This is a genomic window from Thalassospira sp. CA1 (assembly GCF_059052855.1).
Genome location: NZ_JBZCIA010000013.1, coordinates 1 through 56643, shown reverse-complemented (window position 1 = coordinate 56643; position 56643 = coordinate 1). Strand labels below are relative to the sequence as shown.

Annotated in this window: 53 protein-coding genes (1 of these 53 only partly in view); 21 read left to right on the top strand and 32 right to left on the bottom strand. The window is 55.7% G+C overall.

Annotated elements, in window-relative coordinates; genetic code table 11:
- Nucleotides 1–332: the 5' end (the start) of an ArsB/NhaD family transporter gene (locus AC5Q5A_RS18255; RefSeq protein ID WP_493896156.1), read on the bottom strand. 907 nt of this gene lie to the left of the window's left edge; 332 of the gene's 1239 nt are visible here — the first part of the coding sequence; it begins with the start codon at nt 330–332; its stop codon lies off the left edge, out of view.
- A gap of 591 nt (nt 333–923) precedes the next feature.
- Here AC5Q5A_RS18255 and AC5Q5A_RS18250 point away from each other — a divergent pair.
- A complete protein-coding gene (locus AC5Q5A_RS18250; RefSeq protein WP_008890144.1) occupies nt 924–2057 on the top strand; it encodes a type III PLP-dependent enzyme in 1134 nt (377 codons plus the stop codon).
- 23 nt (nt 2058–2080) lie between these two features.
- The gene (locus AC5Q5A_RS18245; protein ID WP_493896155.1) at nt 2081–2587 is read left to right on the top strand and encodes a GNAT family N-acetyltransferase; all 507 of its coding nucleotides are present in this window, start codon (nt 2081–2083) and stop codon (nt 2585–2587) included.
- Nucleotides 2588–2671: 84 nt separating this feature from the next.
- Here AC5Q5A_RS18245 and AC5Q5A_RS18240 read toward each other — a convergent pair whose 3' ends face one another.
- Together AC5Q5A_RS18240 and AC5Q5A_RS18235 are read right to left on the bottom strand one after the other, a co-directional pair.
- Nucleotides 2672–4246: a YbaY family lipoprotein gene (locus AC5Q5A_RS18240; protein WP_493896154.1), complete on the bottom strand. Its 1575-nt coding sequence runs from the start codon at nt 4244–4246 to the stop codon at nt 2672–2674.
- A gap of 181 nt (nt 4247–4427) precedes the next feature.
- Nucleotides 4428–5318, bottom strand: a complete 891-nt coding sequence (locus AC5Q5A_RS18235; RefSeq protein ID WP_493896153.1) for an SMP-30/gluconolactonase/LRE family protein — start codon at nt 5316–5318, stop codon at nt 4428–4430.
- Between the two features lie 304 nt (nt 5319–5622).
- On the opposite strand from AC5Q5A_RS18235, the gene AC5Q5A_RS18230 reads away from it, so the two are divergent.
- The 4 genes from AC5Q5A_RS18230 to fhuB are packed head-to-tail and all read left to right on the top strand — an operon-like array spanning nt 5623 to nt 10370.
- Nucleotides 5623–6399: an ABC transporter ATP-binding protein gene (locus tag AC5Q5A_RS18230; RefSeq protein WP_493896152.1), complete on the top strand. Its 777-nt coding sequence runs from the start codon at nt 5623–5625 to the stop codon at nt 6397–6399.
- A gap of 42 nt (nt 6400–6441) precedes the next feature.
- The gene (locus AC5Q5A_RS18225; RefSeq protein WP_493896151.1) at nt 6442–7404 is read left to right on the top strand and encodes an iron-siderophore ABC transporter substrate-binding protein; all 963 of its coding nucleotides are present in this window, start codon (nt 6442–6444) and stop codon (nt 7402–7404) included.
- A gap of 12 nt (nt 7405–7416) precedes the next feature.
- Nucleotides 7417–8349, top strand: a complete 933-nt coding sequence (locus tag AC5Q5A_RS18220) for an ABC transporter substrate-binding protein (protein WP_493896150.1) — start codon at nt 7417–7419, stop codon at nt 8347–8349.
- A complete protein-coding gene (fhuB, locus tag AC5Q5A_RS18215) occupies nt 8349–10370 on the top strand; it encodes a Fe(3+)-hydroxamate ABC transporter permease FhuB (RefSeq protein ID WP_493896149.1) in 2022 nt (673 codons plus the stop codon). Before AC5Q5A_RS18220 ends, fhuB begins: the two co-directional genes overlap by 1 nt.
- A gap of 52 nt (nt 10371–10422) precedes the next feature.
- Here the strand turns inward: fhuB and AC5Q5A_RS18210 are convergent, their stop codons facing one another.
- The 5 genes from AC5Q5A_RS18210 to AC5Q5A_RS18190 form a co-directional block, all read right to left on the bottom strand.
- Nucleotides 10423–10827 (bottom strand): GFA family protein, encoded by a 405-nt coding sequence (locus AC5Q5A_RS18210; protein ID WP_063087922.1) that lies wholly within the window; start codon nt 10825–10827, stop codon nt 10423–10425.
- Nucleotides 10828–10920: 93 nt separating this feature from the next.
- On the bottom strand, nt 10921–11331 hold the full coding sequence (locus AC5Q5A_RS18205; RefSeq protein ID WP_493896148.1) for a hypothetical protein: 411 nt from the start codon (nt 11329–11331) through the stop codon (nt 10921–10923).
- Nucleotides 11332–11410: 79 nt separating this feature from the next.
- Nucleotides 11411–13816: a TonB-dependent receptor gene (locus AC5Q5A_RS18200; RefSeq protein ID WP_493896147.1), complete on the bottom strand. Its 2406-nt coding sequence runs from the start codon at nt 13814–13816 to the stop codon at nt 11411–11413.
- 126 nt (nt 13817–13942) lie between these two features.
- Entirely contained in the window at nt 13943–15007 is a 1065-nt protein-coding gene (locus tag AC5Q5A_RS18195) for a FecR family protein (protein ID WP_493896146.1), read from the bottom strand.
- Between the two features lie 75 nt (nt 15008–15082).
- Entirely contained in the window at nt 15083–15607 is a 525-nt protein-coding gene (locus tag AC5Q5A_RS18190; protein WP_493896145.1) for an RNA polymerase sigma factor, read from the bottom strand.
- A 249-nt stretch (nt 15608–15856) separates the two neighbouring features.
- Here AC5Q5A_RS18190 and AC5Q5A_RS18185 point away from each other — a divergent pair, with 249 nt between their 5' ends.
- On the top strand, nt 15857–17206 hold the full coding sequence (locus AC5Q5A_RS18185; RefSeq protein WP_493896144.1) for a flagellin N-terminal helical domain-containing protein: 1350 nt from the start codon (nt 15857–15859) through the stop codon (nt 17204–17206).
- 114 nt (nt 17207–17320) lie between these two features.
- On the opposite strand, the gene AC5Q5A_RS18180 is transcribed toward AC5Q5A_RS18185, so the two are convergent.
- The 5 genes from AC5Q5A_RS18180 to kdgD form a co-directional block, all read right to left on the bottom strand.
- The gene (locus AC5Q5A_RS18180; RefSeq protein WP_493896143.1) at nt 17321–18115 is read right to left on the bottom strand and encodes an NAD-dependent epimerase/dehydratase family protein; all 795 of its coding nucleotides are present in this window, start codon (nt 18113–18115) and stop codon (nt 17321–17323) included.
- Nucleotides 18116–18149: 34 nt separating this feature from the next.
- A complete protein-coding gene (locus AC5Q5A_RS18175; RefSeq protein WP_493896142.1) occupies nt 18150–19436 on the bottom strand; it encodes a TRAP transporter large permease in 1287 nt (428 codons plus the stop codon).
- A gap of 1 nt (nt 19437) precedes the next feature.
- Complete coding sequence (locus AC5Q5A_RS18170) at nt 19438–19983, bottom strand: TRAP transporter small permease (protein ID WP_008890159.1); 546 nt, start codon at nt 19981–19983, stop codon at nt 19438–19440.
- Between the two features lie 96 nt (nt 19984–20079).
- A complete protein-coding gene (locus AC5Q5A_RS18165) occupies nt 20080–21072 on the bottom strand; it encodes a TRAP transporter substrate-binding protein (RefSeq protein WP_493896141.1) in 993 nt (330 codons plus the stop codon).
- 245 nt (nt 21073–21317) lie between these two features.
- Nucleotides 21318–22244 carry a 5-dehydro-4-deoxyglucarate dehydratase gene (gene kdgD, locus AC5Q5A_RS18160; RefSeq protein WP_493896140.1) on the bottom strand — a complete coding sequence of 309 codons (927 nt, stop codon included), beginning with the start codon at nt 22242–22244 and terminating at the stop codon, nt 21318–21320.
- A 275-nt stretch (nt 22245–22519) separates the two neighbouring features.
- Here kdgD and AC5Q5A_RS18155 point away from each other — a divergent pair, with 275 nt between their 5' ends.
- Nucleotides 22520–23284, top strand: a complete 765-nt coding sequence (locus AC5Q5A_RS18155) for a 2-keto-4-pentenoate hydratase (protein WP_493896139.1) — start codon at nt 22520–22522, stop codon at nt 23282–23284.
- A 69-nt stretch (nt 23285–23353) separates the two neighbouring features.
- On the opposite strand, the gene AC5Q5A_RS18150 is transcribed toward AC5Q5A_RS18155, so the two are convergent.
- From AC5Q5A_RS18150 to AC5Q5A_RS18140, 3 genes are all read right to left on the bottom strand, one after another.
- Entirely contained in the window at nt 23354–24268 is a 915-nt protein-coding gene (locus tag AC5Q5A_RS18150) for an SMP-30/gluconolactonase/LRE family protein (protein ID WP_493896138.1), read from the bottom strand.
- A gap of 124 nt (nt 24269–24392) precedes the next feature.
- Nucleotides 24393–25109 (bottom strand): FadR/GntR family transcriptional regulator, encoded by a 717-nt coding sequence (locus AC5Q5A_RS18145; protein WP_008890164.1) that lies wholly within the window; start codon nt 25107–25109, stop codon nt 24393–24395.
- 99 nt (nt 25110–25208) lie between these two features.
- Entirely contained in the window at nt 25209–26198 is a 990-nt protein-coding gene (locus AC5Q5A_RS18140; RefSeq protein ID WP_493896137.1) for an aldose epimerase family protein, read from the bottom strand.
- 162 nt (nt 26199–26360) lie between these two features.
- Here AC5Q5A_RS18140 and AC5Q5A_RS18135 point away from each other — a divergent pair, with 162 nt between their 5' ends.
- Complete coding sequence (locus AC5Q5A_RS18135) at nt 26361–27092, top strand: FadR/GntR family transcriptional regulator (protein ID WP_120226528.1); 732 nt, start codon at nt 26361–26363, stop codon at nt 27090–27092.
- Nucleotides 27093–27098: 6 nt separating this feature from the next.
- Here the strand turns inward: AC5Q5A_RS18135 and AC5Q5A_RS18130 are convergent, their stop codons facing one another.
- Complete coding sequence (locus AC5Q5A_RS18130) at nt 27099–27860, bottom strand: HAD family hydrolase (RefSeq protein ID WP_493896136.1); 762 nt, start codon at nt 27858–27860, stop codon at nt 27099–27101.
- 215 nt (nt 27861–28075) lie between these two features.
- Between AC5Q5A_RS18130 and AC5Q5A_RS18125 the strand changes: the two genes are divergently transcribed.
- Nucleotides 28076–29665 carry an FGGY-family carbohydrate kinase gene (locus AC5Q5A_RS18125; RefSeq protein WP_493896135.1) on the top strand — a complete coding sequence of 530 codons (1590 nt, stop codon included), beginning with the start codon at nt 28076–28078 and terminating at the stop codon, nt 29663–29665.
- Between the two features lie 247 nt (nt 29666–29912).
- Here the strand turns inward: AC5Q5A_RS18125 and AC5Q5A_RS18120 are convergent, their stop codons facing one another.
- Together AC5Q5A_RS18120 and AC5Q5A_RS18115 are read right to left on the bottom strand one after the other, a co-directional pair.
- Nucleotides 29913–33059, bottom strand: a complete 3147-nt coding sequence (locus AC5Q5A_RS18120) for an efflux RND transporter permease subunit (RefSeq protein WP_493896134.1) — start codon at nt 33057–33059, stop codon at nt 29913–29915.
- An 11-nt stretch (nt 33060–33070) separates the two neighbouring features.
- Complete coding sequence (locus AC5Q5A_RS18115) at nt 33071–34207, bottom strand: efflux RND transporter periplasmic adaptor subunit (RefSeq protein ID WP_286791746.1); 1137 nt, start codon at nt 34205–34207, stop codon at nt 33071–33073.
- A 165-nt stretch (nt 34208–34372) separates the two neighbouring features.
- Between AC5Q5A_RS18115 and AC5Q5A_RS18110 the strand changes: the two genes are divergently transcribed.
- Both AC5Q5A_RS18110 and AC5Q5A_RS18105 read left to right on the top strand, forming a co-directional pair.
- Nucleotides 34373–35044: a TetR/AcrR family transcriptional regulator gene (locus tag AC5Q5A_RS18110; protein WP_493896133.1), complete on the top strand. Its 672-nt coding sequence runs from the start codon at nt 34373–34375 to the stop codon at nt 35042–35044.
- A gap of 221 nt (nt 35045–35265) precedes the next feature.
- Nucleotides 35266–36429 (top strand): hypothetical protein, encoded by a 1164-nt coding sequence (locus tag AC5Q5A_RS18105; RefSeq protein WP_493896132.1) that lies wholly within the window; start codon nt 35266–35268, stop codon nt 36427–36429.
- An 81-nt stretch (nt 36430–36510) separates the two neighbouring features.
- Here AC5Q5A_RS18105 and AC5Q5A_RS18100 read toward each other — a convergent pair whose 3' ends face one another.
- From AC5Q5A_RS18100 to AC5Q5A_RS18085, 4 genes are all read right to left on the bottom strand, one after another.
- Nucleotides 36511–38922, bottom strand: a complete 2412-nt coding sequence (locus AC5Q5A_RS18100; RefSeq protein WP_493896131.1) for a TonB-dependent siderophore receptor — start codon at nt 38920–38922, stop codon at nt 36511–36513.
- Between the two features lie 225 nt (nt 38923–39147).
- The gene (locus tag AC5Q5A_RS18095) at nt 39148–40248 is read right to left on the bottom strand and encodes a FecR family protein (RefSeq protein ID WP_493896130.1); all 1101 of its coding nucleotides are present in this window, start codon (nt 40246–40248) and stop codon (nt 39148–39150) included.
- Nucleotides 40249–40252: 4 nt separating this feature from the next.
- Nucleotides 40253–40390 (bottom strand): hypothetical protein, encoded by a 138-nt coding sequence (locus tag AC5Q5A_RS18090; protein WP_493896129.1) that lies wholly within the window; start codon nt 40388–40390, stop codon nt 40253–40255.
- Complete coding sequence (locus AC5Q5A_RS18085; RefSeq protein WP_232308341.1) at nt 40387–40914, bottom strand: sigma-70 family RNA polymerase sigma factor; 528 nt, start codon at nt 40912–40914, stop codon at nt 40387–40389. The genes AC5Q5A_RS18090 and AC5Q5A_RS18085 overlap by 4 nt, the downstream gene beginning before the upstream one ends.
- A gap of 237 nt (nt 40915–41151) precedes the next feature.
- Between AC5Q5A_RS18085 and AC5Q5A_RS18080 the strand changes: the two genes are divergently transcribed.
- Nucleotides 41152–41538, top strand: coding sequence for a c-type cytochrome (locus AC5Q5A_RS18080; protein ID WP_064781830.1), 387 nt, complete (start codon nt 41152–41154; stop codon nt 41536–41538).
- Nucleotides 41539–41618: 80 nt separating this feature from the next.
- Here the strand turns inward: AC5Q5A_RS18080 and AC5Q5A_RS18075 are convergent, their stop codons facing one another.
- Nucleotides 41619–42542, bottom strand: coding sequence for an arylamine N-acetyltransferase family protein (locus AC5Q5A_RS18075; protein WP_493896128.1), 924 nt, complete (start codon nt 42540–42542; stop codon nt 41619–41621).
- Nucleotides 42543–42940: 398 nt separating this feature from the next.
- On the opposite strand from AC5Q5A_RS18075, the gene AC5Q5A_RS18070 reads away from it, so the two are divergent.
- Nucleotides 42941–43795: a D-amino-acid transaminase gene (locus AC5Q5A_RS18070; protein ID WP_493896127.1), complete on the top strand. Its 855-nt coding sequence runs from the start codon at nt 42941–42943 to the stop codon at nt 43793–43795.
- 108 nt (nt 43796–43903) lie between these two features.
- Here the strand turns inward: AC5Q5A_RS18070 and AC5Q5A_RS18065 are convergent, their stop codons facing one another.
- A complete protein-coding gene (locus tag AC5Q5A_RS18065) occupies nt 43904–44752 on the bottom strand; it encodes an SDR family oxidoreductase (RefSeq protein WP_493896126.1) in 849 nt (282 codons plus the stop codon).
- A 96-nt stretch (nt 44753–44848) separates the two neighbouring features.
- Between AC5Q5A_RS18065 and AC5Q5A_RS18060 the strand changes: the two genes are divergently transcribed.
- Nucleotides 44849–45787, top strand: a complete 939-nt coding sequence (locus tag AC5Q5A_RS18060) for a LysR family transcriptional regulator (protein ID WP_493896125.1) — start codon at nt 44849–44851, stop codon at nt 45785–45787.
- Between the two features lie 46 nt (nt 45788–45833).
- A complete protein-coding gene (locus AC5Q5A_RS18055) occupies nt 45834–46715 on the top strand; it encodes a DMT family transporter (protein ID WP_493896124.1) in 882 nt (293 codons plus the stop codon).
- Here the strand turns inward: AC5Q5A_RS18055 and AC5Q5A_RS18050 are convergent.
- The 4 genes from AC5Q5A_RS18050 to AC5Q5A_RS18035 are packed head-to-tail and all read right to left on the bottom strand — an operon-like array spanning nt 46712 to nt 50077.
- Nucleotides 46712–47170, bottom strand: coding sequence for a pyridoxamine 5'-phosphate oxidase family protein (locus AC5Q5A_RS18050; protein ID WP_493896123.1), 459 nt, complete (start codon nt 47168–47170; stop codon nt 46712–46714). The two genes, AC5Q5A_RS18055 and AC5Q5A_RS18050, sit on opposite strands and share 4 nt — an antisense overlap.
- Nucleotides 47157–48044 (bottom strand): DUF4238 domain-containing protein, encoded by an 888-nt coding sequence (locus AC5Q5A_RS18045; protein ID WP_493896185.1) that lies wholly within the window; start codon nt 48042–48044, stop codon nt 47157–47159. The genes AC5Q5A_RS18050 and AC5Q5A_RS18045 overlap by 14 nt, the downstream gene beginning before the upstream one ends.
- Nucleotides 48038–48922 carry a TIGR01459 family HAD-type hydrolase gene (locus AC5Q5A_RS18040; protein ID WP_008890190.1) on the bottom strand — a complete coding sequence of 295 codons (885 nt, stop codon included), beginning with the start codon at nt 48920–48922 and terminating at the stop codon, nt 48038–48040. The genes AC5Q5A_RS18045 and AC5Q5A_RS18040 overlap by 7 nt, the downstream gene beginning before the upstream one ends.
- A gap of 18 nt (nt 48923–48940) precedes the next feature.
- The gene (locus AC5Q5A_RS18035) at nt 48941–50077 is read right to left on the bottom strand and encodes a quinone-dependent dihydroorotate dehydrogenase (protein WP_064781826.1); all 1137 of its coding nucleotides are present in this window, start codon (nt 50075–50077) and stop codon (nt 48941–48943) included.
- Between the two features lie 251 nt (nt 50078–50328).
- On the opposite strand from AC5Q5A_RS18035, the gene AC5Q5A_RS18030 reads away from it, so the two are divergent.
- On the top strand, nt 50329–51441 hold the full coding sequence (locus AC5Q5A_RS18030) for an NADH:flavin oxidoreductase (RefSeq protein WP_493896122.1): 1113 nt from the start codon (nt 50329–50331) through the stop codon (nt 51439–51441).
- Nucleotides 51442–51529: 88 nt separating this feature from the next.
- Here AC5Q5A_RS18030 and AC5Q5A_RS18025 read toward each other — a convergent pair whose 3' ends face one another.
- On the bottom strand, nt 51530–52114 hold the full coding sequence (locus AC5Q5A_RS18025; RefSeq protein WP_493896121.1) for an exopolysaccharide biosynthesis protein: 585 nt from the start codon (nt 52112–52114) through the stop codon (nt 51530–51532).
- 127 nt (nt 52115–52241) lie between these two features.
- Between AC5Q5A_RS18025 and AC5Q5A_RS18020 the strand changes: the two genes are divergently transcribed.
- On the top strand, nt 52242–52478 hold the full coding sequence (locus AC5Q5A_RS18020) for a DUF1413 domain-containing protein (RefSeq protein WP_493896120.1): 237 nt from the start codon (nt 52242–52244) through the stop codon (nt 52476–52478).
- 31 nt (nt 52479–52509) lie between these two features.
- Here AC5Q5A_RS18020 and AC5Q5A_RS18015 read toward each other — a convergent pair whose 3' ends face one another.
- Both AC5Q5A_RS18015 and AC5Q5A_RS18010 read right to left on the bottom strand, forming a co-directional pair.
- Nucleotides 52510–52869, bottom strand: coding sequence for a DUF952 domain-containing protein (locus AC5Q5A_RS18015; RefSeq protein ID WP_064781822.1), 360 nt, complete (start codon nt 52867–52869; stop codon nt 52510–52512).
- Nucleotides 52870–52906: 37 nt separating this feature from the next.
- Entirely contained in the window at nt 52907–53824 is a 918-nt protein-coding gene (locus AC5Q5A_RS18010; RefSeq protein WP_493896119.1) for a LysR family transcriptional regulator, read from the bottom strand.
- 73 nt (nt 53825–53897) lie between these two features.
- On the opposite strand from AC5Q5A_RS18010, the gene AC5Q5A_RS18005 reads away from it, so the two are divergent.
- The 3 genes from AC5Q5A_RS18005 (at nt 53898) to AC5Q5A_RS17995 (ending at nt 56570) form a co-directional block, all read left to right on the top strand.
- On the top strand, nt 53898–54809 hold the full coding sequence (locus AC5Q5A_RS18005) for a PhzF family phenazine biosynthesis protein (protein ID WP_493896118.1): 912 nt from the start codon (nt 53898–53900) through the stop codon (nt 54807–54809).
- A gap of 187 nt (nt 54810–54996) precedes the next feature.
- On the top strand, nt 54997–55257 hold the full coding sequence (locus tag AC5Q5A_RS18000) for a helix-turn-helix domain-containing protein (RefSeq protein ID WP_493896117.1): 261 nt from the start codon (nt 54997–54999) through the stop codon (nt 55255–55257).
- Nucleotides 55254–56570 carry a type II toxin-antitoxin system HipA family toxin gene (locus AC5Q5A_RS17995; protein ID WP_493896116.1) on the top strand — a complete coding sequence of 439 codons (1317 nt, stop codon included), beginning with the start codon at nt 55254–55256 and terminating at the stop codon, nt 56568–56570. Before AC5Q5A_RS18000 ends, AC5Q5A_RS17995 begins: the two co-directional genes overlap by 4 nt.
- Nucleotides 56571–56643: the final 73 nt, after the last annotated feature.

Here is a 56643-nt window from a genome sequence, read left to right as displayed (position 1 = left end):
GTCAGAAAGGCCGATAAAACCCCGCACATGACAATCACCCCGGCCAGTAGCCCGCCCGGCCCGCATTTGAGCGCGGTGATCCGATGTCCGATCCAGTCAAAAAAGCCGCTTGCCGCATATTGTGACGACAGCACCATCAATGTCAGCAACACCGCAAGGGTGGCAAAATCAATCGACGCCAGTGCGCCATCGCGGTCAACCGCCCCACTGATCAGCAAGGTCACCGCGCCAAAAACGGCAATGCCGGTGCGGTTGATCGCAAGCCACGGCCAACGCCCCAGCGCCATGCCGATATAGACCAGAACAAAAACAACGGCGATCAGCCAATTCATAAAATGCCCCCATGACCACGGCGACTGCCGGGTTTCGAATAATGGCTACAGCGCCGCCGGGAAACGGTCAATCGGCTTGATATTCACGTTCCGGTTATGCGCAAATTGCAATGCCCCATACCGAAATGCGCCAACTGAAATTCTTGCAAAGCCCGAACGCGGCCATTTGAGCCATTTTGTGCGTTGCGACATCAGTTCTTCGACGATCCTGCGATTGTTTCATGACAAAACGGGTGAAAATTTCACTTGCGCGGAAAAAGCAAGGGGCGTACATGCGGACTTGCCCAAAGTCGCACGTGCCTGTGGTGGTCCTGCTTACTGGAACCCGTAGGACTTACTTAAAGCAACGACGGTGTAGGGCTTTTTTGGTCTCAGGTGGCGTCCAAATCCACCGACACTAAAGAGGCACACCATCATTGCCCACGTGCGGAACGGGAATTCCCCATTCCATAGCGAGGCAGACTTAACTTCGCAGTTCCGGTTGGCCCCGGGGCTAAACAGCACGCAAGTAGTCCGCGTCATTGCGCCTCCACCGCGCACACGCATCAGGTACATGCACGCTGCCATATCGTGGAATGGGAGAACGCCCCAATGGCAACTCAGCGTATTATTGATTTTCTCGCACAGAACCGCCCGGAAGGCCCTTGCCTTGTTGTTGACCTCGACGTTGTTCAGCGCAACTACGAAACCTTTACCCGTGCCCTGCCGAGCTCGCGCATTTTCTATGCCGTCAAAGCAAACCCGGCACCGGAAGTTCTGAGCCTGCTTGCCGATCTTGGCAGCAACTTTGACACCGCATCCGTCCCGGAAATCGAAATGGCGATGGCCGCAGGTGCAAGCCCGGACCGCATTTCGTTTGGCAACACCATCAAAAAGGAACGCGACATTGCGCGCGCTTTTGAACTCGGTGTGCGCCTTTATGCGGTTGATTGCGTCGAAGAAGTCGAAAAAATTGCCCGTGTCGCACCGGGTGCGCAGGTTTTCTGCCGCATTCTGACCGACGGCGTTGGCGCAGAATGGCCGCTGTCGCGCAAATTCGGTTGCGCACCGTCCATGGCGCTCGAAGTTCTTCAGCATGCCCATCACATGGGTCTGGATGCCTATGGCGTGTCCTTCCACGTCGGGTCGCAGCAGTGCAACCTTGACGCCTGGGACACTGCCCTTTCCGAAGCATCCTCGATCTTCCGCACCCTGGCGGAAAAAGGCATTCACCTTCGCATGGTCAATATGGGTGGGGGCTTCCCGACCCGTTACCTGCGCGACATTCCGGCAACCGAAGCCTATGGTGCGGCAATTGTTGATGCGCTTCACAACCACTTTGGCAACCACATGCCCGAAACCATTATCGAACCGGGCCGTGGCATGGTGGGTGATGCCGGCGTGATCAAAGCCGAGGTTGTTCTGATTTCGCGCAAGCATGCCGACGATCCGGTGCGCTGGGTTTACCTTGATATCGGTAAATTCGGTGGCCTTGCCGAAACCATGGACGAAGCCATCCGCTATCCGATCACCACGATCCATGATGGCGGCGAAGTTGCCCCGTGCGTTCTGGCTGGTCCGACCTGTGATTCGGCTGACGTGCTGTATGAAAAGACCCCGTATGACCTGCCGGTCTCTCTGACCATCGGTGACGAGGTTCTGATCGAGGCAACCGGTGCCTACACCACCACTTATGCATCTGTGGCGTTCAACGGCTTCTCGCCGCTTGCCGCCTATATCATCTGACCCCATTCGGGAAAGATAGGCCAATGATCACAATTGATCGCGAAGGCGCATATTCGCACATTGAACGCGAAAAGCTGCTTGATCGCGTAATGGGTCAGGCGCGGTTTCAGAAATCGTCTGAAATCCTGCGCCGTAATCGGCTTCCGGCGGACGGTCTTGCGTTTGTCGCCCACGACGGCAAACAAATGATCGGCACCGTCCGGTTGTGGAATGTCAATGCTGGCGATGCAGGGGATGCATTGCTGCTCGGCCCGCTTGCCGTCGACAAGATCTATAGCGGGTCCGGCGTGGGTGCCGGTCTGGTTTATGCCGCCCTTAATGCGGCACAGGCAGCTGGTCACCGTTCGGTTCTTCTGGTGGGGGATCCGGACTACTACGCACGCTTTGGCTTCCATGCGGCCCCCGCAAGCGGGCTTTTGATGCCCGGCCATTTTGACCGTCACCGGTTCCAGGCGGTCCATCTTGGCAACGGCGATGCACTTAGCGGATCAACCGGTATGCTGACCGCAACCGGGGCCATGGTCCACTAAGACATCAACGCAATAAGACAAAAAAAATCCCGGCCCGGGTTTCCCCGGCCGGGATTTTTTGTTTTCAGACCTTTGCCGATCAGATCAGCAAGTCTTTTCCGACAACCAGCCGATAAACACGCCGTTCTGTTCAAGGCGTTCATGGGCAAAGCATTCGCCGCCGGGATAGGCGCTATTGGCCGGGGTGTAGCGCACAATGTCTTCGCCGGGCAGAATGTTGGTCGTGGTTTCGACCTGTTCGGTATGGGCGGTGCCCATGCCATCGGAAGTGACGAGACAGTCATAACGCCCGCCATTGCCATTGATGGTTCGGACACCGACCATGCCATGATCCATCGGCCAGGCTTTCAGCACCGAAACCAGATCACCGGGGTTTTTGGCAAGGCAGGCGGTGATGGCCGGCATCATGTCATCGAAATAGCGCGTCCAGATGCCATCGCCCTGTCTTTTAAGCTCGGCAACCGAGACCACCGGGAAATCACCCGGTGCAAGGGCCAGACTTGCGGCCTCGACCGGCATGGATGAAACCGCACAATGGAAATCGCCCGATGGCGTTGTCCAGATTGCATCAGCCCCCTTGCCCCGCAATTCGTACATGTCATTGCCATAGCCATATCCCGAACCGGTCGGCATCTGTGCCAGACTGATCGGTTCGCGTCCGCGCATTTCGACGATGGCGCGTTCGGCATCATGATCAAATGTCACGGCAAACCGGCTTTGATCATCACAGATAAACAGTTCCGGGCCGGTCATCGGATCCGGGGTGCTGTTAAGCTGGCTTAACATCGCCTCGATCCGGCTGAGCGCCACCTTGCTTTGCGACAATGCGCCGCTGATTTCATGTTCATCAGGCTGGCTGGATGTGCCGTTGACGGTTTTGGTGCCACTTGAAAAGCGCCCCTGGGCGAAATCAAGTGTCAGGGTGTATTGCAGCGGTGCGTCGCTTTGCTCCCCGCCGTAATTGACCCGTTTGGCGTCCTCGGCAAAGCGCAGCAATTGGCCATTGCGGTAATAAAGTTTGACGTCGCTTGATCCGTAATCACCAAGGTCACGATGTTCATCAACCAGAAGCGGTTCGCCATCCGTCGTGACATAGGCCTTATAGGTCACGGTGTGGTCCGATGCGGAATACTGGCCGGGAATGACACGCATGTCGGCCAATTTGGCCTCGATCGCAGCGATGTCGTCAGGCACATCCGATCCATCGCCGTTGCGCGCACCGTCACCCTGAACGCGCGGCACCTGACGAACGACGATATCAACATCGCTTGGCGCACCACGGGTCAGGACCGGGTAGCTTTGATCATTGCGAAACAGAAGATCGCCATTGGCATTGACGATTTTGGCTTCGACCGCATAGCTGTGCTTGGGTTCGATATCATCAAGATCATAGGGCAGGATGAAAACCATCGGCGGATTTGCCACCGGCTGGCGCAGCGATGCGATTTCCAACGATGGCGCGTCCGCGCGCGAGACATCAAGCAACCGCACGACAAGGAAGGTATTGTCCGGCGAAAGTGCGATCCGTTCACGGTAACTGACCGATCCGGTGACGCTGTTGCTTGGTGATTGCAGGGCGGCACAGCCCGACAATATTGCGACCACGCCAAAGGCAATAAGCGCCCTTGCCCACATGGTTGCGGCGGTAACAGGTTTCATTTTAACCCCGGCTTGCTCGTATTTTTGGTGATGTGTTCTGCCACCACATAATGGTGACGCCAAACATACTGAAAACCAAGGCCAAAAATGGGCAAATCGCGCCAATTACCCGATTTAGGGCACCCAAGGGGCTGTTTGGCGCGATTTGCACGTAAGGCGATGCAATCCTGACGAAAAAAGCCTAGCCGGCAAACGGGTGGCACAATTGGCCGGCAACCTCTGTACGGATCGACAACAGCGCACCTTCAAGTGGATTGCCATTGCCTTCCAACCCGACCGCGGCCGAGGTGATATAAAGCGTCTTGAGGTCCGGGCCACCAAACACGCAACTGGTCGGCTGGGTCACCGGCAGTTCGATGATACGATCGACACTGCCATCCGGCGCAAAGCGGATCAGGCATCCCCCGCCCCATCGCGCGTTCCAGATATAGCCATCGGCATCCATCGCCGAGCCATCCATATTGCCGCGATCCTGCGGGCCAAAGAACACCTTGGGATTGGATGGCACGCCGGTTTTCATGTCAAAGTCATAGACATTGAGCGTGTTGGCGATGGTATCGCCAAAGAACATCTTTGTGCCATCGGCCGACCATAACAGCGTGTTGGAAATCCCGATATTCTCGCCAAAACGCGATGTCTCGCCGTCCGCCGTGACACAGTTCAGCGTCCCGGTCGAAATCGTGACCGGCAGGTCTTCGCCATTCGGCCCGATATTGTTTTGCATGGTCCCGATCCAGAAGCGGCCCATCGGATCGACCCGGCTTTCGTTCGATCGGTTGCCCGGATGATCGCCATCGGGGGCGACAAACGGGGTGGTTTTGCCACTGTCGGGATCCAGAAAGGCCAACCCGTCGGCAAGGGCTACCAGAAGCCCGCCCTTCTGCCGCGGCACGATGGCGGCAACCGGCTGATCAAATACCCAGCTGCGCGATCCGCCGTCATCAGGGCGGAGCGCATAGGCCGTCTTTCCGACGATATCGACCCAGTACAGAACGCCATCGTCGGCGTCCCAATGCGGGCCTTCCCCCAGTGTGCATCGCAGATTTGGCAAAACGGTTTTTACGTTAGACATGGGTTCTCCCTGATCACGGCGCCTCTGTTTTGGCGCCTTGTAATTGTATGACCATTCTTATCGCGGCAAACCGCCCGATGCGATCAAAATTATAAGCTTTCATTGCTAACCGGAATGATGCCCGGTGAAAAGTAATTTTATATGATGATTGAATCGGCTTCTTTAATTTTCCGCAGGCTGCAATCGCAACTCGGTTGCATTTAAACAAAGTAATTGATAAGCATTCTCAGACTTTACAGCGCGCCTGCTTGCCGTGATCCGGCGATGGCGCAGTTTCCATTTCCCGGCGCATGAGTTTCCGTCCATGTTCGACCTGAAAGACGTCGCTTTCAAAAGTGACGGCAAAAAGCCAAAGACGCTGCTTGAGGACATCACGGTCGGCTTTCCGACCGGGGCGTTCAGCGCGATTGTCGGCCATAACGGATCGGGCAAAAGCACGCTGATCAAGCTTCTGGCGCGCAAAAACAAACCGGCATCCGGGGCCATCGCACTCGACGGACAGGACCTTGCCGATCATGGCACGCGCGATTTCGCCCGCAAGGTCGCCTACCTTCCGCAAAACCCGGTTGTCCCGCCGCATTTGAGTGTCCGCGAACTGGTGGCCTTTGGCCGCTATCCTTGGCGCGGGGCGTTTGGGCGTTATCGTGACGAAGACCACGCCAAGATCAATCGGGCGATGGAACTAACCCATGTGACGGAGTTTTCCGACCGGCTGGTCGCAAGCCTTTCGGGCGGGGAACGCCAGCGGGTCTGGCTTGCCATGTTGCTCGCCCAAGATGCGCCAGTGCTGCTGCTTGATGAGCCGACCTCGGCCCTTGATGTCGGTCATCAGCGCGACATTTTGCAACTGGTCGCCAACCTTAAGGATCAGAACAATCTGACCGTGATTGCCGTTTTGCACGACATCGACATGGTCGGGCGTTTTGCCGATCACATTCTGGCACTGCGCGGCGGGCGGACCTGCTGGCAGGGCACGCCGCACGATTTCATGAATGGCGATACGCTGCACGATATTTTCCAGACCGACATCGACGTCATCAAACTCAGCAACCCGGACCGCTTCATAAGCTATGTCGCCTAGCTGCTTACGCACGTCTCCACATCAACAGGGATCAGGGAAATCATGATATCAAAACCTTGGATTGGTCGCACGACTGCGGCGATTGCATTTATTGCCGGGACTTTTGCGGTCTCCGTCACTTCCCTGCCTGCGATGGCCGAAAGTTTTACCCACGAGTTGGGTGAGATCACCCTAGAAACCCATCCGACCCGATTTGCCGCCTCGAACTGGTCACTGACCGAGAGCCTTCTGGCACTTGGCATTGATCCGGTCGCCATTCCCGAGGCCGATGGATATCGCCTGTGGGTGGCGGAACCCAAACTCCCTGAAAGCTTCAAGGATCTCGGCAACCGGCGCGAACCGAATTTCGAGGCCCTTCGCGAAGCCAAGCCGGATGCCATCCTGATCGGCGGCGAAATCTCGATGGCCTATGACAAACTATCAGACTACGCGCCGACATTTGTCTATTCCATCTACAATACCGGCAGTGATGAGCCGGCCATTGACCGGGCCGAAACCCTGTTGCGCAATGTCGCCAAACTGGCCGGAAAATCCGACAAGGCCGAGGATGTGATTGCATCGGTCAATGCCCGGATCGAAGCCGCCGCCAAGCGCATCCGCGATCATGTCGGCGATGATGCGAAATTCGCTGTTGTCCGCATTCTTGATGAGTCGCATTTCCGCATTCACGGCAAGACATCGCTGTTTGGCTCCGTGCTTGGTCGCATGGGTTTTGCCAATGCCTGGGACGGGGATGTGAATGGCTGGGCGTTTCATAATGGCGATGTGTCGGATCTGGCCAAAATGGGCGATGTACAGTTCGCCTATGTCGAGCCGATCGCACCGACCACGCGCGAAACCCTGTTTAACTCTGCGATCTGGAAAGCCATGCCGTTTGCGCGCAATGACCACGTCCATGCCATCCCGGCAAGCTGGACATTTGGCGGGGTATTGTCCGCGGCACGCTTTGCCGAATTGCTGGCCGATGCGGTTACGGGGACTGATGCCCCCGCAAGCGGTTCGTAAGGGACATTATCTATGAATATTCTTCGCGCGCTTGTCTGCCCGTTTTTGCTGTGTGCTGCCCTGATCGGTGCATATGCGTCAACCGCCATCGCCGACCCGATCGAGATCGAACATGAACGTGGCATTTTGCGCCTTGATGCCCCGGCGAAGCGGGTTGCCACCATCAATTGGGCCTTTACCGAAAGCATCATTGCCCTTGGCCTTGATCCGGTCGCCATTGCCGACCCGCAAGATTATGTTGAATGGGTTGCCAAGCCGGACCTTCCAGACAACTTCGTTGACCTTGGCCAGCGTTCATCGCCCAATCTGGAAGCCCTTCGTGCGTCAAAACCGGACCTGATCATTTCCGTGCCCGATCTCGGAATGTCTTATGAAAAACTGGCCGAAATTGCGCCGGTTCTGGAACTGCAGTTGTTTGATGGCAAGCGCCCTGCGTTTGAAACCGCGCGCGAGGTGTTTGGCAAAATCGCCAAGGCCACCGGGCGCGAGGCAGAGGCCAAAGCCTATCTTGCCGATATTGATCAGGAATTTATCAAGTATGGCGACCGCATCAAAACCGCCATCGGGCCAGATCAGACAATCAACGTTGTGTTCTTCTTTGATGAAAGCAATGTCGGGATCTTTGCCGATATCTCCCTGCCCGGTTCGGTGATGACGGCAATGGGCGTGCCGGTCGCTTATGACGGGGAGGTCAACAAGTGGGGCTTTGGCCGTGGCGGGCTGGAGGTCCTTGCCCCCTATGCGAAGGAAACGCTGGTCTATACCAATCCGGTGCCCGACGTTGTGCTTGATAAACTTCTGAATTCCCCGATCTGGAAGGTGATGGATTTCACCCGTAACAACCGGGTTTATGAATTGCCGGTGGTCTGGGCCTATGGCGGGGTGCCGTCCGGGCTTCGTTTTGCCAAACTCCTGACCGAGACCATTGAAAACGGCCCGCAATAATGAGCAATGCAGCACTACACGGTTCGAGCAGGTCCGGCTTTCCCGGGACGCTGTCCATTCCGGCGATCCTGACAGGCATTCTCGGGCTGTTGACCCTTGCCGTGCTGGTAGTTGATTTCTGGCCGTATCTTGGCAATGGGCAGGTCACGCAGGCCCTGTTCAGCCCGGATGAAACCGATTTCGATCAGATCCTGTTTCATTACAGCACCCTGCCCCGCCTTGCGATGGCGTTTCTGTGTGGGGCGGGTCTGGCCCTGGCCGGTGCGGCCATCCAGACAGTTTTGCGCAATCCACTGGCATCGCCGACGACCCTTGGTGTCGGGGCGGGTGTTGAATTTGCCCTGACCCTGTTTGTCCTGCTGGCGCCGGCATCGCTTGCCATGTTTCAGGAAGCCTTTGCCCTTGCCGGTGGTTTGATTGCACTGGCGGCGGTTTATCTGATTGCCGCCAATCGTGGTAACGCAACACTTTGGCTCATTCTCGCCGGGATGATCGTAAATCTGCTGTTGCAGTCGGGATCGCAGATCATCTTGCTGTTTAACGAGCAATATCTGCAATCGATCTTCATGTGGGGGGCCGGTGATCTGGCCCAGAATGGCTGGGAGGATACGCAGTTTGTTTGGCCGCGCGTGCTGATTGGCATGATTGCCATTCTGGCCCTGTCGCGCCCGCTTGATCTTCTGGCCCTTGGCGATGATACGGCAAGTTCTCTGGGCGCGAAGGTCACGGTTCTGAGGCTGCTGATCCTTGGACTTGCCGTTTTCATCACGGCCTCGGTGATTTCGGCGGCCGGCATGATCGGCTTTGTCGGACTTGCCATCCCGGCGGCCCTGCGGATTGCCGGGTTGTCGCGATCACGTGATTTGATGATCTATTCGGTTTTCACCGGTGGCTTTGCCCTTGTCGTGATTGATTTTCTGGTGCGACAGTTTAACAAGTTTGGCGGCGATCCCTTGCCGACCGGGGCCGCCACCGCGCTCTTTGGCGCACCGTTCATCATTTTCATGTTGCGCAAGGCGCGCATCATGCCCGGCAGTCAAAGCGACGATCAGCACAGCGATCAACAGATCGTCTCCAAAACCGCCCTTTCGGTTGGCTTGACCTTCAGCCTTGTCATCGGTGTGGTGTTTTCATTGTTCGTCTCGCTGGATGGCAATGGTTTTGTCGCTCTGGGCTGGCAAGACAGCAGCCTTGATATCCTGATCGGTCGTTCAGAACGGACCTTTGCCGCGATGATTTGCGGCGCCGCCCTTGCGGTTTCGGGCACGCTTATTCAGCGTGTCGGTCGCAACCCGCTGGCAAGCCCGGAAATCACCGGGGTCAGTTCGGCAACGGCGCTCGCCATGATCATGGCACTGGCGATTTTCGGTTTCGGACAACGTGCGGAATTGATGGTGATCGGGGCTGCGGGCGGGATTGCGTCGCTTCTGGTGCTGCTTGCCCTTTGTCGCAAATTCACCCATGCGCCGCATTACATGTTACTCAACGGTCTTGCGATGACCGCCATTTTGGGCGCGATTGTCCGCATTGTTCTGACCCGCGGCGGCACACAGACATCGATGCTGATGTCCTGGCTGGCCGGAACGACCTATTTCACCAATATGGACGAGGTGATGATTGTTGCCGGTGTCACCGGTGTGCTTCTGGTGGTGGCAATTGCGCTCAGGCGTCCGCTGGAACTGGCATCGCTTGGCACGGATCAATCCGTATCCTTGGGTCTTGGGATTTCGGGCTTCCAGTTTGCCATGATGTTGCTGGCGGCCATTCTGGCGGCCAGTGCCACCCTTCTTGTCGGGCCGCTCAGCTTCGTCGGGTTGATGGCGCCGCATCTGGCACGTGTTGCAGGATATCGCCTTGCCGGCGGTCATTTGCTCGGCGCTGTTCTGATCGGAGTTAATGTGATGATGGTCGCCGAATGGCTGGCACGTAACATGATTTATCCGGCACAACTGCCGACCGGCCTGATCGCGGCCCTGATCGGGACGAGCTACTTCCTGATCCTTGCGGTTCGCAAACGGTGATCACAGGCATCACGGCACTTCATGACGCCTGTCGAAATCTGGTCTGTTCGCGTTAGCCGTTTGGCGGAATGTAGTCGCCGTCAAACTTCAACAGATCATCCTTGATGTCATACCAGTCGGGTTTCGACGCGGTATGGATATGCACGGATGGGCGAATTTTCGGATCGTCATCAAGGGCGGATGCCGCGACAACGTAAATTTCACCCGAAGACAAATCACCCAACGACGTGCCGCATTCCTTGCAAAAACAGCGGTCAAACTTTGCGTCCGGCCCCTTATAGCGACCAATCACCTCTTCACCGGTCAAGATATGAAGATCATCCGCCTTGCCAATCACAACGGCAGAAAACACACCCGCCGCCTTGCGGCAGCGCGAACAGTGACAATAGCTTAGCGATGATGGTTCGCCGGAAATTTCGAACGTAACCTTGCCGCACAGGCAGCTTCCCTTGATCATTTTTAAATCCTGTTATGTGACGCCCTTCAAAAAGAACATAACATGAACATCTATCACATTCCAACCCCCGATCCGCATTCAGCCCCCGATCCGTTAGCGGTCCGACGGCGGCCAATCACGGGCAAGGGCAAATGCGACATCAAGCGATGCAACATGTTTGACAGGGAATGGTAGCATCCGGGCAAAGTTGCTTTGTTCCGGGTCATCATCATCGTGACGGTGAACCGCGCCATCGCCGTGATGGTGTCCTTCATCAACCCGGATCAGGCCCTTGGCAAAGACGTTCAACCGGTCGCGGTTTTGCTTGAACCAGATGGCCGCCTGTTTGCGGATTTCGTGATCCTGATCGGCAAATCCCGACACACGGAAAATCAGAATGGCCGGATCGCGGCGGGCGGCCAGTGCCTCAAGTGCGGCAAGATAGGCCTTACCATCCGCATCACTTTGCCGATCAATCATTTCAAACAGGACGATGTCGGGTGCCGGGTTGCTTGATCGAAACATATTGGTTTCCTTTACGCGCAAGAGCCCGGCGGAAAACCGCCGGGCCGTTGGATGAGTCCATCCGATGCAGATGCCGTCATCAGAATTCGCGACGATACCCGATCGTCACGGTGCGGCCATGACCGGCAACCGAATAGCCACGCAGTGCAGTTGCCGCCGGATTTTCGTAGCTGGTATCAAGGATGTTCTCGATCCCGAAGCGCGCCGTCCCGCCAAGCAGTGGATAGTTGCCCGACAGGTTGAAGACAAGGCTCGGCTTGATCTTGGCATCTTCGATCTTGTAACGACCCGCCGTGTAGGTCCCGTCAAAGCGCATATTGAGATCGCCCCAGACGTAGCTATCGACATAACCGGTAAAGCGGAACGGCGACGGGATGCGGTTGTTGGGAAGCCAGCTATCAAGATCACCGTCTTCGTTGGTGTCATAACGGCCTTCAACATAGGACGCCAACGCCCCGACATAGGTATCATCCGAGATGTCGTATTCCCCGGTCAGCTCGGCCCCGATGATGCGTTCCTTTTCCTGGCTGAGCTTGTTTTTCGAGGAATCATAGTTATCACCGCGCTCATTGGTGCTCATATAGATCGCACCGGTGGAGCGGAAATCGGTTCCGTCATAGCGGGCCGCCACCTCATAGGTTTTGACCTTGGAGGCCTCGACATCAATGTCATTGAAGTTAAGCGGGATGGACGTGCCACTCAGTCCGGCGCGGCGGGTGTAGGCGCCAACATCCGGAACAGAAAAACCTTCGCTATAACTAAATGACGTATCGATCCGGTCGGTCCAGTGCACCACGGCAGATGCATTGTAGGTCACCGCATCATAAGTCGTCTCGCCGCCGGTAAAGGCCGCGGCAAGAAGGATCTGCTGCGGGGTGCCGCCGTTGTAGCGCATATAGCTCGGACGGGTGAAATCCTTGACCGTCAGGTCATATTCTTCGTAGCGCACACCACCGGACAGATCGACATACTTGGTCACCGGCGCTGAAAGCTGGGCAAAGACAGCGCGACCTTCCTGCTCCATCGGGGCACCGATATCCCGCCCGCTGACGGTTTCATATTTGACATCGTCAAAGGTCAGATCCCCACCCCAGGTCAGGGTCAGCCCCTCGTAAGCGGCATCAAGATTGGTGTCGGTTGACAGCTTTACACCATATTTGACGGTATCAATGACGGATTGCCCCAACGGATCTTCAATCGCACCGTTGCTGGCAAGCGAAACAAGGCCGGGGTTGTGTGACGCGTTATATTCGGCACGCGCAGCCTGTTTGTAGCTGTCATTGTAAAACAGCTTCAGATCGCCAACGCCGATCTTGCCGAAATCAAACTCGTATCCGGCAGTGAAGTACTGACTCTCATCTTCAAGCGGTTGCGCCAGATAGGGGTTGTCGTAATTGACCGACACCGGGTCGGTCGAAAGGTCGGCATAATATTCGATATCCTGACGAAACCGCACGACTTCCGAGGATAGAAACAGGCGATGGCCTTCGGCAAGCGTGACACCCGCCTTGCCAAAGACATTAAGGTCCTCGGCATTATCGAACCCGCCCTGCCCCAGCATCGCATCCGATGGCACCTGATTGCCATAACCGTCATAGGCATTTCCGGTTTTCGAACCGGTGATGCTGGCCGCCAGATCAACCGCGCCAAAACCGCCGCTGCCCGACAAAGTCAGCGAAGGCGAGAAGCTGTCGCCGATATCATCGGTGTAGCTTTTGACATGGCCATCCACGACAAAGACGTTTTTGCCGACTTCACCGGTCTTGGTGATGATGTTGATGGTCGCCCCTGTCGCGCCATCCCCGTTCATCGCGTTCGAGCCCGGAATGACTTCGATGCTTTCGACTTGCTGGATGTCGATCATCGAAAGAATGCGGCTGCTGTTGCGCAGCGGTGTGTTGCGCGCAATCCCATCAACAAGAACCTGCACATCGCGGCCACGGAACGTTTCGGTGCTCGAGATCAGGCTTTGATCATCAAACATGAAGCCCGGCACGTTTTTGCGGATGACATTGGTGATGTCGCTGCTTTTGGCAGATTGGGCTTTGATCTGATCAGGGCCGATCACCACGACCGACGGTGACATGGTGGCAATAGATCTGCGTGAACGGGTGGCGGTCACGACGACTTCGGGCAGGATCACCTGGCCCTGTGCATCGCCGGTTGTGATCGTAACCGGCTTGATGATGACGCTGTCGTCAGAGACAAACTCAAACCCGTAACCACTGCCCGACAGAAGGTTTTGCAGGGCTTCGCGGGCAGACATGTCGGCAGTCAGCGCACCACTTTCGATACCCGAAAGATCCCCCTGCACGACAAGCTGCAAGCCGAACTGATCGGCAACCTGATCAAGGGCTGCGCGTAGATCCCCGGCGGCAACCGTTACCGGCTGTGCGATGTCAGATGCGGTTTGCGCCAAGCCTTGCGGAACCGATGCGATCATCAGTGTGGCAAACAGGGCTGTGCTGCCCAAAAGACGGGACAATCCGAATTTTCTGGTTTCCCCAAAAGTCACGATATTCAAGTTCGAACCCCTTCGCATGAGAATAATAATGCAAATCACTATTACCTTCATGACGAACACCGCGGTGAAATGAGGAGGTGAAATTTTCTATTTTTTTGAAATTATTCTGAACCCGCCCGGAACAGCGCGGTCCGTCAGACCATAGGCCGCCAGAATGGCACCATAGGCCCCGTCCGGTTTGGTCAGATCGAAGCTGCCCGAAACCGTGATATCGCCCAAGCGCGGATCACGCACAAAGCTGATACCTTCCATCAAAGGCGAAAGACGGGCGAACAATTCGTCAATCGGCATGTCATTGACCACCCAACGACCATCGCGCCACGCGCCAACCCGATCCAATGCCACCATACCGTAATGCATGTCGCCATCCGCATCCTGCCAGGATGCCCGCCCGGCGGTCAGACGCGCGAGTTTTGCAGTGCGGCTTTCAAGATCGACCGTGCCCTCGGACACCTCGACCCGGACATGTCCACCCCATTTCGAGGCGCTGAATGCCGTGCCGACCGCCGTTGCGGTCAGTTTGTTAAGATGAATGCGAAGTGGGCGTGTGCTGTCCTTGGCGACTTCGATGAATACGCCGCCTTCAAGGATAGTCAGATCGCGATACCGATCGCCATAGGCCAAGGCAACACGCGTGCCCGGCTCCATCCAGATGCGTGATCCGTCCGACAGTTCATGAACTTCACCGGCAACACCGGGATTGCTTTCCGCAATCAGATCGGCATCGGGTTGAAACGCGGAATAGCCCCACAGTCCCAGCAGCAAAACAATGGTAAAAATCGCCAACATCGGGCGGGCGCGGCGTTTGGCGGATCGCATGCCCGGCAGGCGATTGTTGCCGCCTTCAAGCGCGCCTAATCGTTCCAGATCACGCCGGACGGCTTCGCTATCAAAGCCGGTGTCATGATCTGGCTGGCGCGACCTGATCGAATGGTCTTCATCGTCTGAAAATTCTGCTGCGGCGATTTCCATGCCCTGCCATGTCTGACGCGCCCGGATCAGGCGTGCAGGGTTTTTCGGGTCCGCCGCCTGCCAGTGTTCAAAGGCGATTTCTTCAGCGGCACTTAGTTGCACATCATCAAGACGCACAGCCCAGTAATCGGCAATGTCGTCATTGCTTTGGCAGTCGTCGGGATAGCGGAATTCGGTCATGGCAGTGTCGTTACCCGGCTTCTGGCGGAGGAGGCTATTGTATGTTTGACGAACGGGCCGCATAAAAGAGGATGTTTAATTTTCATGACGTGCCAGCACCTGTTTGCAATGTCCGAGCGCTTGACGCAAATGCTTTTCGACCATATTGCGACTGATACCAAGTTGTTCGGCCACTTCCACCGTGCTCAGATGATCGCGCTTGCACAGCAAGAACACCTCGCGGCAACGCGGCGGCAGATCATCAATCGCGCGTCGGATGATCTCAAGCCGCTGGCGATCTGAACTGATCTGTTCGGGGGTGACGGACTGGCGGCCTGCGCCATCCATCTCGCTGATCTCGGTCGGGTCGGCGAATTCAACCGGATTGCGGTTGTTTCGGCGCAAGGCATCAATTGCCAGGTTGGTCGCCATACGCATCAGAAAGGCCGGTGGATTTTCAATGTCAGCCGGATCGATTTTGCGATGGCGCAGCTGCACATAAAGATCCTGCAAAACATCCTGACTTTCGTCACGCGTCGGCAGATATTTCTGCACCTGTCGCAACAAACGGTCATGATATTGCTGATAAAGAATATCCCAGGAACGGTCACAGACCGCCATAGCTGCACATCCAGAATTCGATAATGATAACTGTTATCATTATCGTTTATTCTTATAGAGAATTGCAGCCATGCGTCAATTCAAAAAGCAGACGGCCTTTTGGCAGGCGATGACAAGCACCTTTTATCCATAGATTAGAATTCTCTGGACAAGGCTGCATTTTAATAATACTTATAAAACTAGCATTCAACTGCCAATTGCGCGTTTTACACGTAGTAGACGTCGCCAATTTCCAAGTAGGAAACCAAAATGGCGCTAAACATCATATCAAACTACGCAGCCAATGTTGCACATCGCAACCTGTCTGCCTCTGACGAGATGGCGACGCGGTCGCTCTCAAAGCTGTCCTCGGGTACACGCGTTGTCTCTGCGCGCGATGATGCGGCATCGATGGCCATCGGTGCGCGTCTTAACGCGACGACCCAGGCTCTCAAAACAGCAAGCGTTAACGTTGGTCAGGCCAACTCGATGCTCCAGATCGCTGATGGCGGTATGGCAACCATTGATGATGTTCTCGTTCGTATGAAGACCCTGGCTGTCCAGGCATCCTCTGGCAACCTGTCCGATACCGAACGCGGTTTCCTCAATGACGAGTTCGTCCAACTGCGTGACGAGATCGACCGGATCGCATCCTCGACCAACTTCAATGGTATTCAACTGCTTGGCGATGGTGGGGATGTCGCAATTAATCTCACACCCGCCGCCAACAATGAAGCGCTCACGCCCGCTTTCGGCTTTGACCGGTTCGCGATCACGGACAACAATTACTGGGCACAGGACGTAGCTGCAGATGGTGTCGACGATAACGGGTTAGAGATAAGAATTAACGAAGGTTCCGGCGAGCAGGTCATCATGACTGTGATTACCGCGATTGATGGCTCAATCGAGCGGACCCAGTCAATTGATATCACCGATTTTGCCGCGACCGGCGGATCACGATCCATTGCTGCTGGCGAGAACACGGTGCTCAATTTTGATGAGCTGGGTCTTTCGATTACGGTAAACACCAACTTCTCCGACACCGTTGATTATGTTAGGGCTGGTACCGCAGGTTCCAATGATTTCGGCTTTGGTTCGGTCAACACCGATTTCATGGGAACTGGCGTCGACACATCCGCCGGTCAGCTCTTTTTCATGGAAGAGGACTCGGGCCAGCAGCTTTCCGATACAATTGAGTTCCAGGTCGGTGGCGGCAACACCGCCAATGATCGTCTTTCGATTAATTTGAGCGCAGTTGACTCTGCGGTACTGGGATCATCTGGTATCGGTCAAGAAACGCTCGAGGATCTTGGTGCTAACGCTATTAACACTGCAGCCGGCGCCCAGAACGCTGTTGAAGTTGTGACCCGTGCGATTGACGACTTGCAGCGCGCACGTGCCGCAATCGGTACATCCCAGAACCGTCTGGACTTTGCCGCACAGAACCTTGCATCGACGCAGGAAAATACGGAATCGGCGCGTTCCACCCTGCTTGATCTGGATGTTGCCGCCGAAATGACGGCCTTTACATCCAAACAGATTTTGGTTCAGTCCGGTGTCGCCATGCTGGCCCAAGCCAACCAGATGCCGCAAAACCTCCTGCGGTTGCTGCAAGGCTAACGGACCAAATCCGACAAACTTTTTGACGTGCCTACCTGTTGCAACAATGGCCCGAACGAGTTTCGTTCGGGCCATTGATTTTAGGTAGCTCTGAGATCGAAAGACGATCCTGTATCAGTCTTCAAAATGGCCCTTGGCGGCAAAGCCACCGCCCTGATAAATCGCAGCCGGGTCATGGCGATCTTCGGGCGGGAAGGCCGCCTCGATCTCAGCACGGAACTGTTCGGAGCTGTCTTGCGGTTTCCAGCCAAGGAAGTCCGCATGATCATTGCTCCACCATTTCGATGTGTTGTCTGAAACCCCGTACATCACAAGATTGCCGGTCATCGGCGCGTTAAAGATCGCCTTCATCAACGCGATAAAATCACGCGGGCTCATCCAGGTGGACAGCATCCGGCGATCCTTTGGCTTCTCAAAGCACGAGCCAATGCGCACCGAAACGGTTTCAACATCGAACTTGTCGAAATAGTAGCTTGCCATCGCCTCCCCATAGCATTTGGTCACGCCATAAAGGCTATCGGGGCGCTGTGCGGATGTGTCATCAAGTTTGGTGGTGCGTTTGTGAAAACCAATCGCATGGTTGGAACTGGCAAACATGATGCGCTTAACACCATTCTGACGTGCACCCTCATACAGGTTATAGGTGCCTGCAAGATTGGCCTGAAGCAGGTCATCAAAAGCGGCCTCGATTGAAATGCCGCCAAGATGGATGATGCCGTCCACATCCTTGGTCAGGTCAATGACGGCGGCACGATCCGACAGGTCGCATTGCACGACTTCTTCGTTTGGGCCAGCCGGATCCATTGCGGAAATATCAGACAGGCGAATGACATCGGCATAGCCCTTAAGCCCTTCGCGGCAAATCTTGCCAAGGTTTCCACCGGCACCGGTGATCAGCAAACGTTTCATAATTATCCTCTTTGGTATCACTCTTTGCCCGCGATTAACTGCCAAACACAAGGTTCGGAAGCGTCAATGAAATCGCAGGAATATAGGTTGTCAGCAAAAGTGCCGTCAGGATCGCCAGATAAAACGGCCAGATCGTCTGAACGGCCTTTTCGATTTTTACCCCGCCAATCGCGCAGCCAACAAACAGGCACGATCCCACAGGCGGTGTACACAGGCCAAGGCCCAAATTCATCATCAAAACCATGCCGAACTGGATCGGGTCCATGCCGAACTGCATGGCAAGCGGCAGGAAGATCGGCGTGCAAATCAGGATGAGTGCCGCCATATCCATGATCATCCCGGCAACCAGCAACATGACGTTGATTAGAAGCAGCACCATGATCGGATTGTCGGTAATGCCGGTGATCGCATCGGCCAGGGCATCGGGCACCTGATAGAACGCCAGCATGTAACCATAGGCCGACGCACAGCCGACCAGCAGCATCACAAGGGCCGTTGTCTTGGCCGATTGTTTGACCGCGGCGATAAACCCGGCCCAGCTCAGTTCACGATAAACCAACCCGGTAATGATCAGGGCATAGGCCACACCAATCGCCCCTGATTCGGTTACGGTGAACACACCGCTCAGTACCCCGCCGACAATAATGACAGCGGTAAAGAAGCCCGGCAGTGCGCGAACAGCCGTGCGCCAAACCACTGCCCAACCCGGGAACGGTTCCGCCGGATAGCCGTGCTTGATCGCAACCAGCCAGGTCGCAAGCCCGAGCAGCAGGCACATGATAATGCCCGGCACCACACCGGCCATGAACAGCTTGGAGATCGAAATGCCGCCACCGGCCGCCACCGCATACAGGATCATGTTGTGGCTGGGCGGGATCATAATCCCGGCAATTGATGAGGTCACGGTGACATTGACCGCATAATCCGCGCGGTAGCCTTCCTTTTTCATCACCGGGATCAGGATTGATCCAAGGGCCGACGTATCGGCCACAGCAGAACCGGAAATGCCGCCAAACAGCATCGATGAAAACACGTTCACAATGCCAAGGCCGCCGCGGCGACTGCCGACAAGGGCGGTCGCAAATTGCACAAGCCTGGTCGCAATCCCGCCGTGAAGCATCAATTCACCGGCAAAAATAAAGAACGGAATGGCCAGAAGCGAAAAGGCCGAGATCCCCGATCCGATGCGCTGAAACGCAATTAGGGTCGGAAGGCCTTCGACAAAGAACGCGCCAAGGGCGGCAATGCCAAGTGCGATGGCAACGGGCATGCCAATCAGAATACCAATGGCAAACACGCCCAGAAGAATGGTCATGCCCATGTTATTTCACGTCCTCGTTCAAAAGATCGTCATGGTAAATGCGGGCTTGGGAAATGGTTTTCCACCGCGCCGCGATCTTGAGGATATGAACCACGCTGTAAAACATGATCCCGGCCCCGCATACCGCCATCGGAACGGACCGCAAGCCGTCTGAAATATGAATGATCGGCATGGTCTTGGCCCAGTTAAACGCGACCAGATCCATCGCCCCGATCAGCATCCAATAGCCAAACCACGCCGACGCGCCATACCCGATGGCCGCAACAATGGCGGCCATTTTCGGCGGCAAAGCATCGCGGAAAAAGGAAACGGAAAGGTGGCTGTTGTCGCGGATGCCAGCAGCTGCGACCGGAAAGGTAATCAGCACAATCAGAATAAGCGAAACCTGTTCGACCCAGGTCGGTGTTTCATTGAGGACATAACGCCCGAACACTAGCCAGGCGAAACTCGGGATCAGTGCGACAAGGGCCAAACCACCAATCAGGTTCAGCACCCCGGCAATCCCACCGCCTAAGCGATCAATCACATTAACAAAACGAGAAAACATCTACGCGCTACCAGAAACAGATAAACGACGAATATACTAAGCGCAGCCAAAAAGAAGGGCGACGATATTATCGCCGCCCTTCAGATATTTAAGGCCTTATTTCTGCGCGTCCTGGATCGCCTTGACCAGGTCGGCAAGATCCGGGTTGGCTTTCAGGAAGTTGTCATAGACCGGCTGCATGGCATCCTGGAAAGCCTGCTTGTCGGCGATCTCGTTGACTTCGATTCCGGCGGCAATCACTTTTTCCTTGGACTGATCTGCACGATCGGCCCATGCGGCACGCTGTACGGTCACAGATGCTTCAGCTGCTTCGTGGACGATTTTCTTTTCCTCGTCCGACAGGCTGTCATAAAGCGCCTTGTTCATGCACAGGCATTCCGGAAGGATCAGGTGCTGGGTGACGGAATAGTATTTCGCCGCCTCAAAATGGCCGGAGCTGTCATAAGACGGGTAGTTGTTTTCCGCACCGTCAATCACGCCGGTTTTCAGCGACTGATAGACAGAGCTATAGGCCATCGGGGTCGCGTTACCGCCAAGCGCATCAACCATCTGAACATAAAGATCGTTGCTCATGACGCGGAATTTCAAACCGTCAAGGTCAGCCGGGGTATTGATCGGACGCTTGGAGTTATAGAACGAACGCGCACCAGAGTCATACCAACCAAGCGGCTGCAAGCCAGCTTCGATCAGGCCATCGGCGATCTGCTGACCAGCCGGGCCATCCATGACGTCATGCATGGCATCGACGCTTTTAAAGATGAAAGGCAGTGAGACAACGTTGGCTTCGGGGGCGACTTCACCCAGCGGGCCGAGGTTGAAAACAGCCCAGTCCAGACCGCCCAGACGAACCTGCTGGATCGCATCAGGCTGATCGCCCAGAACGCCGCCGTGATAAACCTTGGCTTCCAGATCGCCACCGGACTTTTCATTGATCAGCTTGGCGAATTCTTCCATGCCGGTCGAAACCGGGTATTCCGGCGGATGAATGTTCCAGCCGCGCCATTCCTTGGCCTGCGCACCGGATGCCAGCGCCACCGATACGGCAGCCGCCGCAATCGTCAGCGTTGTGGTTTTGATAAACTTGTTCATTTCAGGTCCTCCCAGACAATCTGTTGTCTATTTCATTGAAGCATTTTGCCCTTTTGGGTCTTGTTCTTATCATTTAATCCTACAATTCAGCACTTGTAAACATAACTGTAAGATTTGTTAACAACTAAGTTGCGAACGGCATCAAATTCCCGATCACCGATTGCAGTTTTAGCGTCCCATTCTGCCTCCCGGCAGGCGAACCTGCCGGGAAATAACAAGTCATATGTCGCATTGCCGACCCGCCATCAGGCGGCGCGAAGTGCCGCGTCGCCATAGGCCTTGCGGATCACATCGGCCAGCATGTCATGTTCCGCATCGGTCAAATCGGTCAGCGGACTGCGCACCGGGCCGGTATCGCGCCCGATCACGCGCATGCCCGCCTTGACGATGGAAACGGCGTAGCCCTTTCCACGATTGCGGATATCCAAATACGGATAGAAAAATTCGGTCAGTGCGCGGCTCATCGCGCCGTCATCATCGCGGCCGAGCGCGTCGTAGAAATCAAGTGCCTGTTGCGGCAGGAAGTTAAAGATCGCCGATGAATAGGTTGTCACACCGGCTGCCTTATAGGCCTTGGCAAAGACCTCGGCTGTCGGCATGCCGCCGATATAGGACAGGCGATCCCCGATCACGGTGCAAACCTTGGTGACCATTTCGATATTGCCATGACCGTCCTTGAACCCGACCAGGTTCGGGCAAACATCACATAGCTTGGCAAGTGTTTCGGCCGTAATGATCGAATTGTCGCGGTTATAGACAATTACACCGATATCAACCGCATCACACACCGCCTTCACCCGGGCAAACAGACCTTCCTGTTCGGCACCGACCAGATATTGCGGCAACAGCAAAAGACCATCCGCACCGGCCTCCTCGCAGGCCTTGGCAAGTTCAACCGCCATGGCCGTGCCATATCCGCACCCGGCAATGATCGGGGTATCACCCGCAACTTCCTTGGCCGCACGCACGGTTTCGACCACCTCGGCCGGGGTCAGGGAAAAGAATTCCCCGGTACCACCGGCGGCAAACAGGGCGGTTGCCGGATATTGCGACAGCCAGCCGACATGCGTGCGATAGGTCGCAAGATCAAGCGCGCCTTCGGCATCAAAAGGCGTCACCGGAAAAGAAAGCAACCCGGCGCCAATCGCCTTTTTCATCTCTAGATAGTGCATCAAGCGTCCCTAATGTCTGAATACGTCAAATAACTATGACGATTCTATAAATTCATCATATCACTTTGTCAAACATATTACTCAGACTTTTTGAAATCGCCATAAACCGCAGAAAACATGGATTTCCTGGTCATTCCGACAATGTACGACTTTGGAATGAATCAGGAAGATCTGGTTGATTTCACCGAATCGCGGCAATTGGTATGATGACTTTGACAACAAAGCCCGCTAGGCTCTGGCGACCAAATCAATTGCCACAAACAAGAAGACCGGGAATGACTGATATCACTGCCGCCAGCCGCATCCTTGCCGATGCCTTTACCACCCACACCCTGATTGATCCCCTGCCTGCTGACATTGCGCCCAAGAACTTTGAGGAGGCCTATGCCATTCAGGATGCCACCCTTGCCACGGTCGGCATTGCGCAGGCGGGCTGGAAGCTTGCAGTTGCGACCCGTGCGGCTCAGGAAAAGATCGGTGCGGATGGCCCGCTGGTTGGGCCGTTGCTGGATGGGCGCATTCTTGGCGATGGCGCGACGCTGACCACCAAGGACATCCATTTCCCCAATATCGAGGCCGAAATTGCGGTTGTCATGGACAGCACCCCTGCCCCGGATGCGACATCAAGCGACATCCTTGACCATATCAAAAGCATGCATCTGGCAATCGAGATTGCCGATCGCCGCTATCATGAAAAGCAAGGTCCGATCCAGACACTGGCAGACCTGAATTCGACCAGTCACTTCATCCTGGGTGCTGAAATTGACGGCTGGCGCGATCTTGGTTTCATCGGCGGCAAAGTCACCACCAAAAGTGACGGCGAAGTTCTTGCCAGCAATGATGATCCGGATGCCTGGCCAGAGATTTTTGGCGGGCTGGAATATCTGGTCGGTTTCCTTGCCAAGCGTGGCAAAAGCCTGAAGGCAGGTGATGTGATCACCACCGGTGCCTGCGCGCTTCCGACCATTACGCCGCATGGCAAGATCGAGGCGATCTTTGAGGGGCTTGGTACTGTGACGGCTGAAATTAAAAAGGTCTGATCAAACCGACCCCAAAGAAAAAGGCCATGCAGATTTCCCTGCATGGCCTTTTTGGTTTTAACGGACCTCTTAGCGGGGTTGCGCGCGGCGCTCGCTATTTTCGCGGAACTTGGTCACCGGCACACCGGGCACTTCAACACGCAGCTTGACCAGCTTCCCGGCATGCGGGAACTCAGCACGCTTTTCCGGGCTATAGCCTTCCTGATGGCTGGTGACATAAAGCGTCTTCATGTCCGGCCCGCCAAAGCACGGCATGGTCGGATTGGGCATTGGCATCGGGATCGATTTCAAAAGCGTCCCGTCCGGGGCAAAGCGATTAAGGTTGCCCGCCGACACACCCGCCGACCAATAGCATCCTTCGGCATCCACTGCCCCGCCATCCGGGCGGCCAAGCGTATCATCGAGATCAAGATAACGCGTGCAGTTGGAAATATTGCCGGTGGCAACATCAAAATCCCAGCGATTGACCCACGGCCCGCGCGAGTCCGAGTGATACATTTTCGATCCGTCACCGGACCAGGCAATGCCGTTGGAAATCTTGAAACCGGTTGCCTTTCCCTCAATCTTGCCATCGGCCGTAATGCGATAGAGCGAGGCAATTGGCATCTTTTCAGGATTGTCATCCATGGTGCCGACCCAGAACGCGCCATCCGGGCCGATCTTGCCATCATTGGTGCGGCTGTTGATCCCGTCTTCAATGCGACAAAGCGGCGCACGCGCATCGGTTTTTGGATCAAGGAAAAGAATATCCTTACGCAGGGCCACGATAATTCGGCCCTGATCGGTCAGCCCGAAACAGCCAAGCTCGCTGTCAAAGGTCCATGTTTTGCGAAGGCCCGTGGCAACATCAAGCGCGTGCAGTTTGCAATTAAGGATGTCTGTCCAGTAAAGCCGATTGTTGGCCGCATCCCAATTGGGGCATTCCGCCAAAGTGAAAGTCTCATCACTGAGAATTTCCGGCTGATACATTACACCACCGGTCATCGCACACTCCCAAATTCATATGATTAATTTTTGTTGTGTCTGGTTTGCCAGTCCGGGGCCCTGTTCGTCAACAGGATTTGTACCCACCCCTGCCCGTACCCCTCAGGCCGGGCAGCACATCTGATTACTTGTCGCGGGCGTGGTCGGTGACGCGTTGGCGGGCCTGATGCAGGTGATAGCGCATCATCAGTTCGGCACTATTGCCATCATGACCAAGGATCGCATCATAGATCTGGCGGTGTTCGGAAAGCACCTTTTGCGCACGTTCGGCCGAGCCCCCGCGCGTGATATTAAGCGCCACGCGCATGGATTTCGACATCACTTCATGCAGGGAATTAAGGATGGTCACGAAAATCTCGTTGCCGCTGGCACGGGCAATCGCCATGTGAAAGGCCAGATCGGCCTTATCGGCAATATCACCGGCCGATACCCCGTCTTCGAGCAGTTTAAGCGCATTTTCAATTTCGCGATGATGGCGGGGGCTGGCGCGTTCGGCGGCCATGCGAGCCGTTGTGCCCTCGATCGCGGAACGTGCTTCAAAGCAGCGCAGAAGCCCCGCGACATCGCTGACACCGCCAAACTCGATCAGGCCTTGTGGCGGGCGCTTTTTAACAAACGACCCGACCCCTTGGCGGGCATAGACCAACCCATCGGATTGCAGTTTGCGCAACGCTTCGCGCACAACCGGGCGCGACACGCCAAAGGACGCACAGATTTCATTTTCCGAGGGCAGCTTGGCACCTTCGGCAAGGTTGCCTGAGATGATCTGTTCAAGGATCTGACCGTAAAGCTGATCGGCAAGCTTTTCGCGCTTCTGAACCCTTAAAAGCAATTCCGACATCCGTCCCCCGGACTTGTTATCTTGTAAAACTTACTTGTAAGTTTTTATCGATAAACTTCTGGTCGGTAAAGCCTTTGCCGATCTGCCCGCCGTTTCGGATCAATCCACCAGCGAATAGTCGCGGTTGCCCGGTTTGCCGAAAACCTCGTCCTCGTCGACCAAGCCGCTATCGGATGTCTCATGCAAGGTCGGGATCAGCGTCATGGTACCGGTCAGCGTCTGGTTGTTATCAAGTACGACAAGATCGCCAAGTTCCTTGAATTCCGGACGGTTATGAACGTTCGGCACGTGGGAGACCGGCTCGACACAGAATGTCTTGCCGTCTTCGGGGATATAGAATTGCACGTTTGAAAGGCTGTCGCTTGCCAGCATCTTCACACTGTAACCGGCATCCTGCCAGACCATGTCGGCTTCAAGGTGCCAACCGGCATAATGGGCATCAAGTGCCAGGTTATGGCGGATCATGCGACCATCGGAAAAATCGCGGCCCAGATCAATCACCGTGCGCGCAATCGGCAGCATATCCTCGTCGGTTGCAAAACTGTCAGAGGCGATAAAGGCGACCGAAACGTCATCGCCGCCCGGGAACCAGGGGTGCAGGCCAATACCATAGGGCATTGGTGTTCTGCCCAGATGACGCACACCGATTTCGATGGTCACATCCCCCTCGGTGACCTTGATTTCCTGCCAGGCGACATAGACAAAGCCGCTTTGCGGGTCGTCATGTTTGTGATTGAAGCGCAGCGTATCAACAGTCGGACGTTCGATCTGCCACTCGGAAGACCGGCCAAAGCCATGAATGGCATGCGGGCTGGGCGGGCGGTTGGCCGGGACCTTGACGATGCGGCCATCAAATTCGAACTCGGCAAAGGCCAGTCGGTTGGCAAACGGCACCATCGGGAAACAGCCCAAATTTGATGGATTGCCCGATGCAATCGCCTCCGGGGTGACCGGACGCAACAAATTGATAATGCCCTTGCCATCCGGGCGGATCCAGTCAATCCGCGATATCGCCCCGCCGTCTGGGACAATTCCGATCTGAAAAGGACCACTGTTCCAACGGTATTCAGGTTCGCCTTTTTTGGCCATTCCTGTGTGCCTCAAATCCAACCAAAATCATATGATGACTTTACAGAACCACTATCGTTCGATTAATTGAAGATGGTAACTGTAATGGCGCAAACAAAGATTAACGCCAACCTGCCATTTTTATATCCGGTTGTTTTACACCGGAATTATCGGATACGCAAAATGAACAAACCCCGTGTGTCGGCCGCCCCGCGCAAAGTATCGCTGACCGAAAAAGTCATTGCCAGCCTGCGCCAAGAGATCGAAAGCGGCCAACGAGAACCCGGAAGTAAATTGCCGACCGAACCGGTTCTGACCGAACAGTTTGGCGTCAGCCGCACCGTGATCCGCGAAGCAATTGCCGCCCTTAAGGCCGACGGGTTGCTGGAGCCGCGTCAGGGTGCCGGGGTGTTTGTTCTGTCACCGCAAACGCGAGCCAATGATAAATCAATCTTTGCGGTTGATTACGCACAAGTGTCCGACGTTCTGGAAATTCTTGAACTGCGCATGGCGGTCGAGATCGAGGCGGCCGGGCTTGCCTGCACGCGAGGCTCTGTCGCGCAACAAACCAAGATTTACGAGGCGATGGCCAGAATGGAACGCGCACTTGAAAAAGGTGAGCCGACCGAACAGGCCGATTTCGAATTTCACAGCGCGATTGCATCCGCCACCAACAATCGCCGCTTTGCCGAGTTTCTGGAACATCTGGGCGATAAAACCATCCCGCGCGCGCAATTGCGCCGCCGCCCGCCAGAGGCCGAAGACCAAAAGGCCTATATGCAGATGATCACTGGTGAACATCGCCGGATTTATGATGCGATTGCCGCGCGCGACGAAGATACTGCCCGCAAGGCGATGCGCGATCACCTCAGCCAAAGCCAGACCCGCTATCAGAAACTTCTGACCCAGCGGTAAGCGGCGCTAAACCGCAATCGCCTGTGCGAGGATGGCCATGTCGGAAATAACAATATCGGCGCCTGCTTCATAAAGTCGTTGGCTGGCCCCTTCGCGGTCATCGCCATAATGCCCGCCGCCGACAAAACCGATGCATTTCATGCCCGCCGCCCGTGCCGCCGTCACCCCGGCAACAGAATCCTCGATCACGATGGCATCACCCGGGGCATATCCCATGGCATCGGCCGCATGCAGGAAAAGATCCGGGGCCGGTTTGCCGTTTTCAACGAAATCAGCACTATAAACACGCCCGTCAAACCAAGGGCCAAGGCCCGTGACCTGCATGGTTTTTTCAAGCCGTTCGACAGAACTGCTTGATGAAATGCAAAAGGCAATATCGCGTGCCTGAAGGACGGTCAGGACAGTTTCGATCCCGTCAATCTTGGTCAGGTCGCGGTCATAGCGGTCAAACAGCATTTTATAGTAATACGGTTTGAATTCCGCACTGACATCGCGGCCGGTCTGGGTTTTGATATATTCAATCGGTGCGGAACTTGATCGTCCGGTAAATCGGTCCGATACGTCGCGCAGACTGAGCGGCGCGTTAAAGTGTTCCAGCACATCGACAAGGGTTGCCAACGAGATCGGTTCGCTATTGACCAGAACGCCGTCACAGTCAAACAGGACAACACGACAGGCGTCAAACAGACCTTGGATCTCTGATGCTGACGTTACGATACCGGCCCCGACATCATCGGTCGGACCTTGGACATTGTTTCCTCGGGCCATGTTGAACCTGGCTTGTGTGATTTATGTTATCGCTACAGCGTAGCTAAGAGATAAGTTCAGCGTCAACAAAAATGAACATTTGACCAATTAATGAACTTTTGATCAACTCAGGCAAAATTGAACCCAAAACAGACGAAACAACAGCCCAAACAAAAGATCACCCGGCATCGGAGAACCCCCGAAAAGCCAGGGGATATGCGGAGGAGTACCCGATCATGAGTCCCACTTACCCCTGTTTTGTCGGTGTCGATGTCGGCACCGGAAGTGCGCGCGCCGGCGTGTTTGACGCCAATGGCAAATTGCTGGGCAGTGCCGCACACGCGATTGCGATGAACCGCCCGAAACCCGATTTCGTCGAACAGGATTCCGAAAATATCTGGCAGTCGGTCTGTCAGTCGGTGCGTGATGCCATGGCCAAATCCGGGGTCCCTGCGCAAAAGGTCGCGGCCATCGGGTTTGATGCCACATGCTCGCTCGTGATCCGCGATCAGGATAACAAACCACTGGGTGTTACCCCCAATGGTGCGGACAACTGGGATGTGATTGTCTGGATGGATCACCGGGCCGTGCGCGAGGCCGAGGAATGCACCGCCACCGGTGCCAAGGTGCTGGAATATATTGGCGGCACCATGTCGCCCGAAATGGAAATCCCCAAACTGATGTGGCTGAAACGCCATCACAATGCCGCCTGGCAGAAAATGGGCGCGGCGTATGATCTGGCCGATTTCCTGTCATTCCGCGCAACCGGCAGTAACGCCCGATCCTGCTGCACGGTGACGTGCAAATGGACCTACCTTGCCCATCAGGATGAACCATGGGATCGCGATTTCCTTAAAACCATCGGCATGGAAGACCTGAATGACAAGATCAACATGCATGACAATGCGCTTGCGGTTGGGGAACTGATCGGATCCCTTTCCGAACAGGGGGCGGCCGACCTTGGCCTGACGACTGATTGCGTGGTGGGCGCGGGCCTGATTGATGCCCATGCCGGGGCGCTGGGTACACTTGGCGAATATCTTGATGGCAACCTTGATCAGCATTTTGCAATGATCGCGGGGACATCGACCTGCCATATGGCGCTATCAAAGGAGCCGCGCTTTATCAAGGGTGTCTGGGGTCCCTATTTCGGGGCGATTGCCCCGAACCTTTGGCTGAACGAAGGCGGACAATCCGCGACCGGTGCGTTGCTTGATCATATCGTTGCCATGCATCCGTTTTCCCATGACATGGGCCGTGATGCCCACAAGCTTGCCGGTGAAAAACTGATGCCGATGATGGCAGAAAAAACCGATCTGGCACCGCGCCTGCATGTTCTACCTGATTTCCATGGCAACCGATCGCCGCTGGCCGATCCGGAGGCCCTTGGCGTGATTTCCGGCCTGACACTCGATCAAAGCGAGGAAAGCTTCCTGAAGCTATATTGGGCCACCGCATGTGCGATTGCCTATGGCACGCGCCATATTATCGATGCGATGAACGATACCGGCTATGACATCACCCACATTCACCTGAGCGGCGGGCACACCGCCAGCAAGGTACTGGTCAAGCTTTATGCCGATGTCACAGGCTGCACGGTTGTGATGTCTGACTGCGAGGAGCCGGTGTTGCTGGGATCGGCCATGTTGGCCGCAGGTGCCCTTGATGCAAAAGGCGGCCTTGCCCGGGCCGCACGCCAGATGGCCGGCAAGGAAACTGCCTATGCGCCCGATCCATCGGCCAAGGCTGATCATGATCGTCGATACGCCATTTTCCATCAGATGCACGCCCACCGTCAGAGCCTTGATAGCATGAGCAAAACCTGATTTTTGCCTGCCCAAAAGTTCGATATCTACGCCGTTCGTGCGGGTTTGGCGCGGCGCACCCTATCCAAAAGGCGCTTGACCTTATTGGGGGTTGCGGTCAAAACAAAAGGGCCGATGCAAACGCATCGGCCCTTTCTTTCGCACGCGCAACGGCGGGGTCGGGGGATCATGCAGAAATTTAAATTCTGCACCGTCACGGCGCGATGCCGTTTAAGGCCAGCCTTTTGATCAAGGCTGGCCTTAAATTTTATTCAGCCGGATGTTCGTGAGCAGCCTGGACTTCGTCCTTTTTCTTCCGGTTCTTGGCAAAGGTGCCAACAATCAGAACAAAGAACAGCGGCACGAAGAAGATCGCAAGTACGGTTGCGGCAATCATCCCGCCCATCACACCGGTACCCACGGCCACACGGGCCCCGGCACCGGCACCGGTCGAAATTGCCAGCGGCACGACACCAAGGGTGAAGGCCATCGACGTCATGATGATCGGACGCAGACGCTGACGGGCGGCCTCGATAGTTGCCTCAAGAAGCCCCATGCCCTGGTCATAAAGTTCGCGGGCGAACTCGACAATCAGGATGGCGTTCTTGGCCGACAAACCAATCGTGGTCAGGATCGCCACCTGGAAATAGACGTCATCAGGCAGACCACGCAGCATCGCTGCGATCACCGCACCAAGGACACCCAGCGGCACGACCATCATCACCGAAATCGGAATGGCCCAGCTTTCATACAGCGCTGCCAAACACAGGAAGACGACGATCATCGACAGGGCATACAATGCCGGTCCCTGCTCGCCCGCTTCGCGTTCTTCATAGGACAGTCCCTGCCATTCAAGGCCGATCCCACCCGGAAGCTTGTCCACCAGTTCCTGCATTGCGTTCATCGCGTCACCCGATGCCACACCCGGGGCGGCTGAGCCCTGAATGTTGAGCGACGAAAGACCGTTGAAGCGTTCCAGACGCGGTGATCCGTATGTCCATTCCGACGAAGAGACAGCCGAAATCGGCACCATCTCGCCCATCTGGTTGCGGACATACCAGTAATCCATGTCTTCGGGCATCATGCGGTATTTGGCATCTGCCTGCATGTAGACGCGCTTGACCCGGCCGTTTTCGATGAAGTCGTTGACGTAGCTTGACCCCCAGGCCGCTGCCAATGTCTGGTTGATGTCAGCAATGCTCACGCCAAGGGCGCTTGCCTTTTCCTGGTCAATATTGACGTTTAGCTGCGGGGTATCATTAAGGCCATTCGGACGCACACCAACAAGACGCGGGTCCTGTGATGCCATGCCCAAAAGCTGGTTACGGGCCGCAATCAGGGCATCGTGACCAATGCCACCACGATCCACAAGCTGCAGGTCAAAGCCGTTTGCCGTACCAAGTTCGATAATCGCCGGCGGTGCAAAGGCAAAGACCATGGCTTCGCGGATCTGGGCAAACGCGCCATAGGCACGGCCAATCACCGCATCGACCGATTGATCCGGGCGGGTACGTTCCGACCAGTCTTTCAGGTTCACGAACGCAATACCGGCGTTCTGGCCACTCCCGGCGAACGAGAAGCCGGCAACCGTGAACAGACCATCGATGTTTTCCGCTTCGTTCTCCATGAAGTGTGTTTCAAGCTTCTTGAGAACATCAACGGTGCGTTCCTGAGACGCGCCAGCCGGAAGCTGGACCATGGCAAACATGATGCCCTGGTCTTCTTCTGGCAGGAACGATCCCGGCAGACGGCCAAACAGTGCAATCAGGGCCGCGACAAGAATGCCGTAGACAAACAGATAGCGCCATTTGCGGTTCACGACATGGCCAACACTGCCTTGATAGAAGTTGTTGGTCTTATCGAACCCGCGGTTAAACCAGCCGAACGGGCCTTTCTTCTTGCTTGGATCCTCGTGACCGGGCTTGAGCATGGTCGCACAAAGGGCCGGGGTCAAAACAATCGCCACAACCACCGAAAGTGCCATGGCCGAAACGATCGTGACCGAGAACTGGCGATAAATCGCCCCCGTAGACCCGGCAAAGAACGCCATCGGCACAAACACGGCTGACAGCACCAAGGCAATACCAATCAGCGCGCCAGTAATCTGGCCCATGGATTTCCGCGTTGCTTCGCGTGGCGGAAGGCCGTCTTCGTGCATCACACGTTCGACGTTTTCAACCACAACAATCGCGTCATCGACCAGAAGGCCGATAGCCAGCACCATGGCAAACATGGTCAGCGTGTTGATCGAATAGCCAAAGGCCGCAAGGATCCCAAAGGTACCGAGCAAGACAACCGGAACGGCAATCGTCGGAATAAGCGTTGCCCGCCAGTTCTGCAGGAACAGGAACATCACCAGGAAGACGAGGACAATCGCCTCGAACAGGGTATGGACCACTTCCTCGATCGACACTTCGACGAACGGCGTCGTGTCATAGGGATAGACGATCTCGATACCTTGCGGGAAGAACGGTTTCAGCTCTGCCAGACGGGCCTTGACCGCATCTGCGGTATCAAGCGCGTTGGCACCGGTGGCAAGGTTGATACCAATACCGGTTGCCGACTGCGCATTGTACCGCCCGACGATGTTATAGCTTTCGCCACCGATCTCGATGCGGGCAACATCGCCAAGACGTACCTGCGAGCCATCGGTTTCGACCCTTAGCAGGATGTTGGAGAATTCATCGACCGTCTGAAGTTTGCTTTGGGCGGTGATGGTTGCGTTGATCTGCTGACCGTCAATCGACGGCGCGCCGCCAATCTGACCGGCGGTGACTTCGGTGTTTTGTGCCTCGATGGCATTGTTAACATCCATCACCGTCAGGTTATAGGACAGCATCTTGTTCGGATCGAGCCAGATGCGCATCGCGTGCTGCGCACCAAACACCTGAACCGAACCAACACCATTCACACGGGCAATCGGGTCTTCCACCGACGAAACGACGAAGTCCGAAAGGTCTTCGGCATCCATCGATCCGTCTGCCGAGACAAAGCCGACAACCATCAGGAACGAGCCACTGGACTTGCTAACCGTAACACCCTGCTGCTGCACTTCGGTCGGAAGCGACGACATGGCAGCCTGCAGTTTGTTCTGCACCTGAACCTGGGCGATGTCCGGATTGGCTTCGGGCTCAAAGGTCAGGGTCACTGTTGCCTGACCATTCCCCGAAGACGTCGAGGACATATAACGCAGGTAATCAAGGCCGTTCATCTGTTGTTCGATCACCTGGGTGACCGTGTTTTCAACAGTCTGGGCCGATGCCCCCGGATAGGTTGCCTCGATCTCGACCGACGGCGGTGCAATCGACGGATACTGTTCGATTGGCAACTGCCAAAGCGAAAGTCCCCCCGCCAACATGATCACCAGGGCGACAACCCAAGCGAAGACGGGGCGATCAATAAAGAATTTTGCCATTGAATAAGTCCTTATTCGGCGGCTTTGGCGGTTTCAACGGGCTGCGGCGCAACCGGGGCACCCGGTCCGATACGCTGGATGCCATCAACGATGACTTGCGCGCCATCTTCGATACCGGCCGTCACCAGCCAATCCTGTCCCTGCGACTGCTCAATCGTCAGATCCTTGGAGGCCACTTTGCCATCCTCGACGACATAGGCATAAGCCGAGCCATCCGGGCGGCGCATCACCGCTTTTTGCGGCACAAGGAATGCGTCTTCAAGATGTCCCTGACGGACCTGACCGCGCACGAACATACCCGGCAAAAGCGTGCCATCCGGGTTCGGGAACACAACGCGCAACCGGACCGTGCCGGTGGTTTCATTCACCGTCACATCGGAGAACTGCAATGTGCCCTTGTGCGGATATTCTTCACCGGTGGCATCAATGATCAGGGAAACCTCGATCTGGCCTTCCTCGATACCCTTGATGCGACCATTGCGGATGGCTTCCTTGATCTTCAGCAACCGGCCACCGGCCTGGGTGACATCGACATAGATCGGATCAAGCTGGGTGATGGTGGTCAGTTTTGCCGACTGATTGGCGGTCACAAGCGCACCTTCGGAATAATCCGACGAACCGATCTGACCGGAAATCGGTGCGGTGACTGTGGTGTAGGCGAGATTAATGCGCGCCTGTTCAAGTTCTGCGCGCGCCGCGGCAACGGCTGCCTTTGCCTGTGCTTCGGCGGCGACCGCATCGTCATAGGTTTGCTGGCTGACGGCCTGCGACTTGATCAGCGGGTCATAGCGCGACCTCGTCTTGGTCGTCTGATCAAGGGTGGCGCGCTGACGGGTCAGTTCGGCCTGTGCGGCATCAACCCGCGCCAGGTAAACTTCCTGATCAATCATATAAAGCTGCTGACCAGCTTCAACAAACGCACCTTCGGTGAAGTTGCGTTCCTTGATAATGCCATCGACCTGCGGGCGGATGTCCGCCTGACGGAAGGCAACGGTACGACCGGGCATTTCCTCAACCAGGCCAACAGTCTGCGCATTCAGCGTCACGGTACCGACCGGGGTCGCCTGTGGCTGTTGCTGGGCGGCTGCCTGTTGGTCGCCTTCGCTCTGCTCGCTGCAGGCGGCTACAAGCACGACAAGCGCTGCCATACCAGCGAATTTCAAACAAGATCGCATGGACAAAATGCTTATTCCTTCTAAGTCCGCGCAAAGCCGTGTGGTGTGCGCTTTGCCATTGCTTTTATAAATACTGTACGGTACAGTACACATTGTGCGCTGCACGATCAAGAGCCAAAAACAGCAGAGCCAAGAAAGATGAGTGAAACGCCCGAAAAGCTTGAAAAACAACATTCTCGCGGTACTGCACGCCGTCGTGCAATGATGGATGCTGCATGGGCGTTATTGCTTGAACGTGGCTTTGCTGGCGTGACCCTCAATGACGTGATTTCAAAATCTGGCGGGTCGCGCACAACCCTGTACGAAGCGTTTGGCGGAAAGGATGGTTTGCTGGCTGCGGTCATGACCGAGCAATGCAAAGAATTCTCAGCCGAACTGCATATTTCACTGGAAACCGATCTCCCTCCCCGTGATGCCCTTACGGACTTCGGCACGAAACTGGCCCAAAAGATTGTAACCGAGGAAGTCGCCCGCTTCACCCAGATTCTGTATTCCGAAGGTCAGCATTTTCTACCCTTGATCGAGAAATTCTTTGAAGTTGGCCCCGACAGCACACGCAAGCACCTTGCCGATTACCTTTCAAGGCAACAAAAGCTTGGCAATATGATCGTCGACGACCCGGAACATTCGGCTGAAATGTTTGAATCCATGGTCATCGGAGACTGGCTGTCGCGGATCATGAAACACAATCCGCGCCCGCCAATGACCGATCAGCAGATTGCTGAACGTGTTTCCCGCGCGGTTGAAACCTTTCTGTGTGGTGTCGCAACACCACAAGCGCGTGACACGCTCGACTGCGCGAACAAATAACTCCCCTGCATCGTCGATGACCGGTTTTATAGCCAGCCCCTCCTGACAGCATCCTGTCAGTTATGACCTGTCGTGGCGAAAATTGGCGAAATTTCCCGAAGGGTGACCTGCATCACACCTGAATTACTTTGCCCTAACATTACCAAATTTGGGGTAAACTCTGGCCTGCGTTACCAACAGAGGGCGTATTTCCCCCTTCTGGCAAGCAAAAGGATCCCGTGATGCAGTTGCGAAAGGCACTTACCGGCTTTGGCGTTCTGGCTATTTCGATTGCCGGCCTGACCACCCGTGCCGACGCTATTTCCGTTGAAGATGCCCGGACGGCCGTTGATGCGATCCTGATGCAATCCGGTATTTCCGCGACCGAGGTCGATGCCCGCCCCATCGACGGCGATGCGGTCGAACTGGTGTATGACGCGGTTTCCCTTGATCTCAGCGGCTATTCCAGCCCGCGCCAGCTGGCTATGGATGACGTTCTGGTTACGGTGCGCGATACCGATAGCGCCAATCAGGTTGATCTTGATGTCAAACTGCCCGAGCAGGCCAAAATGCTGGCCGAGGCAACCACGGATCAACGTGATCTGACGCTGCGCAATGCCGGGGGCTATCTGCGCTGGGATACCGCACGCAATGTGCCGGTTACCTTTGACGGCTTTGCCGATTTTCTCGTCGGGGACGAGCCGGTTTCACGCAAGCACTGGCTGATCAATGGTCTGATCATTCAATGGCTGCCGGAAATGGCCAAGATCGCCTGGCAGGCGGCCGAATGGACGGGCCCCAACCGCGAAAAGCGTGGTTCGATCAAATCGGCCAACTTCACGCTTTATCCTGATAAAGACGGCGCAACCCACCTTGATTATTCCCATGACGGTTTGTGGCTGCCAAGCCTGATCCAGCCGCGCACGGTGCGGGTCAAAAGCAGCAGTACCGGTCTGCCATGGTCTGACGCACAGCCCATTATCGAAAAGGGTTTCCACGATATCCTGACCGGCACCGCCCCGCGCTTTGCCCGCCGCCAGATTGGCGATGCGCTGTGGAAAAAGGCCGCCCAGAACGGCGCCCCGGTCAAGGTTGACGAGTTCTATATTGAATCCCGTGGGCTTGAGGCGCTGGGTTCTGGCGAATTCCTTGCGCAAGCTGCGGCACGCTATGGCTTCACCGGTGATTTTGATTTCAGACTTCTGGGTCAGGAAAAGCTGGTCGATCTTTTGGGAACGCCAGACAACCCGACCATCCTTGGCGCGCTTGTGCCCTTTGCCGTGAACGGCCTTGCCGCCGGACGCCCGGGCCCACAAGGCACGACAGAATATGATGGGCAACTGCTGCCCGATGGGCGGGTTGTCGTCAACGGCCTGACGGTCTTTCGTACAGCCGATGGCAGCTAGACCCGAATAAACCGCGCTGACAAAAACAAAGCGGCCGCCCACCATTGAGACGGGCGGCCGTTTCTTTAAGTCGTTATGGGTTTACCAGCTGTATTTCAGGGTCGCCAGAACGGTACGACCTTCACCGTAATAACGACTGCCGAATGTGTTTGAAGAAACATATTCCCGATCAAGCAGGTTGGTGGCGTTCACGGACAGACTGACGTAATCTGTCACGGCATAGTTTATGGCTGCATCAAACACGCTGTTTGACGGCAGGGTTTCGGTATTGCCGTCATTGCGCTGACGTTCACCGACAAAACGTACACCACTGCCAAGGGTCAAATCGCCAAGCGCGCCCTGCCCCGGAATAGTGTAGTCAAGCCAAGCTGAAGCCTGATGCTCGGGCACGTTTGCCGGGCGGTTGCCAATATTTGCCGCCGTCAAGTCATCCTTGATTTCGGCATCAAGGTAGGTATAGGCCAGCGTCATGTTCGTCTGCTCACCCAGCGACATTTTACCTTCAAGCTCAAGCCCGCGGGAATTGATTTCGCCGATCTGGTGGTAGGTTCTGGTCACGGAATTGTACTGCGAAACGTTTTCCTGCGTCAGATCAAATACTGCAGCTGTAAACAGTGCATCGATTGCTTCGGGCTGGTACTTCACACCGATTTCGTACTGCGTGCCTTCCTGCGGTTTCACCCCATCCGGACGCGACGCCAGACTGGAATAAACCGGTTGGTAGGATTCCGAATAGTTCCCATAGACCGATACTTCGTTGGTCGCCTTATAGGTCAGACCAAAACGCGATGTGAATTTGTGATCATCACGTTTGTCGGTCGTACCACTGCTGATCGTGTCAGTGTCGCTTTGAACATAATCGAAACGCCCGCCAACGGTTGCGATCCAGTCGTCGGCAATCGTCAACTGTTCCTGCGCATAAAGGCCATAGGCCGCCTGGGTAATTTCGGTATCTGAGGTGAAATCGATATCGATGCACGACATCCCGCAATAGGATGGATTATACGGATCAATCGGACTTGCCGTACCGTCAAAGCGTCGTTCACGGTTCTGATCGCGGCTATAGTCTAGCCCGACAAGCGTCTTGCTGTCGAATATGTCACTGATCGCGGTGTCATATTGGATCTGGTTATCAATGGCAAAACGGTCAAGCTCGCCGTAAATCGCAAAGGCCCAACGGTCACCAAGCGGGGTAGTATCGTTGAGATAAACCGTCTCGTATGTCAGATCGACATGGGTGTAGCGCGCATTCTGACGAAACTCGAGCTTATCATTGATCTGGTGCGACAGCTCGTAACCGATGTTGGTTTCTTCAGTGTCGAAATTGTTGAAATCCGGCTCCCCAAAGAACGCATCACGGCTAGTTTCAATTCCAGCCGGAAAGCCATAACCAAGGCCGCTTTCCCGGTCGCTGTAGCTTGTCAGGATGGTCAGCTTGGTATCCGCATTGGGGGCATAGGTAAAGGCCGGTGCGACGTATATACGGTCATCCTGCGAATAGTCCTGCCCGCGCTCGGCATCCTGCCACAAAGCAGTCAGGCGATAGGACCAGTTGCTGTTTTCGCCAACCGGACCCGTCACATCGCCCGCGCCGCGCAGATGATTTTCACCAAAGGTGGTCAGAACTTCGCCGCTGGCTTCGTCCTGCGGGCGCTTGGTTGTCATATTGACCAAACCGCCCGGGCCATTCATGCCAAACAGGCTGGATGTCGAGCCCTTAAGCACGTCAACTTGCTGCAAGCCATAGGTCTCCGGCCGACTGGTGATAAAATTGTATACACGCGAAGACAATCCATCGCGATAGGTGCCAAGGTTGGTCTGACTAAAGCCACGAACACGCACATAATCATATCGATAGTCAGAACCATATTCAGCAGCCTGAACGCCCGCCGTGTAGGAAACCGCTTGCTGGATGTCCTGAACGTTACGGGTTTCCATTTCTTTCTGCGTCACCACCGAAACCGCCGATGAATCATCCAAAATGGGCGTATCGGTTTTCGAAGCTGTCCGCGAGCGCACGGCAACAAAGCTATCGGTGATGGCCTTGGTCGGATCAGATGCCTCTGCCGCATTGGCCTCGACCCGGAGCGTTTCAAGAACTTCTTCGCCGGCACTGCTGGTGACGGCTTCGATCACAACCGTGCCATCGCTGGTCACGTCGTAATCAAGCCCCGACCCGCGCAGAAGCGCCTCAAGGGCTGTGCTTGCACGCATCGTGCCATTGATTGTCGGCGCATCAATTCCGCGTGCCAGCGCACCATCGACCGTGACCTGCACGCCGGCCTGCACACCAAACTGGGCCAAGGCACTGGTCAGTGACTGGGCCGGAATATCAAATGTGTGCTCGGCATTGATCCCGCCCGCACTGACCTGTGCATTTGCGTCAGGTGCAAACAACACGACCGGCGCCAAGGCGGTTGTCATCATCAAGGCACTGGCTATTACCACAACACGACCACGTTTTTGCAGTCGAGCTGCACCCCCATTCTTCATTTTCTTCTATCTCCGTTTCATGTCCTATGCCTGAAACAAATTGAGAATGCAAACGCTTCTCAATTTCGTATAAAAGACAAAACGGATGCCGGTTCTGTTTTTTCAAAAATTTTTATGGGAAATCATCAGGATGGTTCCAAACCCGCAAAATTCTGCGGATTTGAAAGGCATTATTTTTTCTGGCAAGTGAGAATAAACGAGGCCAAAATCCAGCCCCCACCGCCATCAGGACTTTGAGACAACCAGAACCCACGGGGTGATTTCACGCACCGTTGCCTTTTGCGCCCGCGCCATGCCGCGCAAGGCCGACACCGGATCATCAAGGCGATAGACCCCGGTGACCGTCTGGGCGGCCAGGACCTCATCGGTGATCAGGATGGTGCCATTGAAATAGCGCCGAAGCTGATCAACAACGTCGGATAACGGTTGATCCTGTGCGATCAGCTGGTTCTTGCGCCAGGCCCCGATCTGGCTTGTCGGCGAGGGATGACGGGTCACCGTGCCATCCTGCCCGACCCGGACATTCTGCCCGGCTTCAAGAATTTCAAAAACCGCCGGAACATTGGCGGCATTTTCGACCTGCACCCGCCCGTGTTCCACGCCAACCGTCGAAACAGCATTGCCTTCGGAAACATCAAACCCGGTGCCAAGCACCGTGACCGTCACCTGATCGGCCCCAACGCGAAACGGCTTTTGCGGATCCGGAGTGACGTCAAAAAACGCCTCGCCATCAAGCAATTCGACAAAGCGTGTTGACCCGTCAAAATGCACCGTAATCGCACTTTCCGGCGCAAGGGTCACCGTGCTGTTATCAGAAAGCGTAATGGTGCGCATCTCACCTGTTGCGGTCACATGATCGGCCTGCATATGGGTTGCGATATCCGGCCCGATGATGGCGGCCAAAAGCGATGCGGCCACCGCCAACCCGCCAAGCCCGATCCCGCGCCAGGACATATTGCCGCGCTTTTGAAACCGGGTTTGCGCCGAGATGACCTTGCCCTCGGCAACAGCCTTTTCGTAATCAATATTCACTAGCGCCGCGACCGCGTCATTCTGTTGACCGTCGGCACCGCCTTCATGCTTGCCCGCGCGACGCGCCTCAAGAAACTGCTGCCAGTCTGCCTTGCCAGACGGTTCGGCCGTCGCCATCAGATCGGCGGTCTTTTGCGTGGCGTTCCAGGCATCAAGATGGGCGGGGTCCTCGGCACACCAGTCGGCAAACTGCGCTTGCAGTTCCGGGTTTTCCGGATCTTCCTGCAGGCGGATCAACCATTCGGTCGCGGCCTTGCCCGCCTGTTTTTGAACTGGATCGGTTATCTCTGCCATCACCCTATTGCGCCCCCGTTGCACCACCTGGTGCGATCAGGGCGATATAGCCGATATCACGCAACGCGTCACCATCTGTGCGGGTTATGGCGCAAATTTCTGCACAGTCAGACTGTTTGATCGGGCAATGAATGATCCTCATGGCCAACCGCCCAACCGTTCACGGCAATGATCAATGCCCTCGGATACAAGCTTATGAGCAAGCGGCACGGAAATATCGAGATAGTCGGCAATCTCGCGCAGTTTCGCCCCACCAACCCGATGCATTTCACACGCTATGCGCGTGCGTTCGGGCAGTTCGGAAAGGGCTTGCATCAAAATTGCGTATTCATCCTTGTACACCGCAACCGTTTCCGGGTCCGGGCTGTCTGATGCGCGCGTTTGCACGGCAACGTCATAATCAGATGCACCGGTTAGGCTGCTTTCACGGGCAATCTGGCGTTTGCTATCAAGGGCCAGATTGCGCACGATCCGGTAAAGGTAGCCGGTGGTATCATCCAAAAACCGCCCCTTGGTCGCCGCATCAAACCGCAACCATGCTTCCTGCACCAGATCTTCGGCCTGCACGCGGCTGCCGATGATGCTGCTGGCATAGTTCACAAGTGCGGATCGTTGGCGCATGAACAGTGCCAATGACGTCACATTTGATGTCGCGTTTGAAGCCAATCAGAATGTCCTTTGCACAATGCGGGCAGGTCCCGTGCCCGCATGGGATGACACGCTTAGCGCAAATGATACTGATTATCAACAGCAATCAAACACCCTATCCATCAGATGATGATCTGGTTCAAGGTTGTCTGGACAACGCCAAACACCCACAGGGTGTGCTTTAGGAAATTCGTTACCTTGACTTGCTATACAGGCGATTAGAACACATTCAAAATCGCCATCAGGGAGCCCGCCATGCAGAAAACCAGCCTTGTCATCCTGTTGACCGGTGTTGTGGCCTTGGGCATGTGGGGGATCAGCGATTACATGGCGCACAAGGGCGAGGCCTATGGCGATGTCGAACGTGGGCAATCGATTGCCGAGCAGACCTGCCTGCGCTGTCACACCAAATTCGAAGGCGATCCCCTGCCCGATCCGAACGTCACCACCGCCCCGGCCCTTGCCAGTTTCGGGCAACGCTGGCCGCTCGAAAACCTTGAAGAAGCCCTGGCCGAAGGCATCACGGTATCGCATGACAACATGACCATGCCGGAATTTTCCTTCACCTCGCAAAGCATCGCCGATCTGCTGAGCTATATGGAAAGCCTGACAAACGAAGCCAACGCGAAGGCCGGCAAATAAGCCGTTTGAAGGCAATTAGGGCGGGGAGCAAAACTCCCCGCCCTTGATCATTCGCAGCCCGATAAACACCGCACAATCGTTTATCCGTGACTGTGATTGACCAATCTGGCAAAGGCACCGCGCCAGGCCGGGTCCGGCTCGATGCCAAAGATGTCTTTAAGCGTCTGCGGAATATCCCCAACACTGAGCGTATGTTGCTCTTCCTCGCCAGTCACCAGCCGGATGGTCAGGCGGTTATTAAGCAGGGTAAAGCGCGCAAACGGGGCAGATCTGGCGACCATCAGGGTCTTGCAAAACCCGCTTCCGGGGTGATCGGATGCGTACCAGTTCATGACCTCGTAATCGATATCCGAAACCGGCGCGATATCGATCTCGTGCACCGCCTTCCACACGCCATCACGTTCCAGTTCAATCCGATAACTGTGCGCCCCCTTGGTCACGCGATAGGTGTCATGCGGGGTTGCTTGTGGCGTTTCGATATCAAGCAATAGCGGCCCGGTTGGCACACAGCCGCCCAACCCAACATCGGCCAGCCAGGCTTCGCCATCGATCATCACCCGGTTGGCCATGTGGCAGCGCGGCCGGGGCATATCATTCGGACCATAACCCCATAACACCCGCCCGGCCAGACCTTCGACCTCAAAGCCAAGGCTGCGCAAAACCCGGCGAAACAGGCCGTTTTGCTCAAAACAATAGCCACCCCGCCCGTCATGGATCAGCTTTTGATCGACGCGCTCGGGATCGATGCTGATCGGGGTGTCATTAAACACATCAATCGCTTCGAACGGGATGGTTGCCGGATGCATCGCATGCAGGGTTTGCAAAACTTCCAGTGTCGCTTCGCGCGGACCGTCATAGCCGATCCGGGCAAAATATGCATCGAGATCCACTTCCTGCCTCGGGCGTTTGATCGGGGTGGCCCAACTGGCATTGATCCGGCTTTGCAAAGCGTCATGGTCCGTTGCGACCGGGGCGTTATGGGTGACGGGCTGGTGGCTATTCATCACAAGGCTCCATTCCTTTGACGATGTCTTTTCATCATCGTTTGATCTCATGAAGCAGGACGATAAAACCTCAACCTATGTTACGGTCAAACGCAAAAAATCGGAAAATTTTAAATCGAATAATCTGCGAATAATATCGGAAATCACGGCCCCATTCACAGCATTCACCCCATGTTCACGGCCCATTCAAGCAACAATTCACCTTTTACACGCACGATATAGAGCTTTTGCGCGACAGATTGCGTCCCCCTGTGATATTTGAGACTCTAAAGAGCGGAGAAACCGAACAAGCCAATGATCGCGATGGCACTGGCCGTGCGCGAACGGGTCTTTGGAAACGTCGCTTATCCATCCATGACGGATCGCAACAGATCCGTTTGCCAGACAGGGAAGTAACCATGCGCACTGTTTATGTGAACGGCGAGTTTTTGCCGGAAACCGAAGCAAAGATTTCGATTTTTGACCGATCCTTCCTGTTCGCCGACGGCGTGTATGAAGTGACCTCGGTACTTGATGGCAAGCTGATTGACTTTAATGGTCACATGAAGCGCCTCGAACGCTCGCTTGCCGAGCTCAAATTCCAATTCAAACCCGATATCGATCAGCTTCTCGAAGCCCACCGCGAACTGGTGAAGCTTAACAACATCACCGAAGGCCTGATCTACCTGCAGGTATCGCGTGGTTCGGCCGGTGATCGTGATTTCGCGATCGACCCGCAAACCCCACCGACCATCGTGATGTTCACACAAAGCAAATCACTGATCAAATCAGCCCTTGCCGAACGCGGCCAGAAGATCGTCACCTTCCCCGACATCCGCTGGCGCCGGTCTGACATCAAGACCACCCAGCTGCTTTATGCGTCGCTTCTCAAAACCGATGCAGCCGCCAAGGGCAAGGACGATGCCTGGATGGTGCTGGATGGCTACGTCACCGAAGGATCAAGCAACAACGCCTATATCGTCACCAAGGACGGCACGATCGTCACCCGTGAACTGTCGACCGACATCCTGCACGGCATCACCCGTGCCGCGGTTCTGAAATGCGCCGAAGAGCTTCAGCTCAAGGTCGAAGAACGCCACTTCACCATCGAAGAAGCTCAGAACGCCGCCGAAGCCTTTTCGACCTCGGCCTCGGCCTTTGTCTGCCCGGTTGTCGAAATTGACGACAAACCGATTGGCGATGGTGTTCCGGGCCCGGTCGCCAAGCGCCTGCGCGAGATTTATATCGACGCCAACCGCAAAATGGCGATCTGATCGGCTGCCAATACATCCATATGATCGTCTCCTCAAAGCCGATCAAACTGCGAAACGCCGCCCACTTTCGGGCGGCGTTTTTGCGTTGGGTATCTGCGGGAAAAGATCCTACATCGCGGCAAGTTCTTCTTCGGTAAAGTCGGCGGAAATGGTGATGTCTTTTCCGGCCTCAAGCTTTGCCAGCCTTTCGGTCAGTGCGGCATGAACGCCGTCATAGGCATCTGATCCCAGCAACAAACGAAACGGCATTTTCGGTGCATCTGCCGCCGCAATCATCGCATTTATCATGCGATCAGGATCGCCCTTGATCACCCAGCCACCGCCAAAGGCGGCTTCCTTGAGGTCATGCGCCGGGGTGCCGTCATAATCACTGATCGGTTCCGGCTGAATGATGGAGCCGATAAACGCAGTGCGCGACGGACCGGGTTCGACCAGCATGAATTCAATGTCAAATGGCGCGACTTCCTTGGCCAGCGATTCAACAAAGCCCTCGATGCCCCATTTGGTCGCGTGATACAGGCTAAAGCCCGGATAGGCGATCTGACCGCCTTCGGACGATACCTGAATGACGCGACCCGATCCTTGCCCACGCAGATGCGGCAAAGCGGCCTTGATCACAACAATTGATCCCAGAAGGTTGGTATCAATAATCTGGCGCATCTGATCAATGCTGGTTTCTTCGGCCGCCCCGAGGATGCCAAAGCCGGCATTACTGACGATGAAATCAATCCGTCCAAAATCGGCAAAGGCCTTGTCAACGGTCGCCTGCACCGCATCAGGTTCGCTTACATCAAGATAAGCGACACTGAGCCGTTCGCCATATTGCGCAACCAGATCGTCAAGCGACCCTGTGCGTCGCACGGTTGCGATCACGCGATCACCGCGCGCCAATACCTTTTCCGCCAGCCCGCGACCAAACCCCGACGATGCACCGGTAATCAACCATGTCTTGTCCATGTCAGCTCCTTTCTGTCTTGCTCTGAACATGGGGGGACTATAAAAACCAATGATTGATGCGATAATCCCGCTTAATTCGGATGGGTTAGTGAAAATATGCCAGCAATCAATCAGCCAACCTTAAACGACATGCGGTTCTTCATCGCCGTTGCCGAACATTGCAGTTTCCGCAAGGCGGCGGATGCGCTGGGTGTTGCGCCCTCCACCCTGAGCCACGCGTTGCGCAACATGGAAAGCAATCTTGATATCCGTCTGTTTCATCGCACCACACGCAGTGTTTCGCTGACCGAGGCGGGCGAACAGCTTTTGGACCGGTTGCGCCCGGCACTGACAAACCTTGAAGAAGCCATGGGCACGGTCGACAGCTTTCGCACTGGTGGGACGTCAGGCACGGTGCGCATCAACACATCCGATGGGGCCGCGCGCCTTTTGACCCGTCATGTTGTGCCGGAAATGCGCAAACGATATCCGGATGTGGCGATTGATCTGGTGACCGAAGGACGGCTTGTCGATATCGTCGCCGGTGGTTTTGATGCCGGGGCACGATTGGGCGAAACGGTGCCGCTTGATATGGTGGCGGTGCGCTTTGGCCCGCCATTTCGCTTTGTCGCGGTTGCGTCACCAGATTATTTCAAAACCCGTCCACGTCCCGTCGTACCCGATGATTTGCACAGCCATGACTGCATCCGCCATCGCTTTCCCAGTGGCAAGATCTATCACTGGGATTTCGAAAAGCAGGGACAGGAAATCTCGATTGATGTGTCCGGCCCGCTGACCCTTGATCGTCATGATCTGATGGTCGATGCCGCCCGTCAGGGGCTTGGCATTGCTTACGTTTCAGAGATTTATGCCGCGCGTGCCATCGCCAATGGTGATCTTGTCACCGTGCTCGATGACTGGTTACCCGAAATTCCGGGGCTTTTCCTGTATTACCCGGATCACCGACGCGTGCCCCCACCCTTACGCGCCTTTATTGATGTGATGAAATCCCTCGACCCTGCGTTGCGAACCGGATATCTGGAAAGGGATATCTGATTTTTAAAAATGATAAAAACCGGACCAAAACGCGGGGACAGGGGCGATGACGTCCAGCAACACATCACGCCAGAACAACCTTGCCGGCATCATGACGATGTGTGGCGGGGTGGCAGCGCTGTGTATCAATGATGCGCTGGCCAAAAGCCTGATGGATCATTATTCCCCGATCCAGATCATTTTCCTGCGCAACATCATCGCCCTTCCCTTTGCCTTTTTGGTTGCGCTCAAAATGGGCGGCTCTCGCAGTTTGCGTTCAAGCCGGGTTCACGTACATTTCATGCGTGGTGTCGTCTGGATTGCCGCCACCGTGATGTTCTTTACCAGCATCCATCATCTTGGCTTAGCCGAGGCAACGGCACTCGCCTTTGTCGCCCCTTTATTCATCACCGCCCTTTCGGCGATTTTCATTGCCCGGGTCGGCTGGCGGCGCTGGCTTGCGGTCAGTGTCGGTTTTCTGGGGGTTCTGGTGATTGTCCGACCCGGTGCCGCAACGTTTGAGCTGATATCGCTCTTGCCGATTGCGACTGCATTTACCTATGCGATCCTGATGCTGAGCGCGCGTTTTGTCGATACGCGCGAAAGCATGTGGACATTGTTGCTCTATCTCAGTCTGACCAGCGCAATCCTGACCAGCATGCCGGTGATCTTTGTCTGGAGCCCGGTCCGGGCAGAGGACATCTGGCTGTTTCTGGCGATTGCGCTCTGTGGCTCGCTCGGCATGGCCATGATCACCCAGGCCTTCCGCTTTGCCGAGGCCCCGACGGTGGCCCCCTTTGACTACACAGCCCTCATCTGGGCAACCGCGCTTGGCTGGATGTTCTGGGGTGAAACGCCCGATGTTCTGACCTTTGTCGGAGCGGCAATCATTACCGCAAGCGGCCTGTTCGTCATCTTCCGCGAAAGCAAGGTGGCGGCAGAAAGCTAGTCGCACGGCTTCACGCCATAGGTCCGCATCGCACTTTCGCGCATGTCGGCCTCATGCACGTCCTTTTTGAACCGGTAACTCGGGGCAAGGATTTCATTGGCCTTGGTGACCGTGACATCAAACAGGGTCGCCACCCGGAAGGCGTTACCAGCCATGTCCTGCAGGATGGCTTGGCGTTCTTCAAACCCGGCATCACCCCTGCGCATCAGTGTCGCTTCACCATAAAGCTGCCAGCCGCGTTGTGAAAACACATCAACGAAACTGACGCAAACCTGCGGATTACGCGCGATATTCTGAACCGATTGCGGGGAGGCAATATTGGCGATGATGATGCGATCATCCCCAAAGCAGGCAAAGATTTCCTTGGGGCTAACCGACGGCCCGGCATCGGAACTTGTCGCCAGCCAGCAGAGGACCGAACGACTGGCATAGTCGCGGATGTCATCGGTCAGCATTTTGGTCCCGTTTCTCAAAGAGTTTCTTTAACCACCCGTGCTCCGTCCAACTTGTTCCAAAAACATATTGGTCACGGTTGCCTACGCTACTGATGTTCGCTTTCCTTAAAAGCTCGCCGGGTTTTTGGCTCATAAGCAAGTGAAAAAGGCGCTTGCTCGGAGCCAGCAGCAATAGCTGGCCGGGACAAAGAGGCATTGCCCAAAAGCTATTTTCGTTACCAGAAGCTCCGTGTCGAATAAGTGGCCTATCAGACAAAACCAACCTGAGATTTCCTGAGAATTTCTTTATGCCCCAATGGCTATTCATAGCCGCAGGAAAACCTCTAGAGTCTTCTGTTAAATACTCCACGACAGTTTGAACCGTCTCGCCCTCAATAGACCCAAGGTTTTTTTCATAGAACTGAGCTGGCGTTTCGTTGGTGTCAATTCTGGTAAGAGCATCCTTTATCTCAGAATCGCCATCTAGTTGCCGCTTAATATCAGCAACGCCGCTTGTCCTAATTTGGGCTAACACTTCTGGCCGACGAGCTTCCAGAGAAAGCAGGAATTTTGCGTACTCTTCTTTCTGCTTAAGGCTTATTGCATCGACGCCATCGGATAGCAGCTTGCGATGTGCGCTTGCCCCAAGCCGGTCGATCTCTTCGAAACGGATGCGCTCCAAATAGTCAGGCCCATCAGGGTGATCTGGCAATGTCAAAAGATCAGGCTGATAACAGTAACCTGACGGCCCTAAATTCGCCTTTAGAGCCACTTCTGACTTATAAGGGTTCCAAGAATAAGCCAATAACACTTCATCGCCAGATTCTTTTGCAAACGACCAATTTCGGAGCAAGAACTCTGGAACAAAATGATGGTTCCTCCGATACCCTACCAGCAGAAATCCCCCATAGCATAGGTGATGTGACGGCCCGTGGCGGCCAGAAGGGCATCAAGCTTTTCGCGTTCCGGCAGCGTACCGCGCGGGGCGTCGAGTTCTTCGGCGTGGATGCCACCGGTTACCAGCACGACGTCAAGACCGGCATTGTTTGATCCGGCAATGTCGGTCGAAATGCTGTCGCCGACGACCAGAAGTTTCGCATCCGGACCCTTGTCAAACATCTGCAGGCAGAAGTCATACGCACTTGCCAGTGGCTTGCCTTCCCAGCGGACATTGCCGCCGAGTTCCTCATACCGCCCGGCAATGGCGCCGGCACAAATGATGCGTTTGCCACCGCGGATCACTTCGCGGTCCGGGTTGGGACACAGCACCGGCAGGTCGCGGGCCTTAAGCGCATGCAAAAGGTCTTCGTATTTCGACACCGGATCATGATCCTCGTTCGGGCCGGTGATCAGAACCCAGTCGGCATCATCGACCTCGGTAACAATCTCGACATCCTGATTTTCAAACATCGACATATCGCGCACCGGCCCCACCATCAGGACCTTGCGCCCCAGCTTGGCGTACCAGGGATCAGAGCGCGCGACGAGCTGGGCATAGGCAACCTCGCCCGATGCCACCGCCGGGCCATACAGATCACGCGATATGCCCATATCTTCCATCCGGCCAACCACGACCGAGGAACGCCTGGGCGCGTTGGACAGAAGGGCGACCGGAATGCCGGCTTCCTTAAGGGCGGTCATCGCGGCGATCGAGCTTGGATAGGGTGTCACCCCGTCATGCACCACGCCCCACAGATCAAGGATCACGGCATCATATTTGCCAATCACCTCGGACAGGCCATTGATCATTTCATAGGGGGCGGTCTTGCTCATGCCGTCCGGATCCTTGTGTTACTTCTTGTTTGATTTGGCAGCAACAGCTGCCTTGGCAGAACGGGCTTCATCGACCGGAATACCCTTGCCCGAAATTTCCGGGAAGGCGGCACCAACTGCATCCGACACATTGGCAAAGCCATCCTTGCGCAGCCGCCGTGCAAGGTCTTCCTTGATCTCGGTGACAAGCTCCACACCGTGATAGACCAGCGAGGAATAAAGCTGCACCAGCGATGCACCATTGAGGATCTTCTCGTAGGCATCCTTGCCCGATGCAATCCCGCCAACCCCGATCAGGGGCACCTTGCCCTCGGTCAGACGATAGAAATCGGCCAGAACCTTGGTCGAGGGTTCCATCAAAGGCGGGCCGGAAAGACCGCCCTTTTCATCCTGATCATAGGAATTAAGCCCGACCGGCCGGTCAATCGTGGTGTTTGAAACGATCATGCCATCAAGTTTGACCTTGGTGACCACGGCCGCGATGTCGGATTTGTCTTCCTCGGTCAAATCCGGGGCGACCTTCAACAACACCGGCACGCCCTTGGCAAAGCTATTGCGCGCCTTGATGACGGCCTTCAAAAGCTTTTCAAGCGGTGCGCGGCCCTGCAAAGCGCGCAGGCCCGGCGTATTGGGCGAGGATACATTGACCACCAGATAATCGGCATAGGGGCCAAGTGCTTCGACCCCCTTGGCGTAATCATCGGCCGCGTCTTCGGAATATTTGTTCTTGCCAAGGTTGGCGCCAAGAACCCCGCGACGCGCACGTTTGCGCAGGCGTGCGGCCACCAATTCGGCCCCGTCGTTATTGAACCCCATGCGGTTGATCACCGCCCGGTCGGAATAAAGCCGGAAAAGACGGGGTTTCGGGTTGCCCGGTTGCGGCAAAGGCGTGACAGAGCCGATTTCAACAAAACCAAACCCGTGTGACAGCATCTGGTTAGGGACTTCGGCATTTTTATCAAAGCCCGCGGCAAGCCCGACCGGATTGGCAAATTTGCGCCCGAACACTTCGGTTTCCAGCATCGGGGTCGCGTCAGTCGCGTCATCCGCACGCGGCACCAGATTGTTTTTCAGCGCCCAGATCGCCAGACCATGCGCGGTCTCGGCATCAATCCAGCGGACAATCGGCAAAACCAGTGACTTATACCACCCCACGCGAGACGCTCCGTGCTTGAAAGGACATGCCCTTTTCTTACGCGGCTGGCGGGGTTAGGGCAAGGATCAATGGCATTCAGTGGCACCATGCGGCCGGTTATTTTCTTATGATCGCTCGATCAACGAACTCAGGCGCTGTACTGCATAAAAACATGCACCGATGTTTTTATCGCGTGGCCACAGATTGACAGCCGCCATTTCCGGAATATCTAGGAGCGACCAAAACAGAAATTCCGATCAAAGGATATCCAATGTCAAAACCCGACATTCTCTTCACACCTTTCAAGCTGAAAACGCTCGATCTTCCCAACCGTATCGTCATGGCCCCGATGACGCGCAACAAGGCGCCTGATGGCATTCCGGGTGCGGCTAATGCCGATTATTACAGCAAGCGCGCCGCAGGCGGTGTTGGCCTGATCCTGTCAGAAGGCACCGTGGTTGATCGCCCGGCATCGCGTAACCTTCCGCACATTCCGCTTTTCCATGGCGAAGCTGCCATGGCCGGATGGAAGGCGGTTGCCGATGCCGTGCATGCAGCCGGTGGCAAGATGGGTCCGCAGATCTGGCATACCGGATCAACCAGAACGCCGGACGCCTGGGAACCGGACGCACCGGTCGAAAGCCCGTCGGGTCTGGTCGGCCCGGATGATCCGCGCGGCAACACCATGACGGAATCTGACATTGCCGATACGATCGCCGCCTTTGCCAAGGCCGCGCTCGATGCCAAGAATGCCGGTTTTGATACCTTTGAAATTCATGGCGCGCACGGCTATCTGATTGATCAGTTCTTCTGGCCCGGCACCAATCTGCGCACCGATCGTTTTGGCGGCAAGACGATCAAGGAGCGTTCGACCTTTGCCCGCGAAGTGGTGACCGCCATGCGCGCTGCTGTTGGCCCGGACTTCCCGATCATCCTGCGTGTCAGCCAATGGAAACAGCAGGACTTTACCGCCCGCCTTGCTTATACGCCTGATGAAATGACCGATTGGCTCGGCCCGCTGGTTGAGGCCGGGGTGGATATCATCCACGCATCGCAACGTCGTTTCTGGGAACCGGAATTCCCCGAGATTGATGGCGAAAAGGGCCTGAACTTTGCCGGTTGGGCGAAGAAACTGACCGGTGCGCCGACAATTTCGGTCGGCTCTGTCGGCCTGTCATCCGACTTTATCGGTGCGTTCTCTGGCGAAGCATCGGAAAAGGCCAGCCTTGATGAGCTGATCAATCGCATGGAAAAGGGCGAGTTTGACCTGATCGCGGTTGGCCGCGCGCTTCTGAGCGACGCCCAGTGGGCCAACAAGGTCAAAAGCGGCGCCTATGATCAGTTGGAAGACTTCAACGCCTCTGCCCTGGCAGAACTCGCCTAAGTTAACGCCGATCACAAACACAAGAAAACAGCCCGCCGAACCATCGGCGGGCTGTTTGCATATCGGGCCGCTTCATCAGCTAAATGCCTCAGACGATCTGAAACATCAAAATCACGGTGCCCAGCGTCATGGCAATGGCGGCGAGCATCAAAAGCCCGTCACTGACCAAAATCGCCAAGCCAAAGGCAGCAATGGCGCTCATTGGCGCAATAGCGGCAAAGGGGACAAGTTCAAACATCGGCATACCAAGCGACAAGACCAGGCACATCAGCGCCGCGATCCGCACGGCAACCCCGCTGATCAGGCTTTCAAACCGCCCACCAAACCAGCGATCCATCCGCTTGGCGACCGGATCGATCTTTTCCAGCCCGGCACGAACCTTGTCACCCCCAATTTCCCGCGCTGCCAAGACGTCGGGCAGCCATAAGTGCCTGCGTCCGATGATGATTTGCAGGGAAAACACGGCAACGAGTGCGGCCAGAAAGGTCGGCGCAAAGGGAATACCGCCAATCGGCGACACACCAATCAGGGCCGGCACCAAAAGAAACGGCCCCTGACTGCGTTGTCCAAGCTCGGCCACGATATCGCCGACCGAAACATGGCGGTCGCCTTCTGCGCGCTTGCCAATCCGCGCAACGATATCCTCGACCTTTGCATTCTTCGGCGCCGTCATGGCCGGGCCTTTCGGCTATGGATCTGAATGGTATGCATGAAACCACAACGCCTGACGGGCGCGCTTGTTTCCGACCAATTTGCGTCAGAACAATGCAGACAGGTCGCACCTGTGCTGAGATCGCCCCATGACACAGCTTGATCTCGATAAACTGAAGAAAACCCTTGCCGCGCGAAGCCCCGGCCCGTTTCATTTCCATGAAATCTATGGGCAGGGCTGGGACACGCTTTATATCGGCGACAAGGTCAAACTCGGCCATTCATTCTTGAATGCGGTGCGCGCCGGGAAGCTCCCCGGCGTGGTTGATACCGGCACCAAGAAGGGCGGCGGGCGATTATATCTTTGGAAACCGCACGGGATTTAAATCCGGCGCGTTGAGGCGGGGCTGGCGCAGATTAGCGCAGATCTTCAGGAAGGATATGAACACCGTTTTCATCAAGGCGAATTTCATCGACCTTGGTCACGTGCTCCACGGACAGAACATCATACAAATGCGGGAACAGGGTGCCACCACGGGCCGGTTCCCATTTGATTTTCGCGGCAATCGGCGCGACCGGCACCCGCAACAATTTCAAATGATCGCGCCCGGCATAATGCAGCGCAAGCGTTGCGGCCAGCGTATCCTGGGTCGAGAAATGGATAAAGCCATCGGCAATATCGTGCGGCGCACCGTCATATTGTCCGGCACTGAGCGCTTCCGCCCATTCATCCGAACCCAATACGCGATAGATCATGTCATCAGTTGTATTTGTCATGGCGGGAATTTAGGCAGACACAACCCAAACGGCAAGCCTATTTCATCTGATCCTTCAGCCAGCCCAAAAGCTTCGCATACCGTTCCGTCTTGGCAAATTCCGGACTGCAAACCAACCAATAGGCAGATTTCATGGGAACCGCCGGACCAACCGCCTCAAGGAACCCTTGCGCGATATCGCCTTCGATCAGAAGCGTTCGGCCAAGCCCGATGCCCATGCCATTGATTGCGGCCTGCAACACCAGATCAGCACGATCAAAGGCCAATGCCCTGAAATCCGCATCAAGGTTGACCCCGGCCTTCGCACAATAATAGCCCCAACTGAAATCGGTGCCATCACGCTCCCCCACGGCATCCTTGAGCAAGGTGACATCAGGATCGCCAAGAACATCTTCAAGCCCCCTTCCCCCGGCGACATAGCCCGGACGGGCGACCGGCACGATCGCGGCCTTTTTAAGCAAGCTGGAATGCAAACCGGGATACGGCCCAACGCCAAAGCGGATGGCGGCATCCATCGTGCCAGTGCTGAAATCCACCGGCCGGTCATTGACATCCAAGGCAATCTCAAGCCCGGCTTCTTGGGCGCTTGCCAGATTGGGCAACACCCATTTCATCGCAAGTGCGGATGCCACCGACAGGCACACCGTGCCGCTCGTTCTGAATTTCTCCAGCCGGTCAAACGCCCCATCCCAGACACCCACCGTTTCAAGCGCGGCCGCACACAGCACCCGGCCATATTCGGTTGGCGTGATCTGGCGCGTGGTGCGCTCAAACAGCGCAAAGCCAAGCGCCTCTTCAAGCTGTGTAATGCGGTGACTGACCGCCGATTGATGCACACCCAGCTTTTCGGCCGCCTTGCTGAAACTGTGTTCACGCGCAATCGCGGCCAACACCGGGGCCAGGGGGCTCACCCGCGCAATCAGATCCGACCGCGACATTTCATGAGATTTCTTCATCTATATATGAGTCCAGAATCCCTGTGAGATTTATTAAAACAGCTTCAACAGAGATTTTAGCAGGAATATAGTCATGAGTACATCTCAACAAAACACCCACACCGTCCCGGTGCAGATCGTCAATGCCTTTGTCAAAAACGGAACGGGCGGCAACCCGGCCGGTGTCGTGCTCGATGCCGATCAATACAGCGACGCGCAAAAGCTGTTGATCGCCCAAAAAGTCGGGCTTTCCGAAACTGCCTTTGTCTCGAAATCCGAGACCTGCGGCGTCAAGCTTGATTTCTTTACCCCGACCAAACGCATCGCCCATTGCGGCCATGCGACCATCGCAACCTTTTCCTACCTCGCCGCACTGGAACGCTTTGGCGATGGCGAGACGTCGAAGGAAACCGTCGATGGCCCGCGCAAGATCATCCTTGATCACGGCATGGCCTATATGGAGCAGCTGGCCCCGACCTACAACCCGGCCACCAACTGGACGGATCACGGTGTCACACTGTGTGATGTGCTGAAATCGCTTGCGATCACGTCTGATGATCTTGATGACCGCGCCCGCCCGGTGCTGGTCAATACCGGCAATAACTTCATCGTCGTTACCGTGAAAGATCAGGCGACGCTCGCCAACATCACGCCAGATCAGGACGCCATCAACGCGATTAGCGAGAAACTGGACCTGATCGGCTATTACATCTTCACCACTGAAACCAATGATGCGGGCATTGACGCCACCACCCGCATGTTCGCCCCGCGCTATGGCATCGAGGAAGAAGCCGCCACCGGCATGGCCGCCGGCCCGCTGGCCTGCGTGCTCCACGACCTGCTGGACATGAAAAAGGACACCTTCCTGATCGCCCAGGGCGAATTCATGACTGAGCCGTCCCCCAGCCAGATCAAGGTTACGCTGGAGCTCAAAGACAGCCGCATCACCGGCCTTCTCGCAGGTGGTCAGGGCAAGGTGATGAAGAACCTTGAGATTGCGCTGTAAGCACGGAGTGGTGTCAGGACCAGAGTTTGGCGCTTCTGTAAATTCGCAGGAGCGCCATATTTTACCCATAAGTAAAATCTTGCTAAAAATCGGACCACAATCACCGAATTTTACTTACAGGTAAACTTCACTTTACATTTACAGCAAAACCCCCTAAATTTACCCATAGGTAAACTTGGAGGATGCCGTGCACATCACCCGCATGGACCAGCTTGGCCCGGAAATCCGCAAGGCCCGCAAGGCGCTTGGCCTGTCGCAGACCGATCTGGCGCTTGCCACGGGCTTGAGCGTCAAGTTCCTCAGCCAACTTGAAACCGGCAAGGCCGACAATCCAGGCTTTGCCAATATTCTGGATATCACCCGTGCCCTTGGCGGCCAGGTGATGCTGGACTGGTCGGATATGGCATCCGAACCCGATCCCGACCAAACGGACGGAGACCGGGCATGACCAAAACCCTTCTGGTCCTTGCCAATGGCCGCGATCGGGTTGGCGTTTTGCGCGCCGATGCACGCGGCTATATGTCATTTGAATATGACCCGGAATGGCTTGCAAGCCCTGCGGCCTATCCGGTTTCGCAAAGCATTCCGCTTCGGGACGGTGCGTTTGACCATCAGGCCATTGAACCATTCTTTGACGGGCTTTTACCCGATAAAAAGGATGTCCGCCGCCAGATCGCAGCATTGTTTGATGTCGCCCCGACGGACGAGTTTGGCATTCTGGAACATATCGGGCGCGATTGCGCCGGGGCCTTGATGCTGATCCATCCCGATCAGGCAAAAAGCCCACAGCAATCCGATGCCCGTCTTTCGGCGATCTCGACCGATGATCTTGCCAACCGCATTGCCGAGCTGCCCCAAAGACCGCTTTTCATCGAAGAGGATGAAGTTGTCCTGTCGCTGGCCGGGGTGAATGACAAGGCCGCGGTTTATATCGATCCAGCCACACAGGAAATCTCCCTGCCGTTTGGCGGCTATCCAAGTACCCATATCCTTAAAGTTGATATTGAACGCCTGCCGGACTCTACCCGGACCGAGCATTTCTGCATGAAGCTTGCGCGCAAGATCGGCCTTGATGCCGCGCACACCAAAATCCGCCTGTTTAACGATCGCCCTGTCCTGTTCGTCACCCGCTTTGATCGCGCCTATGCCCAGACATCAAACGGCGTCCGCGTTACCCGCCTGCATCAGGAAGATTTCTGTCAGGCACTTGGGGCGAACCCGGATGTCAAATATGAACGTCAGGGCGGGCCGGACCTTGCCGCGATGTTTGCACTCACCAAACAGGCATCCACCATCCCGGCGCGCGATATCCCCAAGCTGCTTGGGTTTGTGATTTTCAATTTCCTGATCGGCAACCCGGATGCGCACGCCAAGAACTATTCCCTGATCTATCGGCAACGCCCGACAAATGCCAATGCGACAAATGTCCACACCGCGGTCAGTCCGCTCTATGACGTCAACAATGGTGCGGCGTTTCGCGATTGCCTCAAAAGCCAGCGCCCCCGCCTCGCCCAATCCATTGGCGGCTGCTTTGACCCGACCGAACTGGACTGGTCACATTGGGCATCCCAGGCCCGCATGATCGGCAGCTCCCCCACCGCACTTCGCAAAACCCTTCTCACCATGGCCACCAAACTGCAAGACGCCATCAACCCCTTGCGTGATGAACTGCGCGACACGGATGCCGATAGCCCAAGGCTTGATCTGATCGTTGACGATGTCGTCAAACGGTGTGACGCTTGGCTAAAAAAAAATATTTGAAAATATGATAGAAATATTGACGTTGAGCAAAACTTCAAAACGAACTCAACATTCAAAATATTATATATGCATA

What these genes read in the sequence shown, in the direction of transcription:
- AC5Q5A_RS18250 (WP_008890144.1), top strand. Translation starts at nt 924, where the DNA reads ATGGCAACTCAGCGTATTATTGATTTTCTCGCACAGAACCGCCCGGAA.
- AC5Q5A_RS18245 (WP_493896155.1), top strand. Translation starts at nt 2,081, where the DNA reads ATGATCACAATTGATCGCGAAGGCGCATATTCGCACATTGAACGCGAA.
- AC5Q5A_RS18240 (WP_493896154.1), bottom strand. Translation starts at nt 4,246, where the DNA reads ATGAAACCTGTTACCGCCGCAACCATGTGGGCAAGGGCGCTTATTGCC.
- AC5Q5A_RS18235 (WP_493896153.1), bottom strand. Translation starts at nt 5,318, where the DNA reads ATGTCTAACGTAAAAACCGTTTTGCCAAATCTGCGATGCACACTGGGG.
- AC5Q5A_RS18230 (WP_493896152.1), top strand. Translation starts at nt 5,623, where the DNA reads ATGTTCGACCTGAAAGACGTCGCTTTCAAAAGTGACGGCAAAAAGCCA.
- AC5Q5A_RS18225 (WP_493896151.1), top strand. Translation starts at nt 6,442, where the DNA reads ATGATATCAAAACCTTGGATTGGTCGCACGACTGCGGCGATTGCATTT.
- AC5Q5A_RS18220 (WP_493896150.1), top strand. Translation starts at nt 7,417, where the DNA reads ATGAATATTCTTCGCGCGCTTGTCTGCCCGTTTTTGCTGTGTGCTGCC.
- fhuB (WP_493896149.1), top strand. Translation starts at nt 8,349, where the DNA reads ATGAGCAATGCAGCACTACACGGTTCGAGCAGGTCCGGCTTTCCCGGG.
- AC5Q5A_RS18210 (WP_063087922.1), bottom strand. Translation starts at nt 10,827, where the DNA reads ATGATCAAGGGAAGCTGCCTGTGCGGCAAGGTTACGTTCGAAATTTCC.
- AC5Q5A_RS18205 (WP_493896148.1), bottom strand. Translation starts at nt 11,331, where the DNA reads ATGTTTCGATCAAGCAACCCGGCACCCGACATCGTCCTGTTTGAAATG.
- AC5Q5A_RS18195 (WP_493896146.1), bottom strand. Translation starts at nt 15,007, where the DNA reads ATGACCGAATTCCGCTATCCCGACGACTGCCAAAGCAATGACGACATT.
- AC5Q5A_RS18190 (WP_493896145.1), bottom strand. Translation starts at nt 15,607, where the DNA reads ATGGCGGTCTGTGACCGTTCCTGGGATATTCTTTATCAGCAATATCAT.
- AC5Q5A_RS18185 (WP_493896144.1), top strand. Translation starts at nt 15,857, where the DNA reads ATGGCGCTAAACATCATATCAAACTACGCAGCCAATGTTGCACATCGC.
- AC5Q5A_RS18180 (WP_493896143.1), bottom strand. Translation starts at nt 18,115, where the DNA reads ATGAAACGTTTGCTGATCACCGGTGCCGGTGGAAACCTTGGCAAGATT.
- AC5Q5A_RS18175 (WP_493896142.1), bottom strand. Translation starts at nt 19,436, where the DNA reads ATGGGCATGACCATTCTTCTGGGCGTGTTTGCCATTGGTATTCTGATT.
- AC5Q5A_RS18170 (WP_008890159.1), bottom strand. Translation starts at nt 19,983, where the DNA reads ATGTTTTCTCGTTTTGTTAATGTGATTGATCGCTTAGGCGGTGGGATT.
- AC5Q5A_RS18165 (WP_493896141.1), bottom strand. Translation starts at nt 21,072, where the DNA reads ATGAACAAGTTTATCAAAACCACAACGCTGACGATTGCGGCGGCTGCC.
- kdgD (WP_493896140.1), bottom strand. Translation starts at nt 22,244, where the DNA reads ATGCACTATCTAGAGATGAAAAAGGCGATTGGCGCCGGGTTGCTTTCT.
- AC5Q5A_RS18155 (WP_493896139.1), top strand. Translation starts at nt 22,520, where the DNA reads ATGACTGATATCACTGCCGCCAGCCGCATCCTTGCCGATGCCTTTACC.
- AC5Q5A_RS18150 (WP_493896138.1), bottom strand. Translation starts at nt 24,268, where the DNA reads ATGACCGGTGGTGTAATGTATCAGCCGGAAATTCTCAGTGATGAGACT.
- AC5Q5A_RS18145 (WP_008890164.1), bottom strand. Translation starts at nt 25,109, where the DNA reads ATGTCGGAATTGCTTTTAAGGGTTCAGAAGCGCGAAAAGCTTGCCGAT.
- AC5Q5A_RS18140 (WP_493896137.1), bottom strand. Translation starts at nt 26,198, where the DNA reads ATGGCCAAAAAAGGCGAACCTGAATACCGTTGGAACAGTGGTCCTTTT.
- AC5Q5A_RS18135 (WP_120226528.1), top strand. Translation starts at nt 26,361, where the DNA reads ATGAACAAACCCCGTGTGTCGGCCGCCCCGCGCAAAGTATCGCTGACC.
- AC5Q5A_RS18130 (WP_493896136.1), bottom strand. Translation starts at nt 27,860, where the DNA reads ATGGCCCGAGGAAACAATGTCCAAGGTCCGACCGATGATGTCGGGGCC.
- AC5Q5A_RS18125 (WP_493896135.1), top strand. Translation starts at nt 28,076, where the DNA reads ATGAGTCCCACTTACCCCTGTTTTGTCGGTGTCGATGTCGGCACCGGA.
- AC5Q5A_RS18120 (WP_493896134.1), bottom strand. Translation starts at nt 33,059, where the DNA reads ATGGCAAAATTCTTTATTGATCGCCCCGTCTTCGCTTGGGTTGTCGCC.
- AC5Q5A_RS18115 (WP_286791746.1), bottom strand. Translation starts at nt 34,207, where the DNA reads ATGGCAGCGCTTGTCGTGCTTGTAGCCGCCTGCAGCGAGCAGAGCGAA.
- AC5Q5A_RS18110 (WP_493896133.1), top strand. Translation starts at nt 34,373, where the DNA reads ATGAGTGAAACGCCCGAAAAGCTTGAAAAACAACATTCTCGCGGTACT.
- AC5Q5A_RS18105 (WP_493896132.1), top strand. Translation starts at nt 35,266, where the DNA reads ATGCAGTTGCGAAAGGCACTTACCGGCTTTGGCGTTCTGGCTATTTCG.
- AC5Q5A_RS18100 (WP_493896131.1), bottom strand. Translation starts at nt 38,922, where the DNA reads ATGAAGAATGGGGGTGCAGCTCGACTGCAAAAACGTGGTCGTGTTGTG.
- AC5Q5A_RS18095 (WP_493896130.1), bottom strand. Translation starts at nt 40,248, where the DNA reads ATGGCAGAGATAACCGATCCAGTTCAAAAACAGGCGGGCAAGGCCGCG.
- AC5Q5A_RS18090 (WP_493896129.1), bottom strand. Translation starts at nt 40,390, where the DNA reads ATGAGGATCATTCATTGCCCGATCAAACAGTCTGACTGTGCAGAAATT.
- AC5Q5A_RS18080 (WP_064781830.1), top strand. Translation starts at nt 41,152, where the DNA reads ATGCAGAAAACCAGCCTTGTCATCCTGTTGACCGGTGTTGTGGCCTTG.
- AC5Q5A_RS18075 (WP_493896128.1), bottom strand. Translation starts at nt 42,542, where the DNA reads ATGAATAGCCACCAGCCCGTCACCCATAACGCCCCGGTCGCAACGGAC.
- AC5Q5A_RS18070 (WP_493896127.1), top strand. Translation starts at nt 42,941, where the DNA reads ATGCGCACTGTTTATGTGAACGGCGAGTTTTTGCCGGAAACCGAAGCA.
- AC5Q5A_RS18065 (WP_493896126.1), bottom strand. Translation starts at nt 44,752, where the DNA reads ATGGACAAGACATGGTTGATTACCGGTGCATCGTCGGGGTTTGGTCGC.
- AC5Q5A_RS18060 (WP_493896125.1), top strand. Translation starts at nt 44,849, where the DNA reads ATGCCAGCAATCAATCAGCCAACCTTAAACGACATGCGGTTCTTCATC.
- AC5Q5A_RS18055 (WP_493896124.1), top strand. Translation starts at nt 45,834, where the DNA reads ATGACGTCCAGCAACACATCACGCCAGAACAACCTTGCCGGCATCATG.
- AC5Q5A_RS18050 (WP_493896123.1), bottom strand. Translation starts at nt 47,170, where the DNA reads ATGCTGACCGATGACATCCGCGACTATGCCAGTCGTTCGGTCCTCTGC.
- AC5Q5A_RS18040 (WP_008890190.1), bottom strand. Translation starts at nt 48,922, where the DNA reads ATGAGCAAGACCGCCCCCTATGAAATGATCAATGGCCTGTCCGAGGTG.
- AC5Q5A_RS18030 (WP_493896122.1), top strand. Translation starts at nt 50,329, where the DNA reads ATGTCAAAACCCGACATTCTCTTCACACCTTTCAAGCTGAAAACGCTC.
- AC5Q5A_RS18025 (WP_493896121.1), bottom strand. Translation starts at nt 52,114, where the DNA reads ATGACGGCGCCGAAGAATGCAAAGGTCGAGGATATCGTTGCGCGGATT.
- AC5Q5A_RS18020 (WP_493896120.1), top strand. Translation starts at nt 52,242, where the DNA reads ATGACACAGCTTGATCTCGATAAACTGAAGAAAACCCTTGCCGCGCGA.
- AC5Q5A_RS18015 (WP_064781822.1), bottom strand. Translation starts at nt 52,869, where the DNA reads ATGACAAATACAACTGATGACATGATCTATCGCGTATTGGGTTCGGAT.
- AC5Q5A_RS18010 (WP_493896119.1), bottom strand. Translation starts at nt 53,824, where the DNA reads ATGAAGAAATCTCATGAAATGTCGCGGTCGGATCTGATTGCGCGGGTG.
- AC5Q5A_RS18005 (WP_493896118.1), top strand. Translation starts at nt 53,898, where the DNA reads ATGAGTACATCTCAACAAAACACCCACACCGTCCCGGTGCAGATCGTC.
- AC5Q5A_RS17995 (WP_493896116.1), top strand. Translation starts at nt 55,254, where the DNA reads ATGACCAAAACCCTTCTGGTCCTTGCCAATGGCCGCGATCGGGTTGGC.